This is a genomic window from Streptomyces sp. NPDC002156, assembly GCF_053593675.1.
In genome coordinates, this window is the sequence record NZ_JBSFDA010000044.1 from 1 (window position 1) to 57671 (window position 57671).

At 71.7% G+C, this 57671-nt stretch carries 40 protein-coding genes, 2 pseudogenes and 1 riboswitch (1 of these 43 running past the window's edge); of the genes and pseudogenes, 21 read left to right on the plus strand and 21 right to left on the minus strand.

Features of this window, described 5'->3' with window-relative positions:
- Window positions 1-114: 114 nt before the first annotated feature.
- Window positions 115-1665: an acyl-CoA synthetase gene (locus ACWCRB_RS19635; RefSeq protein ID WP_450997256.1), complete on the minus strand. Its 1551-nt coding sequence runs from the start codon at window positions 1663-1665 to the stop codon at window positions 115-117.
- Complete coding sequence (locus ACWCRB_RS19640; protein WP_450997257.1) at window positions 1662-2789, minus strand: NAD(P)H-dependent flavin oxidoreductase; 1128 nt, start codon at window positions 2787-2789, stop codon at window positions 1662-1664. Before ACWCRB_RS19640 ends, ACWCRB_RS19635 begins: the two co-directional genes overlap by 4 nt.
- 84 nt (window positions 2790-2873) lie before the next feature.
- Between ACWCRB_RS19640 and ACWCRB_RS19645 the strand changes: the two genes are divergently transcribed.
- Window positions 2874-4658, plus strand: a complete 1785-nt coding sequence (locus tag ACWCRB_RS19645; RefSeq protein WP_450997258.1) for a serine hydrolase — start codon at window positions 2874-2876, stop codon at window positions 4656-4658.
- A 19-nt stretch (window positions 4659-4677) separates the two neighbouring features.
- Here the strand turns inward: ACWCRB_RS19645 and ACWCRB_RS19650 are convergent, their stop codons facing one another.
- The 3 genes from ACWCRB_RS19650 to ACWCRB_RS19660 all read right to left on the minus strand — a co-directional run bounded on the left by ACWCRB_RS19650 (window position 4678) and on the right by ACWCRB_RS19660 (window position 9565).
- Window positions 4678-6264: a phytoene desaturase family protein gene (locus tag ACWCRB_RS19650; RefSeq protein WP_450997259.1), complete on the minus strand. Its 1587-nt coding sequence runs from the start codon at window positions 6262-6264 to the stop codon at window positions 4678-4680.
- A 211-nt stretch (window positions 6265-6475) separates the two neighbouring features.
- The gene (locus ACWCRB_RS19655) at window positions 6476-8710 is read right to left on the minus strand and encodes a tetratricopeptide repeat protein (protein ID WP_450997260.1); all 2235 of its coding nucleotides are present in this window, start codon (window positions 8708-8710) and stop codon (window positions 6476-6478) included.
- A 57-nt stretch (window positions 8711-8767) separates the two neighbouring features.
- Window positions 8768-9565: an oxygenase MpaB family protein gene (locus ACWCRB_RS19660; protein ID WP_450997293.1), complete on the minus strand. Its 798-nt coding sequence runs from the start codon at window positions 9563-9565 to the stop codon at window positions 8768-8770.
- A 346-nt stretch (window positions 9566-9911) separates the two neighbouring features.
- On the opposite strand from ACWCRB_RS19660, the gene rraA reads away from it, so the two are divergent.
- Window positions 9912-10394, plus strand: a complete 483-nt coding sequence (gene rraA, locus ACWCRB_RS19665; protein ID WP_405539889.1) for a ribonuclease E activity regulator RraA — start codon at window positions 9912-9914, stop codon at window positions 10392-10394.
- 105 nt (window positions 10395-10499) lie between these two features.
- On the opposite strand, the gene ACWCRB_RS19670 is transcribed toward rraA, so the two are convergent.
- Complete coding sequence (locus tag ACWCRB_RS19670) at window positions 10500-11195, minus strand: alpha/beta hydrolase (protein ID WP_450997261.1); 696 nt, start codon at window positions 11193-11195, stop codon at window positions 10500-10502.
- A 90-nt stretch (window positions 11196-11285) separates the two neighbouring features.
- Between ACWCRB_RS19670 and ACWCRB_RS19675 the strand changes: the two genes are divergently transcribed.
- Window positions 11286-11834 carry a TetR/AcrR family transcriptional regulator gene (locus ACWCRB_RS19675; protein ID WP_450997262.1) on the plus strand — a complete coding sequence of 183 codons (549 nt, stop codon included), beginning with the start codon at window positions 11286-11288 and terminating at the stop codon, window positions 11832-11834.
- 118 nt (window positions 11835-11952) lie between these two features.
- A pseudogene (locus ACWCRB_RS19680) lies at window positions 11953-12422 on the plus strand (ABC transporter ATP-binding protein); the annotation flags it as partial.
- Window positions 12423-12504: 82 nt separating this feature from the next.
- Here ACWCRB_RS19680 and ACWCRB_RS19685 read toward each other — a convergent pair.
- The 4 genes from ACWCRB_RS19685 to ACWCRB_RS19700 form a co-directional block, all read right to left on the minus strand.
- Complete coding sequence (locus ACWCRB_RS19685; protein WP_450997263.1) at window positions 12505-12651, minus strand: nuclear transport factor 2 family protein; 147 nt, start codon at window positions 12649-12651, stop codon at window positions 12505-12507.
- A gap of 25 nt (window positions 12652-12676) precedes the next feature.
- A complete protein-coding gene (locus ACWCRB_RS19690; protein WP_450997264.1) occupies window positions 12677-13855 on the minus strand; it encodes an acyl-CoA dehydrogenase family protein in 1179 nt (392 codons plus the stop codon).
- 158 nt (window positions 13856-14013) lie between these two features.
- A complete protein-coding gene (locus ACWCRB_RS19695; RefSeq protein ID WP_450997265.1) occupies window positions 14014-14790 on the minus strand; it encodes a CbtA family protein in 777 nt (258 codons plus the stop codon).
- Between the two features lie 25 nt (window positions 14791-14815).
- Window positions 14816-15037 (minus strand): CbtB domain-containing protein, encoded by a 222-nt coding sequence (locus ACWCRB_RS19700; protein WP_369029652.1) that lies wholly within the window; start codon window positions 15035-15037, stop codon window positions 14816-14818.
- A 37-nt stretch (window positions 15038-15074) separates the two neighbouring features.
- Window positions 15075-15207, minus strand: a riboswitch (cobalamin riboswitch).
- 135 nt (window positions 15208-15342) lie between these two features.
- On the opposite strand from ACWCRB_RS19700, the gene ACWCRB_RS19705 reads away from it, so the two are divergent.
- A complete protein-coding gene (locus ACWCRB_RS19705; protein WP_450997266.1) occupies window positions 15343-15936 on the plus strand; it encodes a histidine phosphatase family protein in 594 nt (197 codons plus the stop codon).
- Between the two features lie 24 nt (window positions 15937-15960).
- On the opposite strand, the gene ACWCRB_RS19710 is transcribed toward ACWCRB_RS19705, so the two are convergent.
- The 7 genes from ACWCRB_RS19710 to ACWCRB_RS19740 all read right to left on the minus strand — a co-directional run bounded on the left by ACWCRB_RS19710 (window position 15961) and on the right by ACWCRB_RS19740 (window position 21989).
- Window positions 15961-16383: a ferredoxin gene (locus ACWCRB_RS19710; protein ID WP_450997267.1), complete on the minus strand. Its 423-nt coding sequence runs from the start codon at window positions 16381-16383 to the stop codon at window positions 15961-15963.
- A gap of 53 nt (window positions 16384-16436) precedes the next feature.
- Complete coding sequence (paaE, locus tag ACWCRB_RS19715; RefSeq protein ID WP_450997268.1) at window positions 16437-17546, minus strand: 1,2-phenylacetyl-CoA epoxidase subunit PaaE; 1110 nt, start codon at window positions 17544-17546, stop codon at window positions 16437-16439.
- Window positions 17546-18052, minus strand: a complete 507-nt coding sequence (paaD, locus tag ACWCRB_RS19720) for a 1,2-phenylacetyl-CoA epoxidase subunit PaaD (RefSeq protein WP_450997269.1) — start codon at window positions 18050-18052, stop codon at window positions 17546-17548. The genes paaE and paaD overlap by 1 nt, the downstream gene beginning before the upstream one ends.
- A complete protein-coding gene (gene paaC / locus ACWCRB_RS19725; RefSeq protein ID WP_450997270.1) occupies window positions 18046-18873 on the minus strand; it encodes a 1,2-phenylacetyl-CoA epoxidase subunit PaaC in 828 nt (275 codons plus the stop codon). Before paaC ends, paaD begins: the two co-directional genes overlap by 7 nt.
- A gap of 10 nt (window positions 18874-18883) precedes the next feature.
- Window positions 18884-19192 carry a 1,2-phenylacetyl-CoA epoxidase subunit PaaB gene (gene paaB, locus ACWCRB_RS19730; RefSeq protein ID WP_450997271.1) on the minus strand — a complete coding sequence of 103 codons (309 nt, stop codon included), beginning with the start codon at window positions 19190-19192 and terminating at the stop codon, window positions 18884-18886.
- On the minus strand, window positions 19189-20187 hold the full coding sequence (gene paaA, locus ACWCRB_RS19735) for a 1,2-phenylacetyl-CoA epoxidase subunit PaaA (protein ID WP_450997272.1): 999 nt from the start codon (window positions 20185-20187) through the stop codon (window positions 19189-19191). The genes paaB and paaA overlap by 4 nt, the downstream gene beginning before the upstream one ends.
- Window positions 20188-20276: 89 nt before the next feature.
- Window positions 20277-21989 carry an IlvD/Edd family dehydratase gene (locus ACWCRB_RS19740; RefSeq protein WP_450997273.1) on the minus strand — a complete coding sequence of 571 codons (1713 nt, stop codon included), beginning with the start codon at window positions 21987-21989 and terminating at the stop codon, window positions 20277-20279.
- 57 nt (window positions 21990-22046) lie between these two features.
- On the opposite strand from ACWCRB_RS19740, the gene ACWCRB_RS19745 reads away from it, so the two are divergent.
- Genes ACWCRB_RS19745 through ACWCRB_RS19755 form a run of 3 tightly spaced genes read left to right on the plus strand, consistent with a single transcriptional unit; the run spans window position 22047 to window position 24826 of the window.
- Window positions 22047-22877, plus strand: a complete 831-nt coding sequence (locus ACWCRB_RS19745) for an IclR family transcriptional regulator (RefSeq protein ID WP_450997274.1) — start codon at window positions 22047-22049, stop codon at window positions 22875-22877.
- A 57-nt stretch (window positions 22878-22934) separates the two neighbouring features.
- A complete protein-coding gene (locus tag ACWCRB_RS19750) occupies window positions 22935-23795 on the plus strand; it encodes a fumarylacetoacetate hydrolase family protein (RefSeq protein ID WP_450997275.1) in 861 nt (286 codons plus the stop codon).
- Entirely contained in the window at window positions 23792-24826 is a 1035-nt protein-coding gene (locus ACWCRB_RS19755) for a zinc-dependent alcohol dehydrogenase (protein WP_450997276.1), read from the plus strand. The genes ACWCRB_RS19750 and ACWCRB_RS19755 overlap by 4 nt, the downstream gene beginning before the upstream one ends.
- Before the next feature lie 19 nt (window positions 24827-24845).
- On the opposite strand, the gene ACWCRB_RS19760 is transcribed toward ACWCRB_RS19755, so the two are convergent.
- From ACWCRB_RS19760 to ACWCRB_RS19770, 3 genes and pseudogenes are all read right to left on the minus strand, one after another.
- Window positions 24846-25943: a dihydrolipoamide acetyltransferase family protein gene (locus tag ACWCRB_RS19760; protein ID WP_450997294.1), complete on the minus strand. Its 1098-nt coding sequence runs from the start codon at window positions 25941-25943 to the stop codon at window positions 24846-24848.
- Window positions 25920-26882: pseudogene (locus tag ACWCRB_RS19765) on the minus strand (alpha-ketoacid dehydrogenase subunit beta); the annotation flags it as partial. The pseudogene ACWCRB_RS19765 and the gene ACWCRB_RS19760, both read right to left, overlap by 24 nt.
- A gap of 1 nt (window position 26883) precedes the next feature.
- Entirely contained in the window at window positions 26884-27834 is a 951-nt protein-coding gene (locus tag ACWCRB_RS19770) for a thiamine pyrophosphate-dependent enzyme (RefSeq protein ID WP_450997295.1), read from the minus strand.
- A gap of 437 nt (window positions 27835-28271) precedes the next feature.
- Here ACWCRB_RS19770 and ACWCRB_RS19775 point away from each other — a divergent pair, with 437 nt between their 5' ends.
- From ACWCRB_RS19775 to ACWCRB_RS19810, 8 genes are all read left to right on the plus strand, one after another.
- Window positions 28272-29636: a cysteate synthase gene (locus ACWCRB_RS19775; protein WP_450997277.1), complete on the plus strand. Its 1365-nt coding sequence runs from the start codon at window positions 28272-28274 to the stop codon at window positions 29634-29636.
- 142 nt (window positions 29637-29778) lie between these two features.
- Window positions 29779-37434, plus strand: a complete 7656-nt coding sequence (locus ACWCRB_RS19780; RefSeq protein WP_450997278.1) for an amino acid adenylation domain-containing protein — start codon at window positions 29779-29781, stop codon at window positions 37432-37434.
- A gap of 6 nt (window positions 37435-37440) precedes the next feature.
- On the plus strand, window positions 37441-43827 hold the full coding sequence (locus ACWCRB_RS19785; protein WP_450997279.1) for an amino acid adenylation domain-containing protein: 6387 nt from the start codon (window positions 37441-37443) through the stop codon (window positions 43825-43827).
- A gap of 51 nt (window positions 43828-43878) precedes the next feature.
- The gene (locus ACWCRB_RS19790) at window positions 43879-47808 is read left to right on the plus strand and encodes an amino acid adenylation domain-containing protein (protein ID WP_450997280.1); all 3930 of its coding nucleotides are present in this window, start codon (window positions 43879-43881) and stop codon (window positions 47806-47808) included.
- Window positions 47805-48029, plus strand: coding sequence for an MbtH family protein (locus ACWCRB_RS19795; RefSeq protein WP_450997281.1), 225 nt, complete (start codon window positions 47805-47807; stop codon window positions 48027-48029). Before ACWCRB_RS19790 ends, ACWCRB_RS19795 begins: the two co-directional genes overlap by 4 nt.
- 29 nt (window positions 48030-48058) lie before the next feature.
- Window positions 48059-48793 (plus strand): thioesterase II family protein, encoded by a 735-nt coding sequence (locus ACWCRB_RS19800; RefSeq protein WP_450997282.1) that lies wholly within the window; start codon window positions 48059-48061, stop codon window positions 48791-48793.
- Between the two features lie 11 nt (window positions 48794-48804).
- Complete coding sequence (locus tag ACWCRB_RS19805) at window positions 48805-49629, plus strand: SDR family oxidoreductase (protein ID WP_450997283.1); 825 nt, start codon at window positions 48805-48807, stop codon at window positions 49627-49629.
- 43 nt (window positions 49630-49672) lie between these two features.
- Window positions 49673-52294 (plus strand): non-ribosomal peptide synthetase, encoded by a 2622-nt coding sequence (locus ACWCRB_RS19810; RefSeq protein WP_450997284.1) that lies wholly within the window; start codon window positions 49673-49675, stop codon window positions 52292-52294.
- A gap of 235 nt (window positions 52295-52529) precedes the next feature.
- Here the strand turns inward: ACWCRB_RS19810 and ACWCRB_RS19815 are convergent, their stop codons facing one another.
- The gene (locus tag ACWCRB_RS19815) at window positions 52530-53456 is read right to left on the minus strand and encodes a helix-turn-helix transcriptional regulator (RefSeq protein ID WP_450997285.1); all 927 of its coding nucleotides are present in this window, start codon (window positions 53454-53456) and stop codon (window positions 52530-52532) included.
- A 151-nt stretch (window positions 53457-53607) separates the two neighbouring features.
- On the opposite strand from ACWCRB_RS19815, the gene ACWCRB_RS19820 reads away from it, so the two are divergent.
- The 5 genes from ACWCRB_RS19820 to ACWCRB_RS19840 form a co-directional block, all read left to right on the plus strand.
- On the plus strand, window positions 53608-54459 hold the full coding sequence (locus tag ACWCRB_RS19820) for an aldo/keto reductase (protein WP_450997286.1): 852 nt from the start codon (window positions 53608-53610) through the stop codon (window positions 54457-54459).
- Between the two features lie 55 nt (window positions 54460-54514).
- Window positions 54515-55501, plus strand: a complete 987-nt coding sequence (locus tag ACWCRB_RS19825; RefSeq protein WP_450997287.1) for an aldo/keto reductase — start codon at window positions 54515-54517, stop codon at window positions 55499-55501.
- A gap of 127 nt (window positions 55502-55628) precedes the next feature.
- Complete coding sequence (locus ACWCRB_RS19830) at window positions 55629-56279, plus strand: flavodoxin (protein ID WP_450997288.1); 651 nt, start codon at window positions 55629-55631, stop codon at window positions 56277-56279.
- Window positions 56280-56448: 169 nt separating this feature from the next.
- Window positions 56449-57105 (plus strand): (2Fe-2S)-binding protein, encoded by a 657-nt coding sequence (locus ACWCRB_RS19835; RefSeq protein ID WP_450997289.1) that lies wholly within the window; start codon window positions 56449-56451, stop codon window positions 57103-57105.
- Window positions 57106-57111: 6 nt separating this feature from the next.
- Window positions 57112-57671 carry the 5' portion of an FAD binding domain-containing protein gene (locus ACWCRB_RS19840; protein WP_450997290.1) on the plus strand. It continues 421 nt past the right edge of the window, so 560 of the gene's 981 nt are visible here — the first part of the coding sequence; it begins with the start codon at window positions 57112-57114; its stop codon lies off the right edge, out of view.

The following is a 57671-nucleotide window of genomic DNA, read 5'->3' on the forward strand; positions in this document are numbered from 1 at the left end:
GGGCCCCCTTGGGGGGGGTTTTGGGGGGCCGGGGCTCACCCACTTTCGCTCTGAGGGGTGCGGCCCCGTCCCGTTCCCGGGGCGGGGCCGCACCGGTCCGTGGCGCCCGACCGCTCACACGGGCCGCGTACGGCCCTCCCAGTACGGGTCCCGCAACCGCCTCTTGTACAGCTTGCCGTTGGGATCGCGCGGCATCCGGTCGATGAAGTCGACGCTCTTCGGCCGCTTGTACCCGGCGAGTTGGCGGGCGCAGTGGCCGAGGATCTCGTGGGCCAGGTCGGGTCCCGGCAGGTGTCCGGGCGCCGCTTCCACGACCGCCTTGACCTCCTCGCCCCAGTCGTCGTGCGGGATGCCGAAGGCGGCGGCGTCGGCGACGGCGGGGTGGGCGAGCAGGGCGGCCTCGATCTCGGCGGGGTAGATGTTGACCCCGCCCGAGATGATCATGTCGATCTTGCGGTCGCGGAGGAAGAGATAGCCGTCCTCGTCCAGGAGGCCCAGGTCGCCGACGGTGAAGAAGTCTCCGATGCGGTTCTTCTGGGTCTTGCTCTCGTCCTTGTGATAGGCGAAGGCGCCGGTGCTCATCTTCATGTAGACGGTGCCGAGTTCGCCGGGCGGCAGCCGGTTGCCGTCGTCGTCGAAGATCGCGAGTTCGCTGATCGGCCAGGCCTTGCCGACCGTGCCGGGCTTCTTCAGCCAGTCCTCGGCGGTCGCGAACGCCCCGCCGCCCTCGCTGGCCGCGTAGTACTCCTCCACACAGTCGCCCCACCAGTCGATCATGGCCCGTTTCACATGGTCGGGACAGGGCGCGGCGCCATGGATGGCATGCCGCATGGACGACACGTCGTACGTCCGCCGCACGTCCTCCGGCAGTGCCAGCAACCGGTGGAACTGGGTGGGGACCATGTGGGTGTGCGTGCAGCCGTGGGCGTCGATGACGCGGAGCATCTCCTCCGGCGTCCACTTGTCCATCAGGACGAGTCGGTGCCCGATGTGCAGGGACGCGCCCGCGAACTGGAGTACGGCCGTGTGGTAGAGCGGCGAGCAGACGAGGTGCACGTTCCCGCCGAACGGCTTGACGCCGAAGATGCCGAGGAATCCACCGAGGTAGGCCTCCTCGGGCGGCTTGCCGGGCAGGGGGCGCCGGATGCCGCGCGGGCGGCCCGTGGTGCCCGAGGTGTAGTTCATGACCCAGCCGAGGGTGCGGTCGCCGGGCGCCGACTCGGGCTGCCCGTCCAGGAGTTCGGCGTAGGGGCGGAATCCGTCGACCTCCCCGACCGCGTACCGCCTTTCCGCCGGGAGCTGTGCCTCGTCGGCGGCGGCGCGGGCCGCGTCGGCGAACCGTTCGTGCGCGATGAGCACCTTGGCGCCGGAGTCGGCGACGATCCAGGCGATCTCGGGCCCGACGAGGTGGTGGTTGACGGGGACGAGATAGAACCCGGCCTGGGCGGCTGCCAGATACGCCACGAAGAACTCGACGCCGTTGGGCAGGACGACGGCGAAGGCGTCACCGCGTTCGAGGCCTGCGGCGCGCAGACCGTGGACGAGCTGGTTGGTAGCGGCGTGCAGCCGTCCAGCGGTCCACTCCCCGCCGTCGGGCGCGATGAGGACCGTACGCTCCGGGTCGGCGGCGGCCTGCGCCCAGAAACCGTTGTGAACCTCGCTCACGACTGTTCGCCCTTTCCGTCGGCGTTCCGTCCCGCGATCCTGTTGACTCGGTTCACAGCCTCCTCGAAGCCGCTGGTCAGCTCGTCGAAGACCGCCTGAACGCTCCGTTCACTGTTCATCCGGCCGACGATCTGACCGACCGGCGTGCCGAGGAGCGGCTCGACCTCGTACTTCTGGATGCGCGAGACCGCCTCGGCCACGAGCAGACCCTGCAACGGCATCGGCAGGGTGCCGGGTCCATCGGCCGAGTCCCAGGCATCGGTCCAGTCCGTGCGCAGCTGACGCGCCGGCTTACCGGTCAGGGCGCGGGAGCGGACGGTGTCTCCGGAACCGGCCGCGAGCAGCTTCTGGGTGAGCGCGGTCGAGTGCATGTCCGCCTCGGTGACGGTCAGCCACATGGACCCCAGCCAGACCCCCTGGGCACCGAGGGCCAGCGCGGCGGCCACCTGCCGTCCGCTGCCGATACCGCCGGCCGCGAGCACCGGCAGCGGATCGACCGCGTCGACGACCTCGGGCGTCAGCACCATGGAGGCGATCTCGCCGGTGTGGCCGCCCGCCTCGTACCCCTGCGCGACGACGATGTCGATACCGCCCTCGGCGTGCTTGCGCGCGTGCCGGGCGCTGCCCGCGAGGGCGGCGACCAGCACATCCTGGTCGTGCGCGCGGGCCACGACATCCGCGGGCGGCGACCCCAGGGCATTCGCGAGCAACTTGATCGGGTAGTCGAAGGCCACGTCGAGCTGGGTCCGCGCGACCTGCTCCATCCACCCCGTGATCCGCCACCCGGACGCCTCACCCTCCGCCAGCTCGGGCACGCCGTACTTGGCCAGGGTGTCCCGGACGAACTGGCGGTGCCCCTCGGGGATCATCGCCTCGACCTCCGCCTCGGTGACCCCCTCGACCTTCCGGGCGGGCATGACGACGTCCAGCCCGTACGGCCGGCCCTCGACGTGCGCCTCGATCCAGTCCAGGTCGCGTTTGAGGTCGTCCGGCGCCGTGTAGCGGACCGCGCCGAGCACCCCGAAACCGCCGGCCCGGCTGATGGCCGCGGCGACGGCGGGGAACGGCGTGAAGCCGAAGACGGCGTGCTCGATTCCCAGTTTCCTGCTCAGCTCCGTCTGCATGGCCGCAGGATGCCGCAGTCCTCCGGACGAGGGAAGACCTTTTCTGATACACCGTCAGATTCTTGACTGTGGGAGGCTCCCCCAATGACAGAAGACGCAACGGACGGACAGGGATTGACGCGTCGTCAGCTCGCCAGACGCACACTGGCCTTGGGCGGCGCCCTGACCTTCGCCTCCTTCCCGATGAGCCCGGCCGCAGCCACTCCCACACCAACGGGCCAACACCCGACCCTGCGCCCCGGCTCACCCGCTCAAGCGGGCCTCCTCCCCCAGCATCTGCGCCAACTGGTCACGGACGCCGAGGCGTTCCTAGGCCCCTCCCCCAACCACCCCTGGTACGCGGGCGCGGTCCTGCTCGCCGGGCGGGGCGGCACCGTGGCGCTGCATCAGCCGATCGGCATGGCGGTGCGCTACGCGGCGTACGACGAGAAGGCGGACACCGGGGTCGAGTTCCCGGCCGCCGAGCAGATCCCGATGACGGAGGACACCGTCTTCGACCTCGCCTCGGTCTCCAAGCTGTTCACGTCGATCCTGGCCGTGCAGCAACTGGAGCGGGGCGCACTGGAGTTGGAGGGGAAGGTCGCCGCGTATCTGCCGGAGTTCGCGCGGGCAGGCAAGCAGGACATGACGATCCGTCAACTTCTCACGCACACCTCGGGATTCCGTGCATGGATCCCGCTCTACAACGCGCCGACGTACGAGCAGAAGCTCGAACTCATCTGGAACCAGGCGCCGCTGAACCCACCGGGCACCAAGTACCTCTACTCGGACCTGAATCTGATCTCGCTCCAACTGGTCCTGGAGAAGATCACCTCCACGCCTCTGGACACACTGCTCCACGACGAGATCACCGCTCCGCTCGGCATGCACCGCACGCGCTACAACCCGCCCGCCTCCTGGAAACCGACGATCGCCGCCACCGAGGACGCCCGCGCGCCCTGGTCGGGGCTGAACCGGGGCCTGGTGTGGGGCGAGGTGCACGACGAGAACGCGTTCAGCCTCGGCGGGGTGGCCGGCCATGCCGGTGTCTTCTCGTCGGCCTGGGACCTGGCCGTGCTCGGCCGTACGCTGCTCAACGGCGGCGCGTACGGCAGGGCGCGCATCCTGTCGGCGGCCTCGGTCGAGCTGATGTTCACCGACTTCAACACCGCGTTCCCCGGGGACGAGCACGGGCTCGGCTTCGAGCTCTACCAGCACTGGTACATGGGCGCGATGGCCACGCCCAGCACCGCAGGGCACACCGGCTTCACCGGCACCTCGCTGGTCCTCGACCCGTCGACCGACTCCTTCCTCGTCGTCCTCGGCAACTCCGTGCATCCCGTGCGCAGTTGGCGCTCCGGTTCCGCGCCCCGGGTCGCCGCCGCGAACAACCTGGCCCGCGCGGTACCGGTCCGCCCACGTCACGGACGCACGGCCTGGTTCTCCGGCATGGCGAGCACGACGACGGCGACGCTCACGCTCCCGCCTCTCGCCACCACCGCCAACTCCCGCCTGTGCTGCGCCCTTTGGTGGGACACCGAGCCGCAGTCGGACGCCCTGTTCCTGGAGTCCTCGACCGACGGAGGCACGACCTGGCAGCCGGTCCCCTTCACGACGACAGCGCGGGGTGACAACGACCCCCAGGAGCATCCGACGGGTTCGGTCACCGGCTGGTCGGGGCGTGTCTGGCACGGCCTGTCGGCGGACCTGCCGACCGCGCCGGCCCTGATCCTCCGCTGGCGGTACACGACCGACCGGCTGTACGTCGGCCGTGGAGCGTACGTCGACGGCCTGACTGTACGCAGCGATGACGCGGTCGCCTTCGACGAGAGACGCCCGGCGGACGCGGCCCGCATCGAGGCGGTGGGCTGGACGGCGAGCACGAACTGACCCCGTACCCGCCCAGCGCTCAGCCCTCGTCCGCCTCCAGCACGGCCATGGCGGCGTTGTGCCCCGGTACCCCGCTCACGCCGCCCCCGCGCACCGCGCCCGCCCCGCACAGCAGGACGTTGGTGTGCCCGGTCTCCACTCCCCAACGCCCGGTGTCCTCCTGGGCGTACGGCCAGGTCAGATCGCGGTGGAAGATGTTGCCGCCGGGCAGCCGCAGGTCGCGTTCCAGGTCGAGCGGGGTCTTCGCCTCGATGCAGGGGCGGCCGTCGGCGTCGGTGGCGAGGCAGTCCGCGAGGGGTTCGGCGAGGTGGGCGTCGAGCTGGGCGAGGGTCGACTTCAGCAGTTCGTCGCGGACGGCGTCGTTGTCGCGGGCGAACAGGCGTGCGGGCGTGTGCAGGCCGAACAGGGTCAGTGTCTGGTAGCCCCGCTCGACGAGGTCGGGGCCGAGGATCGTGGGGTCGGTGAGCGAGTGGCAGTAGATCTCGGACGGTGGCGCGGCGGGCAGTTCACCGGCCGTCGCCTGAGCGTGGGCGGCGGCCAGTTGCTCGTACCCCTCGGCGATGTGGAAGGTCCCGGCGAACGCCTCGCGCGGGTCGACGGACGTGTCCTTGAGCCTCGGCAGCCGGGTGAGCAGCATGTTCACCTTGAGCTGGGCGCCCTCGGCGGGGCTCGGCGGTGTGCCGCCCGTCAACGCGGCGAGTTCCTGCGGCGAGGCGTTCACCAGGACGTGCCGGGCGCCGACCGTGCCCTCCCCGTCGGCCGTCCGGTACGTCACCTCGGCGGCGCGGCCGTCCGTGTCGACCCGTACGACCTCGTGACCGGTGGCGAGGACCGCGCCCGCGTTCCGGGCGGCGCCGGCCAGCGCGTCGGTGAGGGCGCCCATGCCGCCCACGGGCACGTCCCAGGCGCCGGTGCCGCCGCCGATGACGTGGTAGAGGAAGCAGCGGTTCTGCCGGAGGGAGGGGTCGTGGGCGTCGGCGAAGGTGCCGATCAGGGCGTCGGTGAGGACGACGCCCCGTACGAGGTCGTCGGTGAAGTTCGCCTCGACGGCGGCGCCGATGGGCTCCTCGAAGAGGGTGCGCCAGGCGCCCTCGTCGTCGACGCGGCGGCGGAGTTCGTCGCGGGTGGGCAGCGGCTCGGTGAGGGTGGGGAACACCTTTTCGGCGACGCGGCCGGTCATGGCGTAGAAACGCTGCCAGGACTCGTACTCGCGCTCCCCTCCGGTGAGGCGAGCGAAGGCCTCGCGGGTACGGCGCTCGCCGCCGCCGACGAGGAGTCCGGTGGCGCGGCCGTCCCGTTCCACGGGGGTGTACGAGGAGACGGTGCGCCCGCGCACCCGGAAGTCCAGGTCGAGATCGCGCACGACCTTCCGGGGCAGCAGGCTGACCAGGTAGGAGTAGCGCGACAGCCGGGCGTCGACCCCGGCGAACGGGCGCGTCGACACGGCAGCGCCGCCGGTACCGGCCAGCCGCTCCAGAACCAGCACGGACTTCCCGGCCCGGGCCAGGTAGGCGGCGGCGACGAGGCCGTTGTGGCCACCACCGACGATCACCGCGTCGTATCGGTCGCGGACGTCGTGTCGGTCGGGGCGCTCGGATGCGGGCATGGTTCTTGTTAACACGTGATGATCCACCCCGGCCAGAGCTGTACGGCCGAGGGGCCGCAGCCCCAAGAGGGCGCGGGCCCAAGAGGGCGCGGGCCCAAGAGGGCGCGGGCTTTGTCGATGTGCGGCTCTGCCGCGCCCCTTAGGGGCGCGGGGAACTGCGCGACCAGCCACGACGGCGCCGCAGCGAACCGACAACGCCTGGCGGTACTTCTCAGTGGCCGGAGGCCCTCTGCTGCCGCAGCACAGCCACCCTCCGATACAACTCGACCGCCTCGACCCCCCGCCCCAGCTGCTCCAGACAGTGCGCCTCGTCGTTGCGGCTGGCGAGGGTGTCGGGATGGTCGGCGCCCAGTACCTGCTCGCGGGACGTGGCGACCCGCCGGTACTCGGTCAGGGCGTCGGGCCAGCGGCCGAGCCACCCCAGGCCGACGGCCACCTCGCGGCGGCTGACCAGGGTGTCCGGGTGGTCGGCGCCCAGAACCCGTTCGCGGATCGCGCACACGTCGCGCGACTCGGCGAGCGCCTCCTCCCAGCGGTCGAGCCGGCCGAGGTTGACGCCGAGTCCGTGCCGAGCGCGCAGGGTCTCGGGGTGCGCGGGGCCGTTGACTCGGGTGCGGTCGTCGATCAGGTCGCGGTACAGCTTGAGGGCCTCCGCGCTGCGGCCGAGCCGTCCGAGGCTGATGCCGACCTCGTAGCGGGCGGCGAGCGTGTCGGGGTGATCGGGGCCGAGGGCCTGGGCGCGTGCCTCGGCGACCTCCTGGTAGGTCGCCAGGGCCTCCGGCCAGCGCCCCAACTGGCCGAGCGCGTAGGCGACTTCGTACTGCGTGACCAGGGTGTCGGGATGGGCCGCGCCGAGCACGCGGGCGCGTGCCGTCGCCACCTCGCAGGCCATGCGGTACGAGTCCTCCAGGCGTCCCAGACGGCTCAGGTTGAAGGCGAGGTTGTGGCGGCAGCGCAGGGTGTCCGGATGGTCGGTGCCCATCGTGCGCTCCCGGGCGGCCAGTACGGTCGTGTAGGTCTGGTGGGCCTCGAAGTGGCGGCCCAACTGCCCCAGGACGTACGCCATTTCCTGTCGGGCGGCGAGAGTGTCCGGGTGTTCGGCGCCCAGGACCCGCTCCCGCTCTCGCGCCACGTGGGTGTATTCGCGCAGGGCGTCGGCGGCGCGGCCGGTGCGGCTGAGGGTGAAGCCGACCTCGTAGCGGCTGGCGAGGGTCTCGGGGTGGGCGGGACCGAGGACGTGCTCGCGTTCGGCGGCGACCGCGCGGTGCACCTCGCCGGCCTCGGCCCAGCGGCCGAGGCGCCCCAGGCTCAGGCCCGCGTTGTGCCGTCCGGCCAGCGCGTTGAGCGTCTGGGGCGAGGGGGCGGGCGGCAGCTGCGGTACGGGTTCCTCGGGGCGGCCGGTGGCCGGGCGGGCGATCCAGTCGCCGGTGAGGCCGGCCGCCGGGTCCGGGGGTGTGGTGTCGAGCCCGGCGCCGGTCGCCTTGTGGCCGGTGGTCATGCCCCGGGTCCAGGACGGCAGCCGGGGTTCACAGGCGGCGGGCTCGGGAGGCGGGAGCTGGGGCCGCGGGGTGACGAGGGTCGGCACATACAGCGGGGTGGCCCGGCCCGCGCTGATCCGGCGGGCCAACTCCCGTGCGTCGCGCGGACGTTCGTCCGGAAGCTTGGCGAGGAGGGCGAGGATGACCCGCTCCAGGAACTCGGGCACCTCGGAGCGGTGGTTGCGCGGCGGCTCGGGCGGGGTGTCGCGGTGTCCGACGAGCACCGCCCAGGCGTCGTCGAGGTCGAACGGCGGTACCCCGGTGGCCAGTTCGTAGAGCACGCACCCGAAGGAGTACAGGTCGCTGCGCTGGTCGACCTCGCCCCCGCTGATCTGCTCCGGCGACATGTAGTGCGGGGTGCCCATCGCGATTCCGGTGCCGGTGAGCCGGGAGGTGAAGCCGATGTCATGACCGAGGCGCGCTATGCCGAAGTCGCAGATCTTCACCGTACCGTCGGTCAGCCGCATGATGTTCGCGGGCTTCAAGTCACGGTGGACGATGCCCTGTTGGTGGGTGTAGGCGAGGGCGGCGGCGACCTGGTCGGCGATGTCGACGACGTCCGGGACGGGCAGCGGATGATGCTTGTTGTCCTCCAGGAGCTGGCTCAGGTTGCGCCCCTCCAGCAGTTCCATGACGAGATAGAGCACCCCGTCGGACTCGCCGAAGTCGTGCACGACGGTCACCCCGCGGTGCTGCAGCGCGGCGGCCACCCGGGCCTCGCGCCGAAAGCGCTCCCGCAGGACGCGGGTGAAGGAGTGGTCGTGGTGCGGCCCGAGCGGCTTCAGGCACTTCACGGCGACCTGCCGCCCGAGCGACTCGTCGCGAGCGCGCCACACTTCCCCCATGCCACCGCGCCCGATCAGATCGAGCAGCCGGTACCGGCCCTGGATCAGTCTGGTGTCCGCCATGTCCTGCTGCCGCCCCCGGTTCCGTTCGCCCTCCCCTGGCCCGTCCAGTATGGCGAGCTATCGTCCGAGTTTGTACGGCGCGGGGTGCGAGCCGGGGCCGACCCGTGACACGGCCCGCAGGATGTGTTTGGGCGGCAGTTGCCACCGCACACGTGCGGGAACGCAGCGCAGCAGGGTGCCCGTGGCACGTAACTGCCGGGTGACGGTGGGTGGTTCGGGTGCGGCTCGGCCGTACAACTCGTGGGCGTACGGCGGCAGAGAGGCGTACGCCAGCTGCGCCACGCGCCGCCACAGCACCTCACGCGCCGGGACGAGCAGGGGATGCGTCGGTGGACGGAGCAGGAAGTCGTCAACTTCGTGTGCGTCGGCTCCGGCGGCCAGCTCGGGCCTGACCTTGTCGAAGTAGGCGGCCAGTTCGGCCCGGTCCGCGGGTACGTCGGCGGGGTCGAGGCCCACCAGCCGGGCGCTGACCAGGTGTTCGCGGATGTACCGGTCGGCGTGGGCGTCGGTGAGCGGGTATCCGGAGCGGCGCAGTACGTGCAGACAGGAGTCGATCTCGGCGCAGTGCACCCACAGCAGCAGTCCGGGTTCGCCGACGCCGTACCGCTCCCCCGTGTCCGGGTCGACCGCGGACAGCATGCTGTGGATCTTCCGTACGCGGGCGCCCGCCTTCTCGGCCGCCTCCGTGGTCCCGTACGTCGTCGTGGCGAGGAAGTGCACGGTGCGCATCAGCCGGCCCCAGGCGTCCTTCCGGAAGTCCGAGTTCTGCATGACTCCGCCCACCGCGCGCGGGTGCAGCGCCTGGAGGTAGAACGCGCGGATTCCGGCGACCCACATCATGGGGTCGCCATGCATCTGCCAGGTCACGGAAGTTGGGCCGAACAGCCCCGGGTCGCCTGCGGATATGCCGTCCACGCGGCCAGTTTGCCCGGTCTTTCCGGCCGCCGACCTCTTAGTCCGCCTCACCGACGCCACCCTTCTGCTCGCCAACCACGGCCGTCATCACGGCCTCCTGCAGGCCGCCCACGCGGCCGGGGAACCGGAGGAGACAGGCAAACTGTTCCTCCTACCTACTACTCCACGGCCACCCCACCCGTCCCCTTACCCCCGAACAGGCCGCCGCGCTCGCGCCCCTCCCGTCCCGACGGCCGGACACGACGTGAGCGCGGCAGCCGACCGCCCGAAAGGCGTACTCCCTCTCATGCCCGACTCCCCCGCCCCGCTGCCCACCGCGGACCTCGTCGACCAGTACGGCGCCGAACTGCGCGTCTGCGACCTCCAGTTCCGCCAGTTCGGCGGCCACCGCTCCTTCACCGGCACGGTCCGCACGGTCTCCTGCCACGAGGACAACGGCCTGCTGCGCGACCTGCTGCGAACCCCGGGCCACGGCGACGTCCTCGTCGTCGACGGCCAGGGCTCCCTGCGCACCGCCCTGGTCGGCGACCTCATCGCCGGGGCCGCCCAGGACAACGGGTGGGCCGGTCTGGTCCTGCACGGAGCCGTCCGCGATTCCGCCGCCCTCGCAACCCTCGAACTCGGCATCAAGGCCCTGGGCACCATCCCGCGCAAGAGCAGCAAGGCCGCCGAGGGCGCGGTCGACGTGCCCGTCGTCATCGGCGGTGTCACCTTCCGCCCGGGCGACCGGCTCCACGCCGACGACGACGGCATCGTCCTCCTCCCGTAGGACCTCACGCATCGCCCTCATGGCCCTGAGCATCGGCAGCGGCACGGAGCCGGAAAGACAGTCAGTCCTTCGGTACACCGCAGTCCACAAGGGGTTTCGGAGCGTTCACAGCCCGAGGATCAGTTCGCGTACGGCGGCCGGCCGGGACAGGAACGGGTGATGGCCCGCGTCGAGTTCCACGACGCTGCCCGCCCGGCCCGCGAACTCGCGCTGCCGTTCGGCGGGGGTGCCTCTGTCCTGGGCGCAGACGAGGTACGTCGAGGGCACGTGCCGCCACGCCGCTGCCTTCACCGGCTGTTCGAGGACCGCCAGGCTCTGCCGGGCCGTCCTGTCCACGGCCTGCCGCTGGATCTGCTCATCGCAGTCCTGGAGGAAGGTCTCGGCCAGAGCATCGGGCCGGACGGTGAAGGTGCCTGCCTCGGGATCGATGTCGAGAAACGGGGCGGGCTCCTCGCCGCCGAGCGCGGAGAGGCTCTGCCCGACCTCGGGCAGGTAGCTCGACACGAGCAGCAGGTGGTGCACGGCGTCGATGCCGGCAGCCGCCTCCGCGGTGACGATCCCGCCGTAGCTGTGGGCGACCACGACGGTCGGCTCGTCGCTCGCGGTCAGTACGTCCCGGACCGCGGCGACGTCCTCGGCCAGCCCGGGTCCGCCCGCGCCCGCCGCCTCACCCGTCTCCCCGCAGCTCGGCAGGGCGGGTGCCTCGCTGAGGACACCCCGCTCGGCCAGCAGCTCACCGGTTCGGTGCCACCACCACGATCCGTCCCTGACGCATGCCCCGTGCACGAAAACGACCCTCATCACGACCCCTTCGTCTTCCTTCACTCGCGAGCTTCGCTTGCCTCTTAAATGACATTAGACGTACTGGTTATTACGTGAAAAAGTGGCTCGATGGGCAGGCAGCGGCAGCCACAGATCAGGGAGCGGCTGCTCGCCGCGTGCACCGACTACTCGCTCGAACACGGGCTCCCCGACCGGCTGGAGCCGCTGGCCACGGCCGCGGGTACCTCCAGCCGGATGCTGATCTACCACTTCGGAACCCGTGACGGACTGCTCCGCGAGATCCTCGGACAGGCCCGGCAGCGCCAGCTCCAGGCCTTCACCGACCTGATACGCCTGCGACCCGACGAGCCCTACCCGACGACCCTCGCCCGCGCCTGGTCCGCGATCTCCGGGCCGGAAGGCCAGCCCTACCTCCGTATGTTCAGCCGACTGCACGACACCGCGGGCGAGCCCTTGTGGCCAGGCTTCCGGCGGACCGCGACCACCGACTGGCTCGCGCCCCTCGAGGCTGGCATGCGCAGCCTCGGACGCCCCGAGCTGGCCACCGTCGTGCTCGCCGTCATCCGCGGCCTCCTCATGGACCTGGACGCGACCGGCGACGCCCCACGCACACACCGGGCCTTCCATGACTTCCTCAACACGATCGACAGCGCCTGAGAACGTGTCCGTGAGCTGTTCAGGAGGCTTGGCCGGTTGTGGTGACGGGTGAGAGACCGGCGCGCTGCGGAATCGGCGGAGCATACGGGGGCGCGATGGGCAGGCGGTGACCGCAGCCATGCTGCAGGTGGCGGATGTGCACAAGTCGTACGGTCGAGGTGCCAGCGCCGTCCATGCTCTGCGTGGCGTTTCCTTCGAGGTCCCCCGGGGGGACTCGTCGCTCTCAAGGGACGCTCGGGCTCGGGCAAGACCACCCTGCTCAACATCGTCGGTGGTCTGGACGAGCCGGACAGCGGACACGTCACCGTCGACGGGCTGCAGCTGCGGGACCAGGATGAGGACGCCCTCCTCGCGCTGCGCCGGGAGCGCATCGGCTTCGTCTTCCAGTCGTTCCGGCTCATTCCCATCCTCACGGCCGCCGAGAACGTGGGCGTGCCGCTGCGCTTGCGAAGGGCGGACCCGCGCGAGCGGCGGGAGCGCGTCGAACTGCTGCTGTCGCTCGTGGGGCTCGCGGACCATGCCGCGCAGCGCCGGAGCGAGCTGTCGGGCGGGCAGCGCCAGCGCGTCGCCGTCGCCCGCGCCCTGGCCCCGCCCCGCACCCACCCGCCGCGAGATCGACCAGTTCTTCCGCACCATGTACGGCCTGTGACCGGCCTCCGGCAACGGCTGCTCAGTACATGGTGTTGTCGTTGATCGACGTCTCCGGGATGTCCTGGATGACGTCCCAGTGCTCGACGATCCGGCCCTTATCGAACCGGAAGATGTCCATGAGCGCGGCGCCGCGGTCGGTCGCGTCGTACGTCCTCTTGTAGTGCACCGCCACCAGGTTCTTCTCGCCGCCGTCAGCGGCGCACCCTGGGCATCCCCAGCCCGATCCACGAGATGATCTCCCGCTGGATCTCGTTGTTGCCGCCCCCGAAGGTGAAGATCACCGCCGAGCGGTAGCCGCGTTCCAGTTCGCCGTGGAGGATCTCGCCGGCCGAGCCCTCCTTCAGCGCGCCCGGGGCGGCGACGATCTCCAGGAGCCAGGCGTAGGCCTCGCGGCGGGCCTCGGAGCCGTACACCTTGACCGCGGAGGCGTCCTGCGGGGTGAGGGTGCCTTCCTGGACGGCGTTCACCATCTGCCAGTTGAGGAGTTTCATCGCGTCGAGCCTGGTGTGGGTCTGGGCGAGGCGGCGGCGCACCCAGGGCAGGTCGATGACTCGGCGGCCGTCGGCGAGTTTCGTCTCCATCGCCCAGCGCTGTACGTCGTGCAGCGAGCGGATGGCCATGGTGCCGTGTGCGGCGAGGGTGACGCGTTCGTGGTTGAGCTGGTTGGTGATCAGCCGCCAGCCCTGGTTCTCCTCGCCGACGCGGTGGGCGACGGGGACGCGGACGTTCTCGTAGTAGCTGGCGGTGGTGTCGTGCGAGGCGAGGGTGCGGATGAGGGTGCAGGAGTAGCCGGGGTCGGTGGTCGGCATCAGGAGCATGGTGATGCCCTTGTGCGGCGGGGCGTCCGGGTCCGTACGGACGGCGAGCCACACCCAGTCCGCCGTGTCGCCGTTCGTCGTCCAGATCTTCTGGCCGTTGACGACGTACTCGTCGCCGTCCCGTACCGCGCGCGTCTTCAGGGCGGCCAGGTCGGTGCCCGCCTCCGGCTCGCTGTAGCCGATCGCGAAGTCGATCTCACCGGCCAGGATCTTCGGCAGGAAGTACGTCTTCTGCTCGTCACTGCCGTACCGCATGATCGTCGGTCCGACGGTGTTGAGCGCCATGAGCGGCAGCGGTACGCCCGCCTGGGCGGCCTCGTCGAAGAAGATGAACTGTTCCATCGGGGTCAGCCCGCGTCCCCCGTACTCCTGCGGCCAGCCGACGCCGAGCCAGCGGTCGGCGCCGAGGCGGCGGATGGTGTCGCGGTAGAAGCGCTTCTGGGCGGCCGGGTCGCCGAACCGCGAGTAGGCGCGGTCCGGCACCAACTCGGCGAAGTAGGCACGGAGTTCGGTGCGCAGTCGCTGCTGCTCGGGCGTGTATTCGAGATGCACGGCGCCTCCTGCTGGCTCCCCTGGGCCGGACCTGTCGGCGCACACGGTAGAACGTGTTCCAGAAATTGGGAATGGCGGTGCGCGTACGGGTGGGTGCACACATGCCTGAGGGGGTCCCGGACGTCCGGGACCCCCTCACGGCTGGAGCCGCGAACTGCTCAGTGCGCCACAGGAGTTGCCTGCGACTCAGCGCCGCTCGCGCCGACGGCCGCCGTCGCCCTCGGCACCAGCAGCCGTTCCGCCAGCAGGCCGAAGACCAGGCCGAACGCGGTCCACATGGTCGTCTGGATGGCGAGGGTCGCCACGCGGTACTGCCACAGCAGGCTCGCGGAGAAGCCTTCCGGGACCTCGTTGGTGAACGACGGGAGGAACGCGTACGCGAGTCCGACGGCCAGGACGAAGAAGGCGCCCGCGGCGAGGGTCGCGTTCCAGTTGCCCAGGCTCGGCGCGAGCCGCTTGCCCAGGATCACCGCGCCGACGGCCAGCAGCACGCTCAGCGCGACCATCAGGAAGAACAGCGCGGTGCGCTGGTTGAGGGTGTTCTCGTCGCCGACGGCGGGCGGGTTGGCGGGGTACTTGAGGAACGGCACGACGTACACGGCGAGCAGCCCGGCCCCCGCGAGGAGCAGCGCGGTCGCGCGCGGCCCGAAGCGGCCGACCCGGCCGAGCGCGAAGCAGTACGCGAGGGCGGCGATCCCGCCGAACGCGACGCCGTAGACGAGGACACCGGTGCCCAGGCCCGCGGTGGACTGCAGGGCGCGGGAGACGAGTTCCTCGCCGCCGTGCTCGTGCGCGGCATGCGCCTCCTCGAAGGCGATGGCGTCGTCGACGAGCGGCTCGGCCAGGAGGTAGGCGACGACCCAGGCGAGCGCGCCCGCGACAAGGCCCGCGAGCATGCCGCGGACCAGGAGGTTTCTGACAGTGGTGGAGTTCATCGGCTCGTACGTTTCCCTGTCGTCGTCAGTGGCAGGGGAAGCCGAGGAGGTGACGGGCGTCGTGCACCCATTCGTGCACGCCCTCGCCGGACACCAGGGAGGTGGCGCCCTGTTCGGCGCCGACGAAGTAGAGCAGTACCAGCATCAGTACGCCGAAGAAGACCGCCCAGGGGGCGATCGCCCCGATCGGCAGCTTCGCGGGTACGGCGGTGGGGGCAGCGGTCGGCTGAACGGCGGACTGTGCCATGACAGGACCTCCTGGGGGAACTCGCGTCCCGTATCGGTGGTGCGGAGGACGACAGCCACGGGTCTGACTTGCCCCCGGACCGCACCGGGCAGGGTGCGTACGGGGCTTACAGTGGCGCGACCGTGCCGGATTCCCACCGGCTTCCGTCGAACTGTCGTCAATATCGACGAGAACGTACCGCGAAGCGGGGATCCGGCCAAGGGCGCATGGGACGGCGTACGGCGCTCCGGTGCGCCGTACGCTGCCTCAAATTCCGTACATGACAACGACATTGGGGCGGGAATGAGCAGCGCGGGAGCGATTGGATGACGAGCCGAGTGATGTTGATCTCACCGGCGATCAGCGCGGCCCTGCGGGAGGCCCGGTTCGACGACGACTGTTCCCTGGACGAGTCGGGCCTGCGGCTCGCCCGGGCGGCGGCGGGGACGCTGCCGCCGGTCTCCCGGGTCTGGGTCTCCCCCACCGCGCGCTGCCGGGAGACGGCTCGGGCACTGGGCCTCGACTCCGTGTCCGTCCCCGGCCCGGCCGGCCTGGACGCGGGACGCTGGCGCGGTGCGACCCTCACCGAGGTGACGGAGAAGGAACCCGAGGCGCTGGCCCAGTGGCTGACGGACCCCCAGTCGGCCCCGCACGGCGGCGAGTCGGTCCACGCGCTGTGCGACCGGGTCGCACGCTGGCTGGACGACACGGCGGCCCAGGTCGCGGGCCGCTCCGTCGCGGTCGTCGAGCCGGAGGTCGTACGGGCGGTGACGGTACGGGTGCTGGGGGCGCCCGGGTCGGCGTTCTGGCGGATCGACGTTCCGCCGTTGACGGCAACGGAGTTGAGTGGTCGGGCGGGGCGCTGGAACGTACGGGTGGGGTGGCGGCTCGGGGCGCCGCACGGGGAGTACGAGGAGTAGCGGGAGTGCCGGACGAGGGCTCTCTCAGGCGCCACCGTCGCGCACGGCCCCCGGCGTCCCCAGCGTCCGGATGAAGTCCGCGCACGCCTGTGCGCACTCGCGGCATGCCTTCGACGCGTCCTCGGCTCCGAGGTGGTCGTCGAGGATCTGGGCGGTCTCCAGGCAGACCGTGCGGCACCAATCCAGTTGGACGCGGAGCGCGGCCTCGTCCTGGGGTGCCTGTTCGGAGAGCAGGCGGCAGGTCGCGTCGCACACTTCAGCGCACAGGATGCCCTTGCGGCGTGCGAGGGCGTCGTCGGCGGATCCGTCCGGGTCGACGTAGCTCGCGCGCAGTGCGGCCGCCCGTGCGCACTCGGTGCATGCCTGGGCGCAGACGAACCGGTCCTCCAGGAACCGGAAGAGTTCCTCTTGCGAAGGCGAAGACGTATGCGTAGTCGTAGGGGTCACTTCGATCGGGTTGCCGCAACCGGCCCCGACAAACCCGGCCATGCCCTTCCGGGTCAGGTGTCGTAGTCGACGGTCAGGGTCTCCGAGACGGGGAACGACTGGCAGGTCAGGACGTAGCCCGCGGCGACCTCGGCGGGTTCCAGGGCATAGTTGCGGCGCATGTCCGCCTCGCCCGAGGTGACCAGGGCCCGGCAGGTGCCGCAGACGCCGCCCTTGCAGGCGAACGGCAGGTCGGGGCGGGTGCGGGCGGCCCCGTCCAGGACGGTCGTCTCCCGGGACAGCGCGGTCGTCGTGGAGCGGCCGTCGAGGGTGATCGTGACCCGGCTCACCGGACCCTCCACCGCAGCGTCCGTGTGCTGGACCTCGTGGAGCGGCTGATCGTCGGCGTAGAAGAGCTCCTGGTGGACGCGGCCCGCGGGCACGCCCAACTCGGCCAGCAGTTGCTGGGCGTCGCGGACCATGCCGTGCGGTCCGCACAGCCACCAGTGGTCGGTGCCGGGCACGTCGACAAGGCCGGAGAGCAGCGCGGTGAGCCGTTCGGCGTCCAGGCGGCCGGAGAACAGCTCGGCCTCGCGCGGTTCGCGCGACAGTACGTGCCCCAGCTGGAAGCGCGTACGGTACAGGTCCTTCAGGTCCGCGAGTTCGTCGGCGAACATCACGGTGTCCGTACGCCGGTTGCCGTACAGGAGGGTGACCTGTGAGCGGTCGTCGGCGGCCAGGATCGACTCGGCGATCGACATCATCGGGGTGATGCCGGAGCCCGCCGCGATCAGGACATGGCGGCCGGGTGCGGTCAGGTCGGGGGTGAAGGCGCCGGTCGGGGTCATCACGTCGAGCACGTCACCGGGGCGCACCTCGTCGACCAGCCAGGACGAGAACAGGCCGCCGGGCACCACCCGTACGCCGATGCGCGGCTGCTCGCCGGCCGGCGAGCAGATCGAGTACGACCGCCGCTCCTCGTGCCCCTCGAACTCCCGGCGCAGGGTGAGCGACTGCCCGGGCGCGAAGGCGTACTCGGCGGCCAGGCCGTCCGGCACCTCGAAGCCGACGGTGACGGCGTCCGCGCACAGCCGTCGTACGTGGGTGACCTTCAGGGCGTGAAAGACCGGGCGGCGACGGGCTGTTGCCGCCGGGACGGTGACCGGGGAGACGGTCGCGGCCATCAGATCTCCTTGACGTACTCGAACGGCTCGCGGCAGGCGCGGCAGCGCCACAGGGCCTTGCAGGACGTGGCGGCGAACCGGGAGGTCTCCTCCGTGTCCGCCGAGCCGCAGCGGGGGCAGGGCACTGTGCGGCGGGTGGGCAGCAGCGAGAGGGCGACCGGGCCGTGGGGTGCGGCGCCGGGCGGGGCGATGCCGTGCTCGGTGAGCTTGCGGCGGCCCGCCGGGGTGATCCAGTCGCTGGTCCAGGGCGGATCGAGGACGGTACGGATCTCCACGCGCGCGTACCCCGCTGCCCGTAGCCGGGCGGCGACGGCGGCGCGCATCTCGGCCATCGCCGGGCAGCCGGAGTAGGTCGGCGTCAGGCTCGCGACGACCGTGCCGTCCTCGGTCAGTTCGACGCCCCGCAGAACGCCCAGGTCGGCCAGGGTGAGCATGGGCAACTCGGGGTCCGGCACCTGGGCGGCGATCCGCCGAGCGCGCCGGGCATCGAGCAGGGTGCTCACCATGTCGCCTCCGGGTGGGCGCGGGCCACGCTCTGCAACTCGGCAAGGAGCGGGGCGAGATGCTCGGTGTGCTCGCCGCCGCGGCCCGATCCGGGCAGCGGCCGGTACACCGGCATGGGCAGTCCGGCGGCGTCGGTGACCTGACGCAGGACGACGACGACCTCGTCCCGTACGTCGTACGCCGTGAACAACTCACCCAGGTACGGGGCGACCTGCTCCTGGGCCCGGCGGATCCGCCGATGCGACTCGTCCGTGCCGTCCCCCAGGCGCACCGCCCACTCGGCGGCGTACTGCCGGTGGTAGGCCAGCTCCTTCGCGCCCTTCGCGGCGATGGCCGCGAGCACGGGGTCGGGGTGCGACGCCAGCCGCTCGAAGTGCGCGAGCCGCCAGCTGGAGAGCACCAGCAGTCGCACGATCGAGAACGCGAAGTCCCCGCCCGGGAGCTCGGCCAGGCGTACGTTGCGGAACTCGTCGGCGTCCCGGAAGTAGGCGTAGGCGTCCTCGCCGCGGCCTGTGCCGTCGACCTGGCCGGCCCGGGAGTAGAGCAGGCGCGCCTGGCCGAGGAGGTCGAGGCCGATGTTGGCCAGGGCCACCTCCTCCTCCAGTTCGGGGGCTCGGGTCACCCACTCGCCGAGTCGCTGGGCCGAGACCAGGGCGTCGTCGGCCAACACCAGGCAGAGGGCGGCCAGTTCGCCGCGGTCGACGCCCTCGGGCACGGTGGTGTCGACCCCGTGCAGGGGGTCCTCGAAGCCGGTGCCATAGGCCCAGCGGGTGTCGTCGTCGTGCCCCTCCGCGAGGGTCATGTAGACGTGGTCGTCACTCATGCCCTCTCCTTCAGATGTGCGGGACGTCGTCGGGGATGTCGTAGAAGGTCGGGTGGCGGTAGACCTTGTCGGCGCTGGGGGCGAAGAACGGGTCCTTCTCGTCGCGCGAGGAGGCGGCTATGTGCTCGGAGCGCACCACCCAGATGCTCACGCCTTCGTTGCGCCGCGTGTACAGGTCCCGCGCGTGGGTGAGTGCCATCCGGTCGTCGGCCGCGTGCAGCGAGCCCACGTGGACGTGGTTCAGGCCGCGCTTGCCGCGCACGAACACCTCGTACAGCGGCCACTCGTTCGAAGAGTTCGAAGACGTCCCCTCGCTCATGCCACTGCCTCCTTCGCGGTCCGCGCGCGCTGCTTGGCGGCGTGCGCGGTGGCCGCCTCACGGACCCAGGCGCCGTCCTCGTGTGCGGTCCGGCGCCGCGCGACCCGTTCCGTGTTGCAGGGGCCGCCGCCCTTGATGACGCGCATCAGCTCGTCCCAGTCCGGGGTGCCGAAGTCGTGGTGTCCGCGCTCCTCGTTCCAGCGCAGTTCCGGGTCGGGCAGGGTCACGCCGAGCTTGTCGGCCTGCGGGACGGTCATGTCGACGAAGCGCTGGCGCAGTTCGTCGTTGGTGTGCCGCTTGATCTTCCAGGCCATGGACTGCGCGGAGTTGGGCGAGGCGTCGTCGGGCGGGCCGAACATCATCAGGGAGGGCCACCACCAGCGGTCGACGGCGTCCTGGACCATCTCCCGCTGTGCCTCCGTACCGCGCATCATCGTCATCAGCAGCTCGTAGCCCTGCCGCTGGTGGAAGGACTCCTCCTTGCAGATGCGCACCATCGCGCGCGCGTAGGGCCCGTACGAACTGCGGCACAGGGGTACCTGGTTGCAGATCGCCGCGCCGTCGACGAACCAGCCGATCACGCCGACGTCGGCGAAGCTCAGCGTGGGGTAGTTGAAGATCGACGAGTACTTCTGGCGGCCCTCGATGAGCCGCTCGGTGAGGTCCGCGCGGTCGGCGCCGAGTGTCTCGGCGGCCGAGTACAGGTACAGGCCGTGCCCGGCCTCGTCCTGGACCTTCGCGAAGAGGATGGCCTTGCGGCGCAGCGAGGGCGCACGGGCGATCCACTCGCCTTCCGGCTGCATGCCGATGATCTCCGAGTGCGCGTGCTGGGCGATCTGCCGGATCAGCGTCTTCCGGTAGCCCTCGGGCATCCAGTCGCGCGGCTCGATCCGCCGGTCCCGCGCGATCGTCGCCTCGAAGTGCTCACCGAGCGGCCCCTCGGCAGTCTCCGCGGCACCGCCCGTGTCCGAGGCGGCGGAGTGTGTCGTCGTCATCGCTACCCGCTCCCCAACCGACCATTCGTTCGGTACCCAGTGTGACGACTTTTCCGCGCCCGCACAAGCCGTCTCTCGCGGGGCTCCCGTCAGTGCGACTCCCGGCTCACCTCCGAGCCGCTGGACCCGATGAGAAAGTCCAGGTCGGCGCCCGTGTCGGCCTGCTGTACGTGGTCGACGTACAGGCGTTCCCAGCCGCGCCGGGGGTTGGCGAAGCCGGTGACGGTGGCCGCGTTGGGGGTCCTGCGGGCGAGTTCCTCGGCGGGTACGTCGACGTCCAGGCGCCGGGCCTCGACGTCCAGGTCGATGACGTCACCGGTGCGGACGAGGGCGAGCGGGCCGCCTGCCGCCGCCTCCGGGGCCACGTGCAGGACGACGGTGCCGTAGGCGGTGCCGCTCATCCGGCCGTCACAGACCCGGACCATGTCACGGACGCCCTGTTCGAGCAGTTTCTTCGGCAAGGGCATGTTGGACACCTCGGGCATGCCCGGGTAGCCCTTGGGCCCGCAGCCGCGCAGGACGAGCACGGAGTCGGCGTCCACGTCGAGGTCCGGGTCGTCGATACGGGCGTGGAAGTCCTCGATCGAGTCGAAGACGACCGCCGGACCCCGGTGGCGCAGCAGGTGCGCGGAGGCCGCCGCGGGCTTGATCAGCGCTCCGTCGGGGGCGAGGTTGCCGCGCAGGACCGCGATACCGCCCTCCGCGACCAGCGGTTTCTCGCGGGTACGGATGACCTCGGCGTCCCAGATCGGCGCATCGTCGAGATGGTTCACCAGCGGTTCCCCGGTGACCGTGAGCGCGTCGGGATCGAGCAGGTCACGGACCTCGCGCAGGACGGCGGACAGGCCTCCGGCGCGGTGGAAGTCCTCCATGAGGAAGCGGCCGGCGGGCTGGAGGTCCACCAGGACGGGGACGCGGGAGCCGATCCGGTCGAAGTCGTCGAGCGACAGGTCGATGCCCAGGCGTCCCGCGATGGCCAGCAGGTGCACGACGGCGTTGGTCGATCCTCCGATGGCGGCCAGGGCGACGATGGCGTTGCGGAAGGACGCCTTGGTCAGGAAGGTGCCCGGACGGCGGTCGGCGGCGACCATGTCCACCGCCAGCCTGCCCGTGCCGTGGGCCGCCTCCAGCAGGCGGCTGTCGGGCGCCGGAGTACCGGCCACCCCGGGCACGACCGTGCCCAGCGCCTCGGCGACCAGGGCCATCGTCGAGGCGGTGCCCATGGTGTTGCAGTGCCCGCGGCTGCGGATCATCGCCGACTCGGACCGGGTGAACTGCCCCTGGGAGAGCGTGCCGGCCCGTACCTCCTCCGACAGCCGCCACACATCGGTCCCGCAGCCCAGCGGCGTACCCCGGAAGGTCCCGGTCAGCATCGGCCCGCCGGGGACGACCACCGCGGGCAGGTCCACCGAGGCGGCGGCCATGAGCAGCGACGGGATCGTCTTGTCGCAGCCGCCCAGCAGCACGACGCCGTCGATCGGGTTGGCCCGCAGCATCTCCTCGGTGGCCATCGCGGCCATGTTCCGCCAGAGCATGGCGGTGGGCCGTACCTGGGTCTCCCCCAGCGACACGACCGGCAGGTCCAGGGGGATGCCCCCGGCCTCGTACACACCGTTGCGGACGGAGGCGGCTACCTCGTTCAGATGCGCGTTGCAGGGGGTGAGGTCCGAGGCGGTGTTGGCGATGGCGATCTGCGGTCTGCCGGTGAAGGCGTCGTCCGGTGTGCCCCGGCGCATCCAGGCCCGGTGGATGTAGGCGTTGCGGCCCTGCCCCTCGTACCACTGTGCGCTGCGAAGCTTCACCGTCGACCTTTTCCAGTAATTGGATTAGTGGTCTACTCTTCGGAACCTCATGGAGCAATGGAGCATAGGCAGATGCACGACGGCCCGTCAGCCCCCGTGACCGAGGAAGTCGCCGGTGGCGACGGTGACGCCGCGCGGCTCGTGGGGTCGGACCGGGTGCTCGCCGTCCTCAAGGAGCTGGCGCGGTACCCCGACGGCGTGGGTCTCGAGGAGCTGACCCGGGTGGTCGGCAGCCCCAAGCCGACCGTGCACCGGGCGCTGGGAGCCCTGCGGCGGGCCGGACTGGCCGACCAGGGCGCCCGAGGTCGCTACGTCCTGGGTGACGAGTTCCTGCGGATGGCCTTCGCCCATCACGAGGACCGCCCCGAGCACGTCCGGATGCGTCCCGTGCTCGACGCGCTGGCCGACCGGTTCGGCGAGACGGCGCACTACGCGGTCCTCGACGGCCGCGAGGTCGTCTACCGCGCCAAGGTCGATCCGCCGGAGGGTGCCGTCCGGCTCACGTCGACAGTGGGTGGCCGGAATCCCGCCCATGCCACCGCCGTCGGAAAGGCGCTGCTCGCCCACCGGTTGACGTCGGTGGCGGAGGTCGAGGCGTGGATCGGCGAGACGCCCCTGGTCCGTCACACGCCTCGGACGCTGTCCACGGCCGCCGACCTGTACGAGGACCTGCGTGTCACCCGCGACCTGGGGTACGCCGTGGACGACCAGGAGAACGAGGCGGGCGTCAACTGCCTCGCCCTGCCCGTGTACGCGACCTCTCCGACGACTCCCTCCGGCGCGGTGAGCGTCAGCGCGCTCACGTACCGGACGCCGCTGCGCACTCTGGTCGAAGCAGTCGACGAAATCCGGGAGTTGCTCGGCCCCTTGGGCGAGCCGCACCGATGAGCCACCAGCAGAACCCCCGTCCACACCGCCCTACCGGTCGAACTGGAGACTGACCCCATGTACCTCATGCGCATCGGTGCCGCGGGCGCCGAGAAGCCCGTCGCCCGCGTCGACGACGAGACGTACGTCGACCTCTCCGACACCGTCACCGACTTCGACGAGGCGTTCTTCGGGTCGGGCGGCCTCGACCGTGTCCGTCCCGTCGTGGCCGAGCGGACGGCCGCCGGGCAGGTGACCCGGTTCGCCGGGGAGCGGATCGGCGCCCCGATCGCCCGTCCGCACCAGATCCTGTGCATCGGGCTCAACTACCGTGACCACGCGGCCGAGAGCGGGATGGCGGTGCCGGACGAGCCGATCCTGTTCACCAAGTCGCCCAACACGCTCGTCGGCCCGAACGACGACGTACGCATTCCGCGCGGGTCCTCCAAGACGGACTGGGAGGTGGAGCTGGGCATCGTGATCGGCCGCCGCACGAGCTATCTCGGCTCGGTCGAGGAGGCGCGGGACGCCATCGCCGGGTATGTGGTCGTCAACGACGTGAGCGAGCGCGCCTTCCAGTTGGAGCGGGGCGGGCAGTGGGCGAAGGGCAAGTCCGCCGAGACCTTCAACCCGGCGGGCCCCTGGCTGGCCACCACCGACGAGATCGACGACGTCCTCGCGCTCGACATGTGGCTCGACGTCAACGGTGTCCGCCGTCAGAACGGCAACACCAAGACCATGGTCTTCGACCCGTACTTCATCGTGCACTACCTGAGTCAGTTCCTCGTCCTGGAGCCCGGTGACCTGATCAACACCGGTACCCCGCCCGGCGTCGGTATGGGCCTCAAGCCGCCCGTGTATCTCCAGGCGGACGACGTCATGGAACTCGGCATCACCGGCCTCGGCAGCCAGCGCCAGCGCGTGCTCGGCCCCCGGTGAACGCCCGCCGTCTCATACGCGCGTTCGTCCTGACGGCACCCGGGAAGTACGAGGTCCAGGAGGTGCCTGCCCCGGTGGCGGTGCCCGGCGAGGTCGTCGTCGATGTCGAGCGGGTCGGCGTGTGCGGTACCGACATGGAGTTCCACACCGGGGCGATGGCCTACCTCCACCAGGGCCACTCCTCCTATCCGATGCGCCTCGGCCACGAGTGGTCGGGGCGGGTGGCGGCGGTCGGCGACGGTGTCGACCCCGGGTGGATCGGCCGCCGGGTCATGGGCGACACGATGCTCGGCTGCGGTGTCTGCCGACGCTGTCGGCGGGGCGCTCAGCATGTGTGCGAGAAACGGCAGGAGGTCGGCATCCGTGGTGGGCGGGCCGGTGCCCTGGCGGAGCAACTCGCGGTGCCTGTCTCCTCGTTGCACGTCCTGCCGGACTCCGTCGACTCGGTGCTGGGTGCGCTGGTCGAGCCCGGGGGCAACGCCCTGCGCGCCACCCAGGCAGCCGAACTACGACCCGGCGACCGGGCGTTGGTCCTCGGTCCGGGCACGATCGGGCTGTTGGTCGCTATGTTCGCCCGCGCCGCCCGAGCGGAGGTCCACCTGATGGGCGCGACCGACAGCTCGCTGGCCTTCGCCCGCGAGCTGGGCTTCGAGCACACCTGGCGGGAGGACTCCGTCCCGGATCTGCCGTACGACGCCGTCGTGGACGCCTCCAACGCGGCCCATCTCCCCGATCTGGCCCTCCAGTTGGTCGAACCGGCGGGCCGTGTCGTCTACATCGGTCTGTCCGGCACACCGAGCCGCATCGACACCCGCACGCTCGTCCTCAAGGACGTCACCGCGGTCGGCGTCCTGTCCGCCTCCCCCGGTCTCGACGCCACCATCCGCGCGTACGCCGAGGGTTCGGTCGATCCGAGGCCGCTGGTCGCCGCGACGGTGGGTCTGGATCAGGTCGGGGCGATCCTCGCGGGTGAGCGTCCGGCGGGCGCGGGTCCTGGACCGAAGTTCCATGTGGACCCGCGCCTGGGGTGAGCCCGTTCGTCGGGCAGGTTCAGGGTGCGGTGATGCCGTCGATGACGTGGCGGAGGAAACCGGCCGCGGTGCCACCGTCGCAGACGCGGTGGTCGAAGGTCAGCGACAGGTGGACGACCTTGCGCACCTCCACCCGGCCGTCCACCGCCCAGGGGCGTTCGACGAGGCGGCCGATGCCGAGCATGGCCGTCTGGGGGTGGTTGAGGATCGGGGTGGCGCCGTCCACACCGAACACCCCGTAGTTGTTGAGGGTGAACGTGCCGCCGGTCCGGTGTCCGGCGCGGAGTTCGCCGCGCCGGGCCAAGTCGGTGAGGCGGCGAAGTTCGGTGGCGAGGTCGTCCATAGGCAGCCGGTCGGCGTCCCGTACGACTGGGACGACCAGGCCCTCGTCGGTCTGCGCGGCGAAGCCGAGGTGCACCTGCGGCAACCGGACGATCTCCGAACAGGCTTCGTTTATACGGGCGTTCAGTGCGGGGAAGACGGCGAGCGCGGCGAGACAGGCCCTGGCCAGCAGCGGCAGGAGGCCCGTGCCGTGTGTGTCGCGGGCGGCGAGCAGGGCGGTGGCGTCGGCGTCCGCCCAGATCGTGACGGCGGGCGTGTCCCGGTGGGCGCGGACGAACTTCTCGGCGGACGCGTCCAACGGGATGCGGAGCCCCGGCTCTTGGACGGTCTTCGTCGCGCCGATTCCGGTCTCCTCGGTCGGCGCCACGCCGTTCATGGTGACCCGTCGCGCCCCGCCCGTCCCGTACCCGGTCAGTACCGCGCCCGAGTCCTCCTCGGACACCGGCTCCACCTCCGCCACAGACAGCAGCGGTGCCCCGACCTTGACGACCTCGCCTGCGAGGCAGTGCAGAGCAGTCACCGTTCCGGCGTAGGGGCTCGGAAGGGTGACGACGGACTTGGCCGTCTCGACCTCGACGACGGTCTGGTCGTGGGTGACGGTGTCGCCCACGGCGACCGTCCACTCCAGCACCTCGGCCTCCGCCAGCCCCTCGCCCAGGTCCGGCAGCAGGAAGGTCCGCTGCTCGGTGGTCGGCTCGGCGGAGGAGGACACCGGTATCGGCCGCCGTACGCCCTGGCCGCCGACCGGCAGCAAGCGGCGCAGTCCCGCCAACACCCGGTCCACGCCCGGCAGATGGGCGTGCTCCAGCAACGGCGGCGGATACGGGATGTCGAGGCCGGTGACACGCAGCACCGGTGCGCGCAGCGCGTCGAAGCAGCGCTCCTGGACCCGGGCCGCGATCTCGGCGCCGACGCCGGCGAAGCCCTGCGACTCGTGGACCACCAGGCAGCGGCCGGTGCGTCGTACGGACGCGGTGAGCGTGGCGTCGTCGAGCGGGACGAGGGTGCGCAGGTCGAGGACCTCCACGTCGAGGCCCTCGGCTGCGGCTTCCCGGGCTGCCGCGAGGGCTACGGCGACCGACGGGCCGTACGCGACGAGGGTGGCGTCGGTTCCGGGGCGGCGGATCGCCGCCGTGCCGAACGGCTCGGCGCGGAAGGGGAGTTGGATGTCCTCCTTGGTCCAGTAGTGGCGCTTGGGTTCCAGGAAGACCACCGGGTCCGGGTCCTCGATGGCCTCCCGCAGGAGGGAGTACGCGTCCCCGGCCGTCGCGGGGGTGACGACCTTCAGGCCGGCCGTGTGCGCGTAGTAGGCCTCGCTGGAGTCGCTGTGGTGCTCGACTCCGCCGATGCCGCCGCCGTACGGGATGCGGACGACCATGGGCAGGGGGAGGGCGCCACGGGTGCGGTTGCGGAACTTGGCGACGTGGGAGGCGATCTGTTCGAACGCCGGATAGGCGAACGCGTCGAACTGCATCTCCACCACCGGCCGGAAACCTGCCATCGCCATACCGACGGCGAGCCCGGCGATGCCCGCCTCCGCGACCGGGGTGTCGAAACATCGGCGGTCGCCGAAGGTGTCGGCGAGCCCGTCGGTGACCCTGAAGACACCGCCGAGCCTGCCGACGTCCTCACCGAAGACGACGACGCGTTCGTCCGCGTCGAGGGCGTCCCGCAGGGCGGTGTTGAGGGCCTGTGCCATCGCGGTGGCGGTCATCTCAGTGTCCCTCCAACTCGGCCCGCAGAGCGGCGCGTTGCTCGGTCAGTTGCGGGGTCGGGGCGCTGAACACATGGGCGAAGAGTGCGAGCGGGTCCGGTGCGGGGTCTTCCGCGAGCCGGAGCCGCACGTCGGCCGCATACGCCTCGGCCTCCGCCGCCGCTGCCCTGATGTCGTCCTCGGTGAGCAGGCCGCGGTCGCGCAGCCAGTTCTCCAGCCGGTCGATGGGATCGCGCCCGCGCCAGTGCTCGGCCTCCTCGGCCGGACGGTAGCGGGAGGGGTCGTCGGCGCTGGTGTGCGGGGCCATGCGGTAGGTGTGCGCCTCGACCAGCCAGGGGCCGCCGCCTGCGCGCGCGTCCTCAACCGCCCTGCCCAGTACGGCGAGTACGGCCGCCATGTCGTTGCCGTCCACCTGCTCGGAGCGGACGCCGTAGCCAACTCCCTTGTACGCCAGGCTCGGTGCCGCGCTCTGGGCGGAGAGCGGGACGGAGATGGCGTACCGGTTGTTCTGCACCAGGAAGACCACGGGTGCCCGCAGGACACCCGCGATGCCGAGGGCCTCGTGGAAGTCCCCCTCGCTGGTGGCGCCGTCACCGACAAGCGCGAGGGCGACCGTGTCCGTGCCCTTGAGGCGCTCGCCGTGGGCCAACCCGGTGGCGTGCGCTGCGTGGGTGGCCAGCGGGGTGCACTGGGGCGCGGTGCGGTGGCGTACGGGGTCGTAGCCGCAGTGGGCGTCGCCGCGCAGGAGGGTCAGCGCCTCGACGGGGTCGATGCCCCGGCTGACCAGTGCCACGCAGTCGCGGTAGGTGGGGAACAGCCAGTCGGTCGGACGCAGGGCGAGCGCGGCGCCCACCTGGCACGCCTCCTGGCCGAGGCTGGAGGGGTGCACCGCGAGCCGGCCCTGCCGGGCGAGCGCGGTCGCCTGTTCGTCGAAGCGGCGGCCCAGGACCATTTTCCGGTACGCGGCGAGCAGCAGCGCGGACTCCGGCAGCTCGTATTCACCGGATTCGCCTTTTCCATTCCATGGGAAAAAGCGCACCGGAACTTGGGAAGGGAGCCATTGCGAAGGCGAAAGCGAGGGGGAAGACGAAGAATCTGCCCGTTCCGCCACTGCTTCAAGCGTCGATTTCTCGCCCAATTCCCTGCCGTCCTCTCCGTCCGGACGCGGATGCGCCCCAGGTTCCCCACCAGGGCTAACACAGCCTCACCTGCCCATCCGAGAAGGGGAGATGAAGCGGAACTGAACACTCCACAGTTGTGTGCCGGCTCACAAGGGTGAACAGAACGTCAACCGACCGTTGGTGTAACGGTAATTCCCGGGTCGCCCGTGCTTTGCACTGCTCCGGTTGCAATTGATCCGCGAAGCACGGCCCTGCGGAAGGCAATGGAATGTCCCCCGTACGCCCCCAAGTACGCCCGGGAAATCGTCACTACACACTCGTCTGCTCCTCCTGCGGTACCCGCTACGAGGACGACGGTCTGATGCTCGACTGCCCCCGACCGCACGACCCGGCGTTCCTGCGCACCGAGTACACCGCCCCCACCGGGTACGACGGATACGCCAGGTACGACGGGCACGACGACACCGCCCGATGTACCGGCACCGGGCTCTTCCGCCACGCCCGGCTCCTGCCTGTGACGCGGACCTTCCCGGACATCCCCGGCCCGGTCGTCCACCGGGCCGACCGGCTCGGCCGGCGCATCGGCCTGGACAACCTGTGGGTCGCCTTCAACGGGTACTGGCCGGAACGCGGGGCTCAGCTGCCGACCTGCACGTTCAAGGACCTTGAGGCGTACACCGTGCTCGGCCGGCTGCCCGCCGACCCGCCCGTCCTGGTGATCCCCTCGGCGGGCAACACCGCCGCCGCCTTCGCCTGGGCCGCGACCCGCTATCAAGTGCCCTGCCTGATCGTCGTACCCGCCCCGGCTCTGGCGGGCATGCGCTTTCCCGGCCCGCTCGACCCCTGCGTACGCATCGTCGTCCTCGACGGCGGCGCCACCTACAGCGACACCATCGCCTGCGCGGACCTGCTGTCCCGCCTCCCCGGTCACCAGGCGGAGGGCGGCTGCCGGAACGTCGGGCGGCGCGACGGCCTGGGCACCGTGATGCTGGCGGCGGCCGAGACGCTCGGGCGCCTTCCGCAGACGTACGTACAGGCGGTCGGCAGCGGTACGGGAGCCATCGGGGCCCATGAGGCGGCGCGGCGGGTCCGGATCGGTGACGAGCCGCTGCCGCGCCTGATGATGTGTCAGAACGCGCCGTTCACGCCGCTGTTCGAGGCCTGGCGGTCCGGCGGCCCGGCTCCGGCCGACCGCGAGCACGAGCCGCTGGCCCGTGAACTCACCAACCGGCGCCCGCCGTTCACCGTCCACGGCGGGGTGCGTGACGTGCTCACCGAGAGCGGCGGCGACGTCCTGCGCGCCGACAACGTTGCCGCACTCGCCGCGATGGACCTGTTCGCGGAGACCCAGGGCGTCGACATCGAACCGGGCGCGGGAGTCGCACTCGCCGCCCTCGCCGACGCGGCACGCGACGGGCGCGTCGACCGCGACGAGCTGGTCCTTCTCAACATCACGGGCGGCGGCCGGGCCCGCCAGGCCCGCGACCTCCGGCTGATCCCCGCCGAGCCCTGGCTGCGCGTCTCCTGGCCCGGCGTCGGCGACGGCCCGCGCACGGTCGCCGAGCAGGTCGGACGGCAACTGACGTACGCCTCCGCCGCCCCCTCCGCCACCGCTGCGGGAGCGGCCCGTTGAGGCCTCACCGTCCGCGCCCGGGTTGCCCGTTGACGGCCCACCGCCCGCGCCCGGGCGGCGCGTCGCGACCCGGCCGGGCGAGCAGCCCGCTGTCACTCCCCCACACCCCCACCACGCCCAACCACCCCACCGGAGCCCGCCGATGACCGTAAGCCGTGGCCTGGAGCCGTCCGCCGCCCAGCGCTCGATGTGGTTCGGCCAGGGGCTGGACGGGGCCGGTGCCGCCTACAACGTGGGCGAGTACACCGAGATCCACGGGCCTGTCGAGCCGGAGCTGTTCCGGGCGGCCGTACGGCTGGTGGTGGACGCGACCGAGACGCTGCGGTCCCGGTTCGCGGCGGACGACGACGGTGTACGTCTGGTGCTGGACGCCGATCCGGAGTGGACGATGCCCGTCGTCGAGGCGGCGGGGTCCGGGGCCGCACGGGAGTGGATGGCGGACGACTTCGCCACGCCTTTCGACCTCGACCGGGGCCCGCTGTTCCGGTACGCGCTGCTGCGCCTCGCGGACGACCACTGGATCTGGTACCAGGCCTACCATCACATCGCCGTCGACGGTTTCAGCTGTTCCCTGATCGCCCGGCGGGTGGCCGACGCGTACACCGCGCTCGCCTCAGGTACCCCATACACCCCACCGCCTGCTCCTCTCGCCCCACTGCTCGCCGCCGACGAGGCCTACCGAGCCGACGACCGGTACGAACGGGATCGCGCCCACTGGACGAGTGCCCTCGCCGACCGGCCCGACCCGGTGAGCCTGTCCGCCCGTCCGCCACGGGTTGGCGACCGCTTCGTGCGATGCACGGGCCATCTGCCCGAGCCCGCCGGGGACTTGGTCCACTCGGCCGCCGAACTCGCCGGCAGCCGCTGGTCCCGCGTGGTTCTCGCGGCGACCGCCGCCTATCTGCACCGGCTCACGGGCGCGGGTGACATCGTCCTCGGCCTCGCGGTCACCGCCCGGGAGGGCGAGACGGAACTCGCGACGCCGGGCATGGCGTCCAACGTGCTCCCGCTGCGTCTGGCTGTACGTTCGGACACCCCGGCCATCGACCTCGTACGGAAAACGGCCCGCGCCACCCGCGATCTGCTGGCACACCAGCGCCACCGGGGCGAGGAGCTGCGCCGCGAGGTGAACTGGCCGCAGGACGGCCCCCGTTACTTCGGCCCTGTCGTCAACATCATGGCTTTCGGGCCGGAGTTGCGCTTCGCCGGAAACCCGACCACTCGCCACAACCTGTCCACGGGCCCGGTCGAGGATCTCGCGGTCAACGTGTACGACCGCGCGGACGGCCAGGGCATACGGGTCGACCTCGACGCAAGTCCCGAGCACTACCCCGATGCCGAACTCACCGCCCACCACCGGCGTTTCCTCCACTTCGTCGAGCGGTTCGCGGCGGCGGTCACGGAGTCCGACACGGTGGTGGGGCGGGTGGCGCTGACGCTCCCCGGCGAGGAGGCGCGGCTCGACGGTCCGGTCCCCGCTCCCTTCGCCCACGGCGACGACAGCGTTCCCGGAGTCTTCGCGGCCCGCGTGGCGGCCGACCCCGACGGTATCGCCGTCGTCCACCGCGAGCAGTCGATCACCGGGCGCGAGCTGAACACCCGCGCCAACCGGCTCGCCCACCGGCTGCTCCGGCTCGGCGTCCGGCCCGAGGACCGGGTCGCGGTCCTGATGCGCCGCTCCGACGAGCTGATCGTGGCGCTGCTGGCCGTCCTCAAGACGGGCGGCGCGTACGTCGGCCTCGATCCGCGTGCCCCGGCCGCCCGTACCCGACGGATCCTCGCGGAGACCGGCGCGGCGGTACTTCTCACGGACGGGGACGGGGACGGGGACGAAGGCGGGGACGGGGACAGGGACTACGGCCTCCGCGTTGTCACCTGTACCGACCCTTCGCTCGGCACCGAGCCGGACACCGACCCCGAAGTCCCTCTGCACCCCGGCCAGTTGGCCTACGTGAGCTTCACGTCCGGGTCGACCGGTACGCCCAAGGGCGTCGCCGTCACGCACCGGGACGTAGTCGCGCTGGCGGCCGACTCGGCATTCGGGGGCGGCGCGCACGCTCAGGTGCTCGTGCATTCGCCGACCGCGTTCGACGCCTCCACGTACGAGATGTGGGTGCCGTTGCTGGGCGGGGGCACCGCCGTGGTCGCCGGGGCGGACGAGGAAGTGGACGCCACCGGTGTCACCCGGCTGACGGCCCGGCATGGGCTGACGGCGCTGTGGATGACCGCCGGGCTGTTCCGACTCGCCGCCGAGCAGGACCCGGGCTGCTTCGCCGGGCTGCGGCAGGTGTGGGCGGGCGGCGAGGCCGTACCCGCGTCCGCCGTCCGCCGGGTCCTGGCGGCGTGCCCCGGTCTGACGGTCACCAACGGCTACGGCCCGACCGAGACGACCACCTTCGCGACCTGCCGTCCCTGTGCGGACGGCGCCGAGGTGCCCGACGCGCTGCCTATCGGGCGCCCGCTCGACGGCATGCGCGCCTATGTGCTGGACAGCGCCTTGCGCCCTGCTCCGGCGGGTGTGGTCGGCGAGTTGTACGTAGCCGGGCCCGGTGTGGCGCGCGGCTACCTCGGCCGGCCCGACGCGACCGCCGAACGTTTCGCAGCCGATCCGTACGGCCCGCCGGGCGCCCGTATGTACCGCACCGGTGACCGCGTGCGCCTGGACGGGAACGGCGAGCTGGAGTTCCACGGACGGGCCGACGGCCAGGTCAAGCTGCGTGGCTTCCGCGTCGAACCCGGCGAGATCGAGACCGCCCTCGCCGCCCATCCGCAGGTCGCGCAGGCTGTCGTCCTCGTGCGTGAGGACCGCCCCGGCGACCGTCGTCTGGTCGCCTATGCGGTGCCCGCCGGACCGCCGGCACCCGACCCGGAGGCCCTGCGCGACCACCTCGCCGAACACCTGCCCGCCTATCTGGTCCCCGCCGCCGTCGTGACACTGGACCGGCTGCCGCTGACCGCCAACGGCAAACTGGACCGCGCCGCCCTGCCGGTTCCGTCGGTGGAGGCCGGGAGCGGCGGCACTCGGGCCGCGCGGACCCCGCAGGAGGAGGCCCTCTGTGATCTCTTCGCGGACGCCCTTGGGCTGCCCACCGTCGATCCGTACGACAGCTTCTTCGCGCTCGGCGGCCACTCGCTGCTCGCGCTGCGTCTGATCGGCCGGATCCGCGACACGCTGAGTGTCGAGCTGTCCTTGCGCGAACTGTTCGGGGCACCGACTCCGGCCGCCCTCGCAGGGCTGCTCGTCGGCACGGGTTCAGTCGTACGGCCCACCTCCCGGCCCGTACCGGGTGCCGTCCCCGACGAGGCTCCGCTGTCGTCCGCCCAGCGGCGGCTGTGGTTCCTCGACCGGCTGGAGGAGTCCGGCGCGGCCTACCACATTCCGCTGGCCGTACGGTTCACGGGCGCCCTCGACCAGGATGCCCTGCGCCTTGCGCTTGCCGATCTGGTCGCGCGGCACGAGATCCTGCGCACCGTCTATCCGGACGCCGACGGCACCCCGCGCCAGCGGCTGCTGGCCCCAGTGACGGCCAGGCCCCAGCTGCACATCGAACGGGCCACGGAGGCCGAACTGCCTGACCGGCTGGCCGAGTTGGCGAGGCTGGAGTTCCAGCTGACGGAGGACGTCCCTCTCCGCGCCCACCTCATCGCCCTGGGCCCCGAGGACCACGTCCTGCTGCTGGTGCTGCACCACATCGCGGCAGATGGCTGGTCCCTCGATCCCCTCACCCGCGATCTGGCCACCGCCTACCGGTCCAGGTTGGAGAACCGGGTTCCCGCTTGGGGTGAACTGCCGGTGCAGTACGCCGACTTCGCCGTCTGGCAGGGCGAGCAGCTCGGCCGACGCGACCTGATGGAATCTCACCTCGCCCACTGGACACAGGCGTTGGCCGGGCTCCCCGACGAACTCCCCCTGCCCGCCGACCGTCCCCGCCCGGCCCGCGCCACGCACCGGGGCGGCGACATCCCGGTCCGGCTGGACGCGACGCTCCACCGGCGGCTGCGCACACTGGCCGCGGACACCGGGACCACGCCGTTCATGGTCGTCCAGGCCTCTCTCGCCGCCCTGTTGACCCGGCTCGGCGCGGGGACCGACATCCCCCTCGGCACCCCGGTCGCGGGCCGCGCCGACGAGGCGCTGGACGATCTGGTCGGCTGTTTCCTGAACACCCTGGTCCTGCGCACCGACACCTCCGGCGCCCCTACTTTCCGCGAGCTGCTTGACCGGGTACGGGAGACCGACCTCGCGGCCTACGCCCACCAGGATCTGCCGTTCGAGCAGCTGGTCGAGGCCCTCAACCCGCCCCGCTCACCTGCCCGGCACCCGCTGTTCCAGGTCATGCTCGCCTTCCGGCCAGGCGCCGAACCGCACCTCGACCTGCCCGGCCTCACGGCCCGGACGCTCCCCGTCGAGACCGGCGCGACGAAGATCGACCTCACCTTCAACCTCGGCGAACGGCTGGCCTCCGACGGCTCACCGGCCGGTATCGAGGGCATCCTCCAGTACAGCGCCGACCTCTTCGACCGGCGTACGGCCGAGGAACTCGCCGCCCGGCTGGAACGACTGCTGCGAGCCGCCCTGGCCGATCCCGACCGCCCCGTCGGTACGCTCGACATCCTCGGCCCGGAGGAACGTCGGCGCCTTCTCGTCGAGTTCAACGACACCGCGCGGGACGTGCCGGAGACGCCCTTCCACCGGATGTTCGAGGCGCGGGCGGTCGAGACACCGGACGCGGTGGCCGTGACAGATGCGCACACGAACTTGACGTACCGTCAACTCGACGTGCGTGCCGACAGGTTGGCGCAAGCCCTGGTTTCGGTCGGTGCCGGACCCGGCCGTGTCGTCGCCTTCTCGCTGCCCCGGTCCGTCGATCTCGCGGTGGCGGTGCTGGCCGTCCTCAAGGCGGGCGCGGCCTATCTGCCGCTCGACCCGGAGCATCCGGCCGAGCGGACCGCCTATCTGCTGTCCGACGCCGGCCCGGTGTGCGTCATCTCCAGGAAGCCCGTGCCCGTCGACTGCCCGGTCGTGAGCCCCGACGCGGGGGCCCCCGGCACCCCCCTGAACGCCGTCCGCCCCGCCGACCCGGCCTACCTGATCTACACCTCCGGCACCACCGGGCGCCCCAAGGGTGTCGTCGTCGAGCACCGCAACCTCACGACCTACGTGGCCCGTTGTGTGTCGGCGTACCCGAGTCTGCGCGGTGCCTCGCTGCTGCACGCCACGATGTCCTTCGACGCCACGGTCACCACCCTGCACGGGGCGCTCGCCGCGGGCGGCCGGGTGCACATCGCCGCCGTCCACGAGGCGGGCGCAGAACCCCTGCCCGGCGGCTACACGTTCCTCAAAGCCACGCCCAGCCATCTCGCCCTGCTGCCCGCCCTGCCGTACGACATCTCGCCCACCGAGGAGTTCATGCTGGGCGGCGAGGCCCTGGTCGGGGAAGCCCTGCGCGCCTGGCGCCGCGACCATCCCGACGTCCGGCTGATCAACCACTACGGCCCGACCGAGCTGACCGTCGGCTGCACCGACCACCGCATCGAACCCGGCGACGACCTGCCGTCCGGCCCGGTGCCCATCGGGCGTCCCATGTGGAACACCCGCGCCTACGTCCTGGACGCCTGGCTGAACCCCGTCCCGGCGGGTGTCGAGGGCGAGTTGTACGTTGCCGGCGACCAGGTGGCCCGGGGTTACTGGAACCGGCCCGGGCTGACCGCCGAACGGTTCGTCGCCGACCTGTACGGGCCGCCGGGTGCCCGGATGTACCGCACCGGTGATCTGGCAGTACGCCGGACCGACGGCGTCCTGGAGCTGCGAGGGCGGGCGGACGGCCAGTTGAAGATCCGGGGGCTGCGGATCGAGCCCGGCGAGATCGAGGGGGTGCTCACCGCGCACGGTGCCGTGGGCCAGGCCGCGGTGGTGGTCCGCGAGGACCGGCCCGGCGTACGACGGCTTGTCGGCTATCTCGTGGGCTCGGGCGAGGTCGACGGGGTCGGCGTACGGGCGCATGCGTCACGGCAGTTGCCCGACCACATGGTCCCGGAGGCCTTCGTGGTGCTGGACGCCCTGCCGATGACGCCCAACGGCAAGCTGGACCGGGCCGCGCTGCCCACGCCCGAGGTCACGGCGGTCGACGGGACACGTGCTCCCCGTACGCCTCAAGAGGAGATCCTGCGCGGGTTGTTCGCCGAGATCCTCAGCCGGGATCCGCACAGTGTGGGCGTGGACGACGGCTTCTTCGACCTCGGCGGCGACAGCATCGCCTCCATCCATCTCGTCAGCCGTGCCCTCGCGGCCGGACTGCGGCTCACCCCGCGCGATGTGTTCGAGCAGCGAACGGTCGCCGGGCTCGCGGCGGTGGCCTCGGCGCGCCCGGCCCCGGCGCAGGGGGCCGCCCAGGAACCGGCGGTCGGCGAACTACAGCTCACCCCGGCCATGCACCGGCTGCGTGAACGCGGTGGCCCCGTCGGCTCGTTCAGCCAGTCGGCGCTCCTCGTCACGCCTGCCGGCGCCGACGAGAAGCGTCTGGTGGGCGCCCTCCAGGCCGTACTCGACTGTCACGACGTGCTCAGGATGCGGGTGGCGACCGCCAGCGACTGGGCCGCGCACATCCCGCCGCCCGGGAGCGTGGACGCGGCCGGAATGCTGGAGCGGATCGCGGTGCCGGACGGGGATTTCGGGGCGGTGATCGAGGTTCCGGTGTCTCAACTGAGGCCGAGTGAGGGCGAGTTGGTTAATGCGGTCTGGTACGACGCCGGAGTCGATCGCCCCGGGCGGCTGTTGCTGACGGTTCATCATCTGGCCGTGGACGGCGTGTCCTGGGGCATCCTGCGCTCTGATCTGGCCGCTGCCTGGCGTGAGGAGGAACTGCCGTCGTCCGGCACGCCGTTCAGGCACTGGGCCCGGCTGCTGGAGCGCGAGGCCGACGCACGGAGCGGTGAACTGGACGTCTGGAGGGGGCTGTTGGACGCGGATGACCCGGTGCTGGGTGCCCGCCGTCCCGACCCGGAGCGCGATGTCGTCGGTGCGATGCGTCACCTCACCCGCACCCTCCCGGCCGAACAGACCGCCGACCTGCTCACGACGGTCCCTGCCGCCTTCCACGCGGGCCCCGACGACGTGCTGCTCGCCGCCCTCGCGCTCGCCTTCGCGCGGTGGCGGCATCATCCGGCGCTGTTGCTGGACGTCGAGCGGCACGGACGCGAGGAGCTGGCTGAGGGCGTCGATCTTTCGCGGACCGTGGGCTGGTTCACCAGTGTCGTCCCGGCGCGGCTCGACCTCACCGGGCTCGACCTGGCGGACTCCGCGCAGGTCCTCCGGAGTGTCAAGGAGCAGCTGCGCACCGTACCCGATCACGGCATCGGTCACGGTCTGCTACGCCACCTCAACCCGGTGACCGGACCGGCTCTGGCCGCGCTTCCGGCCCCGCAGGTCGGCTTCAACTACCTGGGCCGCATGCCGGTTGTCAACGGAGCGTCGGCCGACTGGTCGGTGGCTCCCGAGGCGCTTCCCGGCGCGCTGGCCCTCGGTGCCGCCCACGATCCCGACCTGCCTGTCGCCCACGGTCTGGAGATCACCGCCGTGACCACCGACGAAGGGCTGCGGGCCACCTGGTCCTGGGCGCCCGGAATCTGGTCGGAGGACGACGTGAGCGTCCTCGCCGGGCTGTGGTGCGACGCCCTGGCCGCCCTGACCCACGCCACCTCGGAGGGCGGACGGACCCCGTCCGACCTGCCGTTGGTGTCGCTGTCCCAAGCAGAGATCGCCGAACTCGAAGCCGAGTTCGGAAGCGAGTGGAGGTAACCCACGGTGACTCGGTCCGGAATCTCCGACATCCTGCCCCTGTCCCCGCTGCAGGAGGGGCTGCTCTTCCACGCGCTGTACGACGACGACCGCAGCCCCGACGTGTACGCCGCCCAGCAGGTCCTGGAGCTGACGGGCAAGGTCGACCCCGCCGCCGTACGGGCCGCCGGGCAGGCCCTGCTCGACCGGCACCCGAACCTGCGTGCCTGCTTCCGCCGCAGGGAGTCCGGGCAACCGTTCCAGATCGTGCCCATGGACGTCGAACTCCCCTGGTCGGAGGCTGACTTGTCGGCGTACGACGAGCAGGACGGTCAGGAGGATCGGGAGGGTCAGGACGGTCGGGAAGCGGCGTGGCAGCGGCTGCTCGACGAGGAGCGCATCCGCCGCTTCGACCTCGCCAAGCCGCCGCTCCTGCGCCAGCTGCTCGTCCGGTGGGCCCCCGACCGCTACCGGTTGGTGATCACCAACCATCACATCCTGCTCGACGGCTGGTCCAAGCAGCTGCTCGTCCGTGAGTTCAGCGCACTGTTCGCGGGCGAGCACCCCACCGCGCTCCCGATCGTGCCGCCGTACCGCGACTACCTGGCCTGGCTGGCCCGCCAGGACCGCACCGCCGCCGAACGCGCCTGGCAGGACGTCCTGTCCGGGGTCACCGGGCCCACCCTCCTGGCCCCGGCCGCCCCCGCCACGCCCACCCTCCCCCACGAACTCGTCGTGGAACTCCCCGATGAGCTGACCACCCGCGCCGAAACCACGGCACGCTCGCTCGGTGTCACCCTCAACACCCTTGTCCAGGGCGCCTGGGGCCTGCTGCTGGGCCGACTGACCGGACGCGACGACGCCGTCTTCGGCCAGACCGTCACGGTGCGTCCGCCGGAGCTGCCGAACGTTGCGTCGATGGTCGGCTTCTGCATCAACACGGTGCCCACGTACGTCCGTTGGAGCGAGGACGACACCGTCGCCGACTTCCTCACCGGCGTCAGGGGCCGGCAGGCGGACCTGCTGCCGCACCAGTGTCTCGGCCTCGCGGACATCCGGCGCGCCACCGGCACAGGAGACCTCTTCGACACCCTGCTGGCGTTCGAGAACTACCCCGCGACCGCCGCGAAGGGCGCGTCCCAGGTCACCCGGCTCACCGCCCGGGACGCCACCCACTACCCGCTGACCCTCTCCGTCCTGCCCGGCCGCCGCCTGGCCCTGCGCCTCTCCTACCGGCCCGACCTGTACGACGAGACGGGCGCCCGCGCCCTGTTGGACCGATTCGCCGAGGTGCTGGCCCACCTCGCTGCTGACCCGACGCGCCCCGTCCGCGAGGTGGAGGCGCTGCTGCCGGGCGAGCGAGAGCGTCTCCTGAACCGGACGGAGAGCTCGGAGGCACCGGGCGTCACCCTCCCCGAGCTGTTCGTCCGACAAGCCGCCCGCACCCCGGACGCCACGGCCGTCGTGCACGACGGCACCCGTCTCACCTACGCGGAACTGGACGAGCGGTCCAACCGCCTGGCTCACCTGCTCGCCGAACGGGGCGCGGGCCCCGAGCAGTTGGTGGCCCTGGCCCTGCCGCGCACACCCGATCTGGTGGTGGCCGTACTGGCCGTGCTGAAGACCGGCGCCGCGTACGTTCCGATGGACCCGGAGTACCCGGCGGAGCGACTGGCGTACATGCTGGCCGACGCGGATCCGGTGCTGTTGCTGGCAGCGGACACGGACACGGACGGCCTGTCGGTCGCGGGAACGCAAGCCGGTGAGATCCCCGTGGTCACGGTGGCCGAGTCACTCAACCAGCCTTCCACAGCACCGCAGTTGACGCCCCCGGCCCCCGGCAACACGGCCTACGTGATCTATACATCGGGCTCCACCGGCCGCCCCAAGGGTGTCTCGGTGCCGCACTCCAACGTCGTCCGGCTCTTCGAGTCCACCCGGCACTGGTTCGACTTCGGGCAGGACGACGTGTGGGCGCTGTTCCACTCGTACGCCTTCGACTTCTCGGTGTGGGAACTGTGGGGCGCGTTGCTGCACGGCGGCACGCTCGTGGTCGTGCCGTTCGCGGTGAGCCGTGAGCCGGAGGAGTTCCTGCGGCTGCTCGTCCGGGAGCGCGTCACCGTGCTGAACCAGACGCCGTCGGCCTTCGGCGAACTGCTGCGCGCGGATGCCGCCCTGCCCGAGGTGGGGCGTGAACTCGCCCTGCGCTATGTGGTGTTCGGCGGTGAGGCACTCGACTTCGCCCGGGTCGCCGAGTGGTACACCCGGCACCCGCAGGACGCGCCCGCGCTGGTCAACATGTACGGCATCACCGAGACGACGGTCCATGTCACCGGTCTGCCGCTGACCGAGGGCGTGGTGCGTTCGGGGCAGGGCTCGATCGGGCTCGCGATCCCGGACCTCCGCGCGTACGTCCTGGACGCCGGGCTGCGGCTCGTACCGCCGGGTGTCACCGGGGAGTTGTACGTCGCCGGAGCCGGTCTCGCCCGTGGGTATCTGGGCCGGCCGGGGCTGACGTCCGGGCGGTTCGTGGCCGATCCGTTCGGGGGGCCCGGTGAGCGCATGTACCGCACGGGTGACCTGGCGTGCCGGTCGGCGGAGGGTGAGCTGGAGTACGCGGGGCGGGCCGACGACCAGGTCAAGATCCGTGGCTTTCGTATCGAACTCGGCGAGGTGGAGGCGGCGTTGGCCGGCCATCCCGAGGTCGCGCAGGCGGTCGTCCTCGAACGGGACGGGCGGCTGGTCGCTTACGTCGTGGGCCGGGCAGATCCCGACGCGGAGGCGGAGGCGGTGGCGGTGGCGGTGGGCCGGGTTCTCGACCCCGACGACCTGCGCCGCCACGCGGGTCGCACGCTCCCCGAGCACATGGTCCCCGCTGCCGTGGTGGTCCTGGACCGGCTGCCGCTGACCGCGAACGGCAAGCTGGACCGGGCCGCCCTGCCCGAGCCGGTGACGTCGTCCGGTGCGGGCCGTGCCCCGCGTACCCCGCAGGAGGAGATCCTCTGCGGCCTGTTCGCCGATGTTCTCGGCGTGGCGGTACACCAAGTCGGCGCGGACGACGGGTTCTTCGACCTCGGCGGCGACTCCCTGCTCGCGATGCGGCTGACCGACCGGATCAGGGGCGCGCTCGGCACCACGCTGCCCGTCCGCGCGGTCTTCGAGGCGCTGACGGCCGCCGGGCTGGCCGAGCGGCTCAACGCCGAGGGCACCGTACGACGTCCCGAACTCGCCCCGTACGAACGGGGACACGCCCCGATTCCGCTGTCGTACGCCCAGCAGCGTCTGTGGTTCATGAGCCGCCTCGACGGAGGCAACACCACGTACACGGTCCCCTGGGCGCTGCGCCTCACCGGTTCTCTCGACCGGCCGGCGCTCCAGGCGGCCCTCGCCGACCTCGTGGCCCGCCACGAGCCGCTGCGCACCCTCTACCCCGACTTCATGGGCACCCCGTACCAGCGCGTCCTCGCCCCGGAGGCGGGCCGACCGGACCTCACAATCGCGGCGACCACCGAGGCCGAACTCCCGGCGCTGCTCACCGCCGCCGCCAGGCACCGCTTCGACCTGTCGTCCGAACTCCCACTGCACGCCACCCTGTACGCGCTCGACTCCGACACTCATGTCCTGCTGCTGCTCGCCCACCACATCGCCGTCGACGGCTGGTCCATGGCACCGCTGATGCGCGACCTGGAAACGGCGTACGCGGCGCGGAGCACCGGAGGCAGCCCGGAGCGGCATCAACTGCCGGTCCAGTACGCCGATTTCGCGCTGTGGCAGCGCGATCTGCTGGGCGCGGCCGCGGAGCCCGACAGCTTGATGAGCCGTCACATCGCCTACTGGCGGGATGCGTTGGCGGGCGCTCCCGACGAGCTGCCTCTCCCGGCCGACCGTCCGAGGCCCGCCGAACCCAGCGGCGACGGCGACCGGGCCGCCCTCACCATCGACGCGGAGCTGCACGCGGGCCTGGCCGACCTTGCCGCCGACTCCAAGGTCACCCTCTTCATGGTGCTTCAGGCGGGGCTCGCCGCCCTGCTGACCCGGCTCGGCTCCGGCACCGACATCACCCTGGGCACGCCGGTCGCCGGACGCCCCGACGGCAGGCTGGACGACCTGGTCGGCTTCTTCGTCAACAGTCTCACCCTGCGCACCGACACCTCGGGCAATCCCACGTTCCGTGAACTGCTGGACCGCGTCCGGGAGTTCGACCTCGCCGCCTACGCCCACCAGGACGTGCCGTTCGACCTCCTCGTGGACGCGCTCAGCCCGGAACGCACCCTCGCCCGCCACCCCCTGTTCCAGGTCGTGATCGCCTTCACCGGCCACTCCGCGCATCCCGGTCTCTCCCTGCCCGGCCTGGGCGTGACCCGCGAGGCCGTGGAGACCGGCGCCGCCCGCTTCGACCTCTCCCTCTATCTGAGCGAGCGTCGCGAAGCCGACGGCAGCCCGGCGGGCATCGACGGCATCGCCGAGTACAGCACCGACCTGTTCGACGCGGCCACGGCCGAGCGCTTCACACGCGTACTGGTACGCCTGCTGACCGCCGTCGCCGCCGACCCCGGCCTGCGCATCGAGGACGTGGACCTCCTCGAGGAGGACACGCTCTTCCGGGCGCCGGTCCGGAGGGCGCTGCCGGAGACCGAGGCCACGCCAACCGCCGCCGACCAGGAGCCTTCGTCCCCCGCCGAGCGCATCCTCGCCTCGCTCTTCCGCGAACTGCTCAACCTGCCTCAAGTCCCGCTCGACGAGGACTTCTTCGCCCTCGGCGGCGACAGCATCTCCTCGATCCGGCTGGTGAGCAGGGCGGCCGAGGCCGGGGTCGTGATCAGCGCCCGGGACGTCTTCAAGCACCAGACGGTGAAGGAGCTGGCGGCGGTGGCGCGCGGCCCGGTCGGCGGTGCGCCTGTCGATGGTGGGGGCGCTGCCGTCGCCGGTGGGGGCGCGGCCCTCGTACACACGCCCGGCGACGGAACGGGCCCGGTCCCGCTCACCCCCGTCATGCGGTGGCTGCTCGAACGCGGCGGCCCGATCGACCGCTTCAGCCAGTCCGTCCTGCTGACGGTCCCGCCGACGGTCGACCTGGCCCGGCTGACCGACGCACTGCAGGCTCTCCTCGACCACCACGACATGCTGCGGGCGCGGCTCGACACCGGTCCCGCGTCAACGGCCGGTCCGATGCTCGACGTACGCCCGGTCGGGACCGTCCGCGCCGCCGATCTCCTCCAGGACCGAGACGTCTCCGCCCCCGACGACCTCCGCGCGGCCGTGGCCGAGGAGTTCGACCGGGTCGTGGGTCTGCTCGATCCGGCGGCCGGGGCGATGGTCCGGGCCGTGTGGTTCGACGCCGGTCCGGAGCGGCCGGGACGGCTGCTGCTGGTCGTCCATCACCTGGCCGTGGACGGGGTGTCCTGGCGGATCCTCGTACCCGACCTGGAGGCCGCGTGGACGGCGGTATCGGCCGGGCGGCAGCCCGAACTGCCCGCTGTCGGCACGTCGTTCCGTCGGTGGGCCCTGGTGCTGGGCGAGGAGGCGCGTACGCCGTCGCGGGTCGCCGAGGCCGAGTTGTGGCACGGCGTCGCGGATGCCCCGCGCATCCCACTGGGCGCGCGCCCGCTCGACCCCGACCGGGACACCACCGCCACGACCCGCTCGCTGCGGCTGACACTGCCGCCCGAGACGACCGGCGCCCTGCTCACCACCGTCCCGGCCGCCTTCCACGCCGGTGTCCAGGATGTCCTGCTGACCGGTCTCGCGCTGGCCGTCGCCGACCGCCAGGGCTCCCCGCACGTCGTCCTCGACGTCGAGGGACACGGCCGCGAGGAGCTGGCGCCCGGGCTCGAACTGTCGCGCACGGTGGGCTGGTTCACCTCCCTCTACCCGGTCCACCTGGACCTGACGGGCGTGGACGTGGCCGACGCGCTGGCCGCCGGACCCGCCGCCGATCTGGCCGCTGCCCGCGTCGCCGAGCGTCTGCGTGAACTGCCCGACCACGGCGCGGGTTTCGGCCTGTTGCGTCACCTCAACCCGGACACGGCCGCCGAGTTGGCGAAGGCGCCCGTCCCGACCGTCGGCTTCAACTACCTCGGCCGGTTCACGGCCCCCGCCACCACCGCCGGCGAGCTGTGGTCCTTCGCCCCCGAGTCGTCGGCGCTCGGCACCGGTGCCGACCCCGGTCTCGCCGCCGCCCATGTCCTCGACGTCAACGCGGTCGTCCGCGACACCGGCACCGGACCGCACCTCCAGGCCGACTGGTCGTGGCCCGACGGCGTACTGACCGAACCGGAGGTACGGGCACTGGCCGAGTCCTGGTTCACCGCGCTCACCGCACTCGCCACCCGGGCCGACCACAGCTCCGGCATGCCGCTGGCGGGCCTGGACCAGGACGAACTCGACGAGCTGGCTTCGGGCCTCGACGGCTGACCACCCCCACGAGACAGCGAGACACAAGACAGCAGGACGAGACGAGACGACATGACTCACCCCGCGACACCGAGGCCCGCCCTGGCCGACGTACTCCCCCTCACCCCGCTCCAGGAGGGCCTGCTCTTCCACGCCCTGTACGAGCATGAGCGGAACGCCCCCGATGTGTACGTCGTCCAACTGGTCTTCGAACTCGAAGGCTCGGTGGACCCCGAACGTCTCCGCGCCGCCGCGCAGGCCCTGCTGGACCGCCACCCGAACCTTCGGGCGGCCTTCCGGCGGCGCCGGGGCGGACAGCCGGTGCAGGTCGTCCCGCACCGGGCGACGCTCCCGTGGGCGGAAGCCGATCTGACCGGGCCGGGGACCGACGCCGAGAAGGCGTGGGAGGCCCTGCTGGACGAGGACAGGCAGCACGGGTTCGACCCCGCCACCCCTCCCCTCCTCCGCTGCACCCTCGTCCGCACCGCGGCCGACCGTCACCGGCTGCTCGTCACCCACCACCACATCCTGCTCGACGGCTGGTCGGTGTCCGTGCTCCTGCGGGAGTTGCTCGCCCTGTACGCCGCCGACGACGACCCGGCGGCCCTCGCGCCCGTCCCGCCGTACCGCACCTTCATCCAGTGGCTGGAGCGCCGGGACCGTACAGCCGCCGAGGAGGCCTGGCGGGAGGCGCTGGCCGACGTGACGGAGCCGACCCGGCTTGCCCCGGACACCCCGGCGACCGCCGTCTCGGACACCGGCGACCTGGCGCAGGCGCGGACGGAGCTGTCGGCGGAGACGGGGGCCGCCCTCACGGCACGCGCCCGGAGCCTCGGTGTCACCGTGAACACCCTTGTCCAGTCCGCGTGGGCGATCCTCCTGGGCCGGCTGACCGGTCGCGACGACGTCGTCTTCGGCACCACCGTCTCCGGCCGCCCGCCCGAACTGCCGGGCGTCGAGTCCATGGTCGGCCTGTTCATCAACACCGTCCCGACCCGGGTCCGGCTGCGCCCTGCGGACCCACTTGGCCAGCTGCTTCGCGAGGTGCGGGACACGTACGTCCACCTCCTCGACCACCATCACCTGGGCCTGGCCGACATCCAACGGGCGGTCGGTGTACCGGAGTTGTTCGACACTCTGCTGGTCTTCGAGAACTATCCGGTGGACCCGGAGGCGAAGGGTGAGGGTGGCGAGGAGGCAAGTGGCGGACTCCGCGTCGTCGGCTCCAGCGGGCGCGACGCGACCCACTACCCGGTGACCCTCGTCGCCCTCCCCGGAGTCCGGCCCCGCTTCCGACTGGCCTACCGCCCCGGGCTGTTCGACGCCGAATGGGCCGACGCCACGCTCGCCCGTCTGGTGCGGATCCTGGAGGCCATCGCCGCCGACCCGGACCTCCCGCAGGGCCGCATCGGCATCCTGGCCCCCGGCGAACTCCCCCAGCAGGCCCAGCTCCCGTCGGCCGCGTCCCAGACCCTCCCCGGCCTCTGGTCGGCCCAGGTCGCGGCCACCCCGGACGCGGACGCCGTGCTCGACCGGGGCGCCCTGCTCACGTACCGCGAACTCGACGCCAGGGCCCAGCAGTTGGCCGACCGGCTCACCGCCTTCGGCGCGGGGCCCGAGCGTGTCGTGGGGATCGCGCTGCCCCGTACGGCCGAACTGGCCGTCGCGGTCCTCGCGGTAGTGAAGTCCGGCGCGGCCTATCTGCCGCTCGACCCCGCCTACCCGGCCGACCGGCTGGCGTACATCGTCGACGACGCCAGTCCGCTCGTCGTCCTCACGACCGCCGAGACAGCAGGAGCACTGCCCGAGGGCACACCGACACTCGACATCAACAGTGGATTGACGGCGCGTCAAAATCCACGCACAACAGCCGAGTCGATGCCCGAAAACCTCGCGTACATCACCTACACCTCCGGTTCCACCGGCCGTCCCAAGGGTGTTCTGGCCACCCATCGCAACGCCGTCGAGTTCGTCGAGTGGACCCACAGCGAGTTCGGTTCCGACCGGCTGGCCAAGGTGTTGTTCTCGACGTCGCTCAACTTCGACGTGTCGGTGTTCGAGATCTTCTCGCCGTTGCTGTGCGGCGGGCGGGTCGAGATCGTCGAGAGCCTCCTCGCACTCACCGACGGCACGCCCCGGGACGCCGGGCTGATCAGCGGCGTACCCACGGTCATGGCCGGTGTGCTCGCAGAACGGCCGGCCGTCTCACCGCACACGGTGGCCCTCGGCGGCGAACCGATCCCCGGACAGCTCCGCGCCGATATCGAGGCCGCGTTCCCCGGGGTACGGCTCGTCAACTTCTACGGCCCCACCGAGGCGACGATCTACGCCACCGCCTGGCAGTCGGACCTGCACCCGTGCGACGACGCCGCGCCTCCCATCGGCCTCCCCCTCGCCCGCAACCGCGTCCACCTGCTCGATCACGCCCTGCACCCCGTGCCCGACGGGGCCGTCGGTGAGGTGTACGTGGCGGGCGGCGGGCCCGCCCGCGGGTATCTCGGCCGACCCGGGCTCACTGCCGAGCGGTTCGTCGCCGATCCGTTCGGCGAGCCGGGGGAACGCCTGTACCGGACGGGCGACCTCGCCGTCCGTGGCCCGGACGGGCAACTGCGCTTCCTGGGCCGGGCCGACCACCAGGTGAAGGTGCGGGGCTTCCGTATCGAACTGGGCGAGATCGAGGCCGTGCTCGCCGCCCACCCGGCCGTCGCCGGCGCGGCGGTGACGGTACGGGAGGACGGCCCCGGCGGGAAGCAGCTCGTCGCGTACGTCGTCCCCGGCGAACCAGGCGTATCGCCTGACACCCTCCGCGACCACCTCGCCCACACCCTCCCCGCCCACATGATCCCGACGACGTTCGTCACCGTCGCCGCCCTCCCCCGCACCGCCAGCGGCAAGCTCGACCGCAAGGCGCTGCCCGCTCCCGACGCGCCCCGCGCTGCTGCGAGAACGGCGCCGCGTACCGGGGCGGAGCAGAAGCTGTGCGGCATCTTCGCCGACGTTCTCGGTCTCGAAGCGGCCCAAGTCGGTGTCCACGACGGCTTCTTCGACCTCGGCGGCCATTCCCTGCTCGCCCCGCGCCTCACCTCGCGCATCCGCGCCGAGCTCGGCACCGACCTGCCCCTGCGCGTCCTCTTCGACACGCCTACCGTGGCGGCGCTGGCCCGCCGGACGGCCGTGGGCGACCGGCCTGTCGACGCGGGTGCGGCCCCGCTGGGCCCGCTGCTCCCCCTCCGCACCCGTGGCCACCGCGAACCCCTCTTCTGTCTCCCGCCGGCCTCCGGCCTGTCCTGGGGCTTCGCCGGACTCGCCCGCCACCTCGCCACGGACCGGCCGCTGTACGGCCTGCAGTCCCGAGGCCTGATCCCGGGGCAGGAACCGTCCGGCACCCTGGCCGAGGTGGTCGCCGAGCACACCGCCCGCATCCGCGAGATCCAGCCGCACGGCCCCTACCACCTCCTCGGCTACTCCATGGGCGGCCTCGTCGCGTACCAGGTGGCCGTCGGTCTCCAGACGTCCGGCGAACAGGTCGCCCTGCTCTCGCTGCTCGACGCCTTCCCCGGGGCTTGGACCGCGCAGGGCCCCGCCCCCTCCGACCGCCCGGCACTGCTGCGCAGCCTCCTCTCCATCCTCGGCCGTCCGGCGCCGCTGGACGAGGACGAGCCGCTGACGGACCGGCGGTTCGCGGAACTGGTCCGTCGCGTGCCCGACATGCCCGGCAGCCTCGACGACGCCGAACTGGCCGCCCTGGTCGACGTCACGGCCAACAACCGGCGCCTGCTGGGCGAGTTCGCCCCGGCCCCGTACGACGGTGACCTGTTGTTCTTCACGGCCGCACAGGACCCGGACGCGCTTCCCGACCGGTACGGCGCCTGGCAGCCGTACATCAAGGGCCGCGTCGCCAACCACGACATCCCGTGCACCCACGGGGAGATGACCCGACCCACGTCACTGGACCGGATCGGCCCGGTGCTGGACAGCCACCTCAGGAGGAATCAGGCATGACCACCAACCCCTTCGACGACGACACCATCGAGCACTTCGTCCTGGTGAACGACGAGGGCCAGCACTCCCTTTGGCCCGCCTTCGCCGACGTCCCCGCCGGCTGGACCGTCGTACACGGCCGTGCGAGCCGCCAGTCCTGCCTGGGCTACGTCGGTGAGCACTGGACCGACATGCGCCCGAAGAGCCTGATCGAGGCCATGGGCCAGGGTCAGGGCCAGTGAGTACGACGGACGACGCGAAGGAGACAACCATGGCCACGCCTGACACCGGCACGATCAGGCTGGTGTGCCTGCCGTACGCGGGAGCGGGCGCCTCGTTCTACCGGCCCTGGACCGCCCTGACAGGCGACGCGCTGGAGATCGTCGCGCTCCAACTCCCGGGCAGGGAAAGGCTGATCGACGAGGAGCCGTACCGTGACGTCCACCTGGCCGTCGACGGACTCCTGGCCCAACTGCGCGACCGCCTCGGCGACGCCGGCGGCAGAGTGGCCCTCTTCGGGCACAGCCTCGGCGCGGTGCTCGCGTACGAACTCGCCCACCGACTGGCCGCCGAGCCCGGCGTCGAACTCGGTGTCGAGCCGGTGCACCTGTTCGTCAGCGGGTCCCCTGCCCCCGGCCAGGGCCGTGCCGGACGTGCCACCGGGCTGTCCGACGACGAATTCCTCGCCCGCGTCGGCGAGTTCGCGGGCTACCGACACCCCGCCTTCGACGACCCGGAGATGCGCGAACTGCTGCTGCCGGCCCTCCGCGCGGACGTCGAGATGCACGAGAACCACATCCCCTCGACCCAACTCCCCCTGGACATACCCCTCACGGTCCTCCGGGGCCAGGAGGACGAGTTGGTCGGTCACGACGACGCCGTGTCCTGGAGCAAGGCGACCGGCCGCGACTTCGCGTACGTCGAACTCCCCGGCGGCCACATGTACCTGACCGAGGCCGCACCGGACCTCGTCCGCGTCATCGTCTCGAAGCTGCCGACCTCTTGAAGGAGTTCCCCATGCGTCTGCACGGCAAGTCGGTCCTGGTGACCGGCGCCGCCCGTGGGCTCGGCAGGGCCACCGCACTCGCCTGTGCCGCCGAGGGCGCCGACCTCACCTTGCTGGACCTCTGCGCCGACCTGCCCGGCGTGCCCTACCCGCTGGGCACGCCCGGCCAGTTGGAGCACACCGCCGACCTGTGCCGGGAAGCAGGTGCGGCCGTCCTCACCACCGTGGCCGACATCCGCGACCTCCGTGCCGTACGGGAGGCGGTGACCCGGGCCGAGGACCGGTTCGGCCGGATCGACGTCGCCGTCAACAACGCGGGGATCGCGGCCCCCTCGGGCAAGCCGGTGCACGAGATCAGCGAAGACGAGTGGTCCCTGATGATCGACGTGGACCTGTCCGGGGCCTGGCGCGTGATCCGCGAAGTGGGGAAGGCCATGAGCGCCCGGCGCAGCGGCAGCATCGTCAACGTCGCCTCCACCGCCGGACTCGTCGGCTACCGCCACTTCGCCGGATACGTCGCCGCCAAACACGCCGTCGTCGGCCTCACCAAGGCCGCCGCGCTCGACTACGCGCCGACGAAGGTCCGCGTGAACGCCGTCTGCCCGGGGTCGGTACGTGACGACGCGGGAGCCGAGGGCCGCATGCTCGCCGAGATCGCCCGGGCACTCGACGTACCCGTCCACGACCACGAGAAGACCTTCGTCGAGGCCCAGCCCATGAACGCCCTCATCGAACCCGAGGACGTCGCCGCCGCGATCGTCTTCCTCGCCTCCGACGAGTCCCGCCGGATCACCGGCTCGGTCCTGACCGTGGACGGCGGATTCAGCGCCCGCTGACCCCCGGTTCTCCCCGACCCTCACGCCTCAAGGAGTACGGCCCGTGTCCGCCTCGCAGCCCGACCCAGCCCACTGTCACGCTCACGCGATCCGCGTCCGGTCGGCCCATTTCCCGGAGTCCGCCGGTGACCGGGGGCTGTGGATCGAGGACGTGCCCGTGCCGGCCACGGACCCCCTCGCCGAACGCCGCCGGGCAACCGAACTCGCCCGCCCGGCCCACGACACACGCAGGGTCCTGCTCCGGTACGCCGACGGCGTGTGCGACCTGATCGTCGTGACCCGGCGCGGCCGCGACAGCCGTACGGCCCTGGACCGGCCGCCGATCGCGCCCCCGCCCGCCTGGGGCCTGGGCTACGACGGCCCCGCCGCCCACTTCGCCGTCCCGCTGGACCAGGAGGGCGACGAGACGACCTGGCTCACCGCACTGGCCGTCACCCTGCGCCGCTACGACCCCGACACTCCGCCGGTCATCGGCACGGACCACGGCGGCCTCACCGTCGAACCGGCGGCCACACTGGGCGAGTTGAAGCTCTACCCGGCAAGGGGCCCCGCCCTCACGGGCCTGTTCTTCGGCACGCAGGACGAAGGGGAGGCAAAGGGCGAGATCGAGTACGTGCCCTGCCTCGCGCCCCCGTTCCCCCTGACCGTCTCCGTCTTCCGCGACTCGGGCGGGTGGCGGCTGCGCTGCGACCATCTGCGCAGCCACTTCTCGACGGAGATCGCCGCACAGTTCGTACGGCATCTGGTGCACGTACACGAGCAGGTCCTGAACCGCCCGCACACTCCCCTTGACGACGTCGAACTGCTCGACGAGGCGGAGCGTGCCCGCACTGCGGCACTCGGCCGCCCGGCCCGTGCCCTGGTCACCAGCCCGGTGAGCGTGCCCGCCGCGCTGGACCCGATCGTGGCGGCGACACCGGACCACGTCGCTGTGACCGACGGCGACACCGACCTGACGTACCGTCAACTCAACGAGCGAGCCGCCCGGTTGGCCGCCGGTCTGCGGGCGCGCGGAGTGGTCGGCGGCGACCGGGTCGGCGTGTGTCTGGAGCGTTCCGCCGAGCTGGTCGTCGTCCTGCTGGCCGTGCTGAAGGTCGGCGCGACCTATGTGCCGCTGGACCCCGCCTACCCGGCGGACCGGCTCGCCCACACGGCACGGGACGCGGAGTTGGGTGTGGTGGTCACCCGGCTCGCGGGGTTCCCGGCGGTGGCGGACTGCGTGCGGGTGACGCCCGACGAACTTGCGGACGGCCGGATTCCGGACACAAGCGGTCCGTATCCGTATCCCTCGCCCGACGACACCGCCTATGTCATCTACACCTCCGGCTCCACCGGCCGCCCCAAGGGCGTAGAGGTGCCCCACCGGAACGTCATCGCGCTCATCGACGCGACCCGCGACGAGTACGGGTTCGGGACCGACGACGTGTGGACGTGGTTCCACTCCAGCGCCTTCGACTTCTCCGTGTGGGAGATCTGGGGCTGCCTGCTGACCGGCGGGCGGCTGGTCGTGGTGCCGTACTCCGTGTCCCGTGAGCCGGACAGTTTCCGTGATCTGCTGGTCGCCGAGCGGGTAACCGTGCTCAGCCAGACCCCGTCCGCCTTCGCCCAGCTCCTGGACGTCGATCATGCCGAAGTGGCCGTGCGGCTGGTCGTGTTCGGCGGTGAGCCGCTGGACGCGCGGATGCTGCTGCCCTGGTTCGACCGGCACCCCGAGCGGCTGTGCCGGGTGGTGAACATGTTCGGCATCACGGAGACGACGGTCCATGTCACCGAGCAGACGCTGACCCGGCGGCTGGCGCTCGCCGCCACCCGTTCCGTCGGGCACGCCCTGCCCGGCTGGCACCTGTACGTGACCGACGACGCGGGACGGCTGCTGCCGCCCGGCGTGGCAGGCGAGATCTGTGTCGGCGGCGCCGGGGTGGCGCTCGGCTACCTGGGCCAGGAGGAGTTGACGGGCCGGCGGTTCGTGCCGGACCCGTTCACGGGCGGCGTGATGTACCGCAGTGGTGACCTTGGGCGCCTTCGCCCCGACGGGCGGCTCGAACACCTCGGGCGGATCGACAGCCAGGTCAAGATCCGCGGCTTCCGGATCGAACTCGACGAGATCCGCTCCGTTCTGCTGGAGGACCCGGACGTACGGTCCGCGGCCGTCGTAGTGTGCCGAGACGACCCGAAGGACGCCGCCACCGCCAGGATCGACGCGTACGTGGTCCTGGCTTCCGGGGGCGAGCCGGGCGCCGTCCGCGAGCGGGCCGCCGGGATTCTGCCCGAGTTCATGCTCCCGGCCACGGTCACCGCACTGGCCGCGCTCCCCCTGACCCCCAACGGCAAACTGGACGCGGCCCGGCTCCCCGCACCGGCCTCCCGTCGCACGGCCCCCGCCGTTGCCGCCGCCGACGGCGATCTGACCGCGAGCCTGGTGGAGATCTGGAGCGAGGTGCTTGGCGTCCCCGTCGGCCCGGACGACGACTTCTTCGAGCTGGGCGGCAATTCCCTGTTCGCGGTCCGTATCGGCGCGGCCCTGCGCGCCCGGGGCCTGCCGTCCCTGCGACTGCGGGAGCTGTACCGGCACCCGACCGTCAGGGGAGCGGCGGCGAGCCTGGGCGCGGCCGAACTCCCCGCCGCTGAAGGCGACTTGGCGGGGGCAGGCCTACTCCAGGACTAGGGCCTGTCCGGCGGATCAGGTCGGAGGAAAGCAGCGGTGCCTCATCAGCACGGGTGAGCGGGGCTTGGTGCGTGCAGCTGCAAGGCGGAGGAGGGCGTCGACGCGATGGGGGTCCCCCGCGCGAGGTTGTTCGAGCGTGGGGGAGTCGGCAACCGACGACAACGCCGCTGGGGGTCCCCCTCTGGGGGAGTGCGTGCCAAGCCCCGCGTCTCCGGCATGATCCGCCGGACAGGCCCTAGCGCCGCTCGGCCCTTGGACCAGGCTGCCCGGAAGACTGCGGTGCTGTCATGTCGAGCAGGAGCATGGCGTCGTGGTCGGGGGTGCCCGGCTCGGCGGTGTAGACGCCGAGGCGCTGGCCGGGGGTGTCTTCGAGGTGCATGCTCTGGCCGCTGAGGGTGAGGGTGCCGACCTGGGGGTGGTGGAACGTCTTCTGCTTCTTCTTGCGGCCGACGACGTCGTAGCGGTCCCACAGCTTGGCGAAGTCGGGGCTCTTGAGGACGAGTTCGCCCACCAGGCTGGTGAGGTCGGGGGCGTCCGGGTCGGTGCCGGCCTGGGCGCGGAGGCGGGCGACGCAGCCGCGGACCTGGTTGTCCCAGTCGGGGAAGAGGGCGGGCGCGGTGGGGTGGAGGAAGAGGTAGCGGGCGAGGTTGCGCTGGGTGGCGGGCCAGTCGGCGAGGCCCGCGTACAGGGCGAGGCCGCCGGGGTTCCAGGCGAGCAGGTCCATGCTGCGGCTGACGATGTAGGCCGGGTTGGGCCGCAGCGACTCCAGGACCAGCTTCAGGTGCGGGCCCACGGTGCGGCTCGGCGGCGGCGCCGGTTCGGGGGCGTACCGGGCCGCGCGGGCGGCGAGGTCTCGCAGGTGCTGGTGCTCGGCGTCGTCGAGGTGCAGGGCTCGGGCGAGGGCGTCGAGCACGGAGGGGCTGGGGCGGGTCTCCTTGCCGCGCTCCAGACGGACGTAGTAGTCGATGCTGATCCCGGAGAGCGTGGCCAGTTCCTCGCGGCGCAGACCGGGGGTGCGGCGCAGCCCGGTGCCCACGGTGAGGCCGACCTGGCCGGGGCTGGTCTGGGTGCGACGCGCACGCAGGAACCGGCCCAGCTCCATGTCGGCGCTCCTGCCGGTGCTCTGCCCGGTGCTGTGCCCGGTGCTCTGCTCGGATGCCATATCACCAGTGTCACACCGCGCTGACCTGCATGGCAGCCATGTGGGGGGTCCTGTCACACCCCTGAACGTCACTCCCTGGCACAGCTCGACCTGCCACCTGGGCCGGAACGGCGGGATGCTCGAAGAACCCGCGACACGTAAGGAACCCCCCATGCAGACCGTCACCCTCAACAACGGCGTGGAGATGCCCGTCCTCGGCTTCGGTGTCTTCCAGATCCCGGCGGAGCAGACCGAGCAGGCCGTCACCGCCGCCCTCGCCGCCGGCTACCGGCTGCTGGACACGGCCGCCGCGTACGGCAACGAGGAGGCCGTCGGCCACGCGATCAAGAGCAGCGGCATCCCGCGCGAGGAACTCTTCGTCACCACCAAGCTGTGGGTCCAGGACGCGCCCGCGCAGGAGAACACCAGGCGCGCCTTCGAGACGTCCCTGACCAAGCTCGGCCTGGACCACCTCGACCTGTATCTGATGCACCAGCCGTTCGGCGACGTGTACGGCCAGTGGCGTGCCATGGAGGACCTGAACCGCCAGGGCCTCGTCAGGGCGATCGGTGTCGCCAACTTCTACCCCGACCGGCTCCTCGACCTCACCCTCAACAACGAGGTCACCCCCGCGGTCAACCAGATCGAGACCCACCCGTTCTTCCAGCGCACCGCCGACCAGGACCTCATGGTCGAGCACGGGGTCCAGATCCAGTCGTGGGGCGGGTTCGCCGAAGGCAAGAACGACATCTTCACCCACCCGGTCCTGAGCGGGATCGGCGAGAAGCACGGCAAGTCCGTGGCCCAGGTCGTACTGCGCTGGCTGACGCAGCGCGGGGTCGTCGCCATCCCCAAGTCGGTCCGCGCCGAGCGTATGGCGGAGAACATCGACATCTTCGACTTCGAGCTGACCGACGACCAGATGGCGGCCATCGCCACCCTGGACACGGGCGCGACGCTGTTCTTCGACCACCACGACCCGGCGATGGTCAGCTGGCTCAGCGCGCGGCGCCTGGAGGCCTGAGCCGTAGCCGCGTCGTTTCCGCATGTCATTCCGCACGTCAATGAGGAGAAGAGCTGTGAACACCCGCACGCTCGGCAGCAGCGGACCGGAGGTCTCCGCGATCGGACTGGGCTGCATGGGGCTCAGCCACGGTTACGGCCCCGCGGTCGACGACCGTGACGGCATCGACCTGATCCGCGCCGCCGTCGACCTGGGCGTCACCTTCTTCGACACCGCCCAGGTGTACGGCCCGTTCACCAACGAGGAACTCGTCGGGCGGGCCCTCGCACCCGTGCGCGACGAGGTCGTCATCGCCACCAAGTTCGGCTTCTCCTACGACGGCTCCCGGTCCACCGGCCTGGACAGCCGCCCCGAGCACATCCGGGCGACCGTGGAGGACTCCCTGCGCCGGCTGGACGTGGAGAGCATCGACCTGCTCTACCAGCACCGGGTCGACCCCGACGTACCGATCGAAGAGGTCGCCGGCGCGGTGAGGGAACTCGTCGCGGCGGGCAAGGTCAAGCACTTCGGCCTGTCCGAGGCCGGGGTCGACGTCATCCGCCGCGCCCACGCCGTACAGCCGGTCGCGGCGCTGCAGAGCGAGTACTCCCTGTGGTGGCGCGAGCCCGAGGAGCGCATCCTGCCCACGCTGCTCGAACTCGGGATCGGGTTCGTCCCCTTCAGCCCGCTGGGCAAGGGCTTCCTGACCGGTTCGATCACCAGCGCGACGTCCTTCGGCGACTCCGACCTGCGCGGCAGCCTCCCCCGGTTCACGGAGGACGCCCGCGCGGCCAACCAGGCCCTGGTCGACCTGCTGGGGTCCGTAGCCGAGCGCAAGGGCACCACCACCGCGCAGATCGCGCTGGCCTGGCTGCTGGCCCAGCACCCCTGGATCGTGCCGATCCCCGGAACCACGAAGATCCACCGCCTACGGGAGAACACCGGTGCCGTCGATGTCGAACTCACCCCGAAGGACCTGGCGGAGATCACCGAGGCGGCCGACCGGGTCGACGTCAGCGGGGATCGCTACCCCGAACACATGCAGCGATGGATCAACCGCTGAGCCCGTCCACGTCCGCCGGGCGACCGGGGACGACAGCGCGGCGCGTCGACGATCCGCAGGGAGCAGGCCCGCCGCGCCGGGACGACGTGCGTTCCTTCGTGGTGCGCTTCTGGGAGGAGCCACCGTCGTGACCGGTGTCCAGCTCGCCGGCTGCTCCACGTCCGCGCCCAGCGGGGACGCGTCGAACGGGGTCGCGTCGAACGAGGACACGCCGTCGCCCGCCGAGCGGCCCGCGTCCGCCGGCTCGTCCGGGACTCGGGTCCTGCTGGCCTATTTCTCCCGGCCGGGCGAGAACTACTTCAACGGCGGACGCACCGACCTCAAGACCGGGAACACGGAAGTCCTCGCCCGGATGATCAGCGAGCACATCGAGTGCGACGTGCACCGCATCGAGGCCGTCGACGCGTACCCCGACGGCTACGACGCCACGGTCGCGCGCAATGTCCGTGAGCAGGAAGCCGATGCGCGACCGGCCATCGCCAATCCCCTGTCCGGGATCGACCGTTACGACGTGGTGCTGCTGGCCAGTCCCGTCTGGAACGTCCGAGCACCCATGATCATGTCGACCTTCGCCGAGCGGTACGACTTCCGAGGCAAGGCGGTCCACCCGGTCACGACGCACGTGATGAGCGGCCTGGGCACCACCGAGCGCGACTACGCGGCGCTCTGCCCGGGCGCGAACATCGGGGAAGGGCTCGCGGTGCGCGGCGAGGAGGTCCGGGAGGCCGACGCCGAGGTCCGGTCGTGGCTGCGGAGCATCGGCCTTCTCCGCGACTGACCGCGTCGCCAAGCGGTCCATTCTGGCAGTGCCGTGCCCTGTGGGACAGGTGAGAGAGGGGCCCTGTCACACCCTGGCAGACCGTTCCCCGGCACAACACGGCCTGCCACGCGGCCAGTTGGCCGACCAGGCTGGGCATGCCCCCACGTTCCCCTGCGAGAGAGTGAGCATGTCGACCGAAACCTCCGAGTCCGCCACGGCTCCCGCCGCCCCGCCTCCCCCCACCGGGCCCCCGCCCGTGCCATCACGCCGTACCTTCATCGCGACGACCTCCGTGGCCGGAGGTGTCATCGCGGCGGGCGGTCTGGTCGCGGGTCCGGTACTGCTCGGCGCGGAAGAGGCCGTTGCCGCCGAGGCGCCGCCCAGCAGCCGTGTCTCCTTGTCCGTGAACGGCGAGCGGCACACCGTCACGGTCGACAACCGCACCTCGCTCCTCGACCTGCTGCGTGAGCACCTGGGCCTGACCGGCTCGAAGAAGGGCTGCAACGCCGGTGCCTGCGGGGCCTGCACGGTGCTGGTCGACGGACGGCGTGTCAACTCCTGCCTCACCCTTGCGGTACGGCTGGAGGGCGCCGAGGTCACCACCGTCGAGGGCCTGGCCAGGGGCGGTCAACTGCATCCGCTCCAGCAGGCGTTCATCGACCAGGACGCGTTCCAGTGCGGCTACTGCACACCCGGCCAGATCGTGTCGGGCGTCGGCTGCATGCGGGAAGGCCACACCGGTTCGCCGGAGGAGATCCGGGAGTGGATGAGCGGCAACATCTGCCGCTGTGGGTGTTACGTGAAGATCGTGCGGGCGGTCGAGCAGGCCTCGGGCCGGAAGTGAGTGTCGATGCATCCCTTCGCTTTCACCAAGGCACCCAACACCCGTGCGGCGCTCGAGGCCGGCCGGCGCGGCGGCCGTTACATCGCCGGCGGGACCACCCTCGTCGACCTGATGCGCGAGACCGTCGAACGCCCGGCCGCACTGGTCGACATCGGCGCCCTGCCGCTGCGCGAGGTCACCGTCACCGAACGCGGCGGGCTGCGTATCGGCGCGCTGGTGACCATGGCGGAGGCCGCCTCCCACCTCAAGGTGCGCACCCTGTACCCGCTCGTCTCGCAGGCACTGGAACTGAGCGCGTCCGCCCAGCTGCGCAACATGGCGACCATCGGCGGCAACATCATGCAGCGCACCCGCTGCTCCTACTTCCGTGACGTGACGGCCGCCTGCAACAAGCGTGCGCCCGGCTCCGGTTGTGCCGCGCTGGAGGGCGTCAACCGCACCCACGCGATCCTGGGCGCCTCCGACGCCTGTGTCGCCACCCACCCCTCCGATGCCGCCGTGGCGTTCGCGGCGCTGGAAGCGAGGGTGCATCTCCTGGGCCCGGACGGGGCACGCCAAGTCCCCTT

Bases quoted from the DNA above. Each gene is read 5' to 3' on its own strand.
- ACWCRB_RS19750 (WP_450997275.1), top strand. From the start codon at position 22,935: ATGTACCTCATGCGCATCGGTGCCGCGGGCGCCGAGAAGCCCGTCGCC.
- ACWCRB_RS19660 (WP_450997293.1), bottom strand. From the start codon at position 9,565: ATGCATGGCGACCCCATGATGTGGGTCGCCGGAATCCGCGCGTTCTAC.
- ACWCRB_RS19800 (WP_450997282.1), top strand. From the start codon at position 48,059: ATGGCCACGCCTGACACCGGCACGATCAGGCTGGTGTGCCTGCCGTAC.
- ACWCRB_RS19790 (WP_450997280.1), top strand. From the start codon at position 43,879: ATGACTCACCCCGCGACACCGAGGCCCGCCCTGGCCGACGTACTCCCC.
- ACWCRB_RS19745 (WP_450997274.1), top strand. From the start codon at position 22,047: ATGGAGCATAGGCAGATGCACGACGGCCCGTCAGCCCCCGTGACCGAG.
- ACWCRB_RS19770 (WP_450997295.1), bottom strand. From the start codon at position 27,834: ATGGTCCTGGGCCGCCGCTTCGACGAACAGGCGACCGCGCTCGCCCGG.
- ACWCRB_RS19775 (WP_450997277.1), top strand. From the start codon at position 28,272: ATGTCCCCCGTACGCCCCCAAGTACGCCCGGGAAATCGTCACTACACA.
- rraA (WP_405539889.1), top strand. From the start codon at position 9,912: ATGCCCGACTCCCCCGCCCCGCTGCCCACCGCGGACCTCGTCGACCAG.
- ACWCRB_RS19820 (WP_450997286.1), top strand. From the start codon at position 53,608: ATGCAGACCGTCACCCTCAACAACGGCGTGGAGATGCCCGTCCTCGGC.
- ACWCRB_RS19805 (WP_450997283.1), top strand. From the start codon at position 48,805: ATGCGTCTGCACGGCAAGTCGGTCCTGGTGACCGGCGCCGCCCGTGGG.
- ACWCRB_RS19645 (WP_450997258.1), top strand. From the start codon at position 2,874: ATGACAGAAGACGCAACGGACGGACAGGGATTGACGCGTCGTCAGCTC.
- ACWCRB_RS19670 (WP_450997261.1), bottom strand. From the start codon at position 11,195: ATGAGGGTCGTTTTCGTGCACGGGGCATGCGTCAGGGACGGATCGTGG.
- ACWCRB_RS19815 (WP_450997285.1), bottom strand. From the start codon at position 53,456: ATGGCATCCGAGCAGAGCACCGGGCACAGCACCGGGCAGAGCACCGGC.
- ACWCRB_RS19835 (WP_450997289.1), top strand. From the start codon at position 56,449: ATGTCGACCGAAACCTCCGAGTCCGCCACGGCTCCCGCCGCCCCGCCT.
- paaE (WP_450997268.1), bottom strand. From the start codon at position 17,546: ATGGCCGCGACCGTCTCCCCGGTCACCGTCCCGGCGGCAACAGCCCGT.
- paaB (WP_450997271.1), bottom strand. From the start codon at position 19,192: ATGAGCGAGGGGACGTCTTCGAACTCTTCGAACGAGTGGCCGCTGTAC.
- ACWCRB_RS19795 (WP_450997281.1), top strand. From the start codon at position 47,805: ATGACCACCAACCCCTTCGACGACGACACCATCGAGCACTTCGTCCTG.
- ACWCRB_RS19650 (WP_450997259.1), bottom strand. From the start codon at position 6,264: ATGCCCGCATCCGAGCGCCCCGACCGACACGACGTCCGCGACCGATAC.
- ACWCRB_RS19780 (WP_450997278.1), top strand. From the start codon at position 29,779: ATGACCGTAAGCCGTGGCCTGGAGCCGTCCGCCGCCCAGCGCTCGATG.
- paaA (WP_450997272.1), bottom strand. From the start codon at position 20,187: ATGACGACGACACACTCCGCCGCCTCGGACACGGGCGGTGCCGCGGAG.
- ACWCRB_RS19675 (WP_450997262.1), top strand. From the start codon at position 11,286: ATGGGCAGGCAGCGGCAGCCACAGATCAGGGAGCGGCTGCTCGCCGCG.
- paaD (WP_450997269.1), bottom strand. From the start codon at position 18,052: ATGGTGAGCACCCTGCTCGATGCCCGGCGCGCTCGGCGGATCGCCGCC.
- ACWCRB_RS19640 (WP_450997257.1), bottom strand. From the start codon at position 2,789: ATGCAGACGGAGCTGAGCAGGAAACTGGGAATCGAGCACGCCGTCTTC.
- ACWCRB_RS19695 (WP_450997265.1), bottom strand. From the start codon at position 14,790: ATGAACTCCACCACTGTCAGAAACCTCCTGGTCCGCGGCATGCTCGCG.
- ACWCRB_RS19655 (WP_450997260.1), bottom strand. From the start codon at position 8,710: ATGGCGGACACCAGACTGATCCAGGGCCGGTACCGGCTGCTCGATCTG.
- paaC (WP_450997270.1), bottom strand. From the start codon at position 18,873: ATGAGTGACGACCACGTCTACATGACCCTCGCGGAGGGGCACGACGAC.
- ACWCRB_RS19705 (WP_450997266.1), top strand. From the start codon at position 15,343: ATGACGAGCCGAGTGATGTTGATCTCACCGGCGATCAGCGCGGCCCTG.
- ACWCRB_RS19700 (WP_369029652.1), bottom strand. From the start codon at position 15,037: ATGGCACAGTCCGCCGTTCAGCCGACCGCTGCCCCCACCGCCGTACCC.